Source organism: Microcoleus sp. T3_D1, assembly GCF_036700405.1.
Classification (GTDB): domain Bacteria; phylum Cyanobacteriota; class Cyanobacteriia; order Cyanobacteriales; family Microcoleaceae; genus Microcoleus.
The window spans coordinates 5,000-48,000 of the sequence record NZ_JAUBOV010000060.1; the positions used below are offsets into that span (position 1 = coordinate 5,000).

At 46.6% G+C, this 43,001-nt stretch carries 25 protein-coding genes and 2 CRISPR repeat arrays; of the genes, 11 read left to right on the plus strand and 14 right to left on the minus strand.

The genetic code is table 11. The features are described 5' to 3' along the window. Positions 1 to 354: 354 nt before the first annotated feature. On the minus strand, positions 355 to 2,418 hold the full coding sequence (locus QT992_RS23385) for an elongation factor G (RefSeq protein WP_333338715.1): 2,064 nt from the start codon (positions 2,416 to 2,418) through the stop codon (positions 355 to 357). Positions 2,419 to 2,749: 331 nt separating this feature from the next. Beyond that, a CRISPR array of direct repeats spans positions 2,750 to 8,179; the repeat unit is 37 nt; unit sequence GTTTCAATCCCTGATAGGGAGTTTGGTTAATTGCGGC. A gap of 143 nt (positions 8,180 to 8,322) precedes the next feature. Between QT992_RS23385 and QT992_RS23390 the strand changes: the two genes are divergently transcribed. After that, complete coding sequence (locus QT992_RS23390) at positions 8,323 to 9,816, plus strand: IS5 family transposase (protein WP_333321339.1); 1,494 nt, start codon at positions 8,323 to 8,325, stop codon at positions 9,814 to 9,816. Between the two features lie 69 nt (positions 9,817 to 9,885). Further along, positions 9,886 to 14,598: a CRISPR direct-repeat array (repeat unit 37 nt; unit sequence GTTTCAATCCCTGATAGGGAGTTTGGTTAATTGCGGC). A gap of 278 nt (positions 14,599 to 14,876) precedes the next feature. On the opposite strand, the gene QT992_RS23395 is transcribed toward QT992_RS23390, so the two are convergent. The 7 genes from QT992_RS23395 to QT992_RS23425 form a co-directional block, all read right to left on the minus strand. Then, positions 14,877 to 17,009 (minus strand): DNA-binding protein, encoded by a 2,133-nt coding sequence (locus QT992_RS23395; protein ID WP_333377821.1) that lies wholly within the window; start codon positions 17,007 to 17,009, stop codon positions 14,877 to 14,879. Positions 17,010 to 17,290: 281 nt separating this feature from the next. Beyond that, complete coding sequence (locus QT992_RS23400; protein ID WP_333315837.1) at positions 17,291 to 18,007, minus strand: Uma2 family endonuclease; 717 nt, start codon at positions 18,005 to 18,007, stop codon at positions 17,291 to 17,293. 33 nt (positions 18,008 to 18,040) lie between these two features. After that, positions 18,041 to 19,048: a ribonuclease III domain-containing protein gene (locus QT992_RS23405; protein WP_333338723.1), complete on the minus strand. Its 1,008-nt coding sequence runs from the start codon at positions 19,046 to 19,048 to the stop codon at positions 18,041 to 18,043. 350 nt (positions 19,049 to 19,398) lie between these two features. After that, complete coding sequence (locus tag QT992_RS23410) at positions 19,399 to 20,133, minus strand: hypothetical protein (RefSeq protein WP_333315835.1); 735 nt, start codon at positions 20,131 to 20,133, stop codon at positions 19,399 to 19,401. 110 nt (positions 20,134 to 20,243) lie between these two features. Next, positions 20,244 to 20,915: a glycerophosphoryl diester phosphodiesterase membrane domain-containing protein gene (locus tag QT992_RS23415; protein ID WP_333338726.1), complete on the minus strand. Its 672-nt coding sequence runs from the start codon at positions 20,913 to 20,915 to the stop codon at positions 20,244 to 20,246. Positions 20,916 to 21,082: 167 nt separating this feature from the next. Then, on the minus strand, positions 21,083 to 21,856 hold the full coding sequence (locus QT992_RS23420; RefSeq protein ID WP_333315833.1) for a PP2C family serine/threonine-protein phosphatase: 774 nt from the start codon (positions 21,854 to 21,856) through the stop codon (positions 21,083 to 21,085). 246 nt (positions 21,857 to 22,102) lie between these two features. Further along, entirely contained in the window at positions 22,103 to 22,765 is a 663-nt protein-coding gene (locus QT992_RS23425; protein ID WP_333143204.1) for a VWA domain-containing protein, read from the minus strand. 247 nt (positions 22,766 to 23,012) lie between these two features. Between QT992_RS23425 and QT992_RS23430 the strand changes: the two genes are divergently transcribed. Both QT992_RS23430 and QT992_RS23435 read left to right on the plus strand, forming a co-directional pair. Beyond that, on the plus strand, positions 23,013 to 23,615 hold the full coding sequence (locus QT992_RS23430) for a Uma2 family endonuclease (protein WP_333338731.1): 603 nt from the start codon (positions 23,013 to 23,015) through the stop codon (positions 23,613 to 23,615). A gap of 52 nt (positions 23,616 to 23,667) precedes the next feature. Then, positions 23,668 to 23,925, plus strand: a complete 258-nt coding sequence (locus QT992_RS23435; protein ID WP_333338734.1) for a DUF6737 family protein — start codon at positions 23,668 to 23,670, stop codon at positions 23,923 to 23,925. A 286-nt stretch (positions 23,926 to 24,211) separates the two neighbouring features. Here QT992_RS23435 and carB read toward each other — a convergent pair whose 3' ends face one another. From carB to QT992_RS23450, 3 genes are all read right to left on the minus strand, one after another. Beyond that, positions 24,212 to 27,523, minus strand: coding sequence for a carbamoyl-phosphate synthase large subunit (gene carB / locus QT992_RS23440; RefSeq protein WP_333315874.1), 3,312 nt, complete (start codon positions 27,521 to 27,523; stop codon positions 24,212 to 24,214). Positions 27,524 to 28,275: 752 nt separating this feature from the next. Beyond that, on the minus strand, positions 28,276 to 28,515 hold the full coding sequence (locus tag QT992_RS23445; RefSeq protein WP_333338737.1) for a hypothetical protein: 240 nt from the start codon (positions 28,513 to 28,515) through the stop codon (positions 28,276 to 28,278). 136 nt (positions 28,516 to 28,651) lie between these two features. Continuing rightward, positions 28,652 to 28,894 (minus strand): hypothetical protein, encoded by a 243-nt coding sequence (locus QT992_RS23450; RefSeq protein WP_333315829.1) that lies wholly within the window; start codon positions 28,892 to 28,894, stop codon positions 28,652 to 28,654. A gap of 9 nt (positions 28,895 to 28,903) precedes the next feature. Between QT992_RS23450 and QT992_RS23455 the strand changes: the two genes are divergently transcribed. The 5 genes from QT992_RS23455 to QT992_RS23475 all read left to right on the plus strand — a co-directional run bounded on the left by QT992_RS23455 (position 28,904) and on the right by QT992_RS23475 (position 34,058). After that, positions 28,904 to 30,097 carry an RNA-guided endonuclease TnpB family protein gene (locus QT992_RS23455; protein WP_333315828.1) on the plus strand — a complete coding sequence of 398 codons (1,194 nt, stop codon included), beginning with the start codon at positions 28,904 to 28,906 and terminating at the stop codon, positions 30,095 to 30,097. A gap of 403 nt (positions 30,098 to 30,500) precedes the next feature. After that, positions 30,501 to 30,758, plus strand: a complete 258-nt coding sequence (locus tag QT992_RS23460) for a hypothetical protein (RefSeq protein WP_172192361.1) — start codon at positions 30,501 to 30,503, stop codon at positions 30,756 to 30,758. After that, positions 30,751 to 31,974, plus strand: coding sequence for a murein transglycosylase A (locus QT992_RS23465; RefSeq protein WP_333338740.1), 1,224 nt, complete (start codon positions 30,751 to 30,753; stop codon positions 31,972 to 31,974). Before QT992_RS23460 ends, QT992_RS23465 begins: the two co-directional genes overlap by 8 nt. 250 nt (positions 31,975 to 32,224) lie before the next feature. After that, positions 32,225 to 32,947, plus strand: coding sequence for a tetratricopeptide repeat protein (locus tag QT992_RS23470; protein ID WP_333315826.1), 723 nt, complete (start codon positions 32,225 to 32,227; stop codon positions 32,945 to 32,947). A gap of 223 nt (positions 32,948 to 33,170) precedes the next feature. Next, positions 33,171 to 34,058, plus strand: a complete 888-nt coding sequence (locus QT992_RS23475) for an ROK family protein (RefSeq protein ID WP_333377825.1) — start codon at positions 33,171 to 33,173, stop codon at positions 34,056 to 34,058. Between the two features lie 330 nt (positions 34,059 to 34,388). On the opposite strand, the gene QT992_RS23480 is transcribed toward QT992_RS23475, so the two are convergent. The 3 genes from QT992_RS23480 to QT992_RS23490 form a co-directional block, all read right to left on the minus strand. Then, positions 34,389 to 34,811, minus strand: coding sequence for a hypothetical protein (locus tag QT992_RS23480; protein WP_333315824.1), 423 nt, complete (start codon positions 34,809 to 34,811; stop codon positions 34,389 to 34,391). A gap of 476 nt (positions 34,812 to 35,287) precedes the next feature. Further along, positions 35,288 to 36,946: a CTP synthase gene (locus QT992_RS23485; RefSeq protein WP_333315823.1), complete on the minus strand. Its 1,659-nt coding sequence runs from the start codon at positions 36,944 to 36,946 to the stop codon at positions 35,288 to 35,290. Between the two features lie 278 nt (positions 36,947 to 37,224). Beyond that, positions 37,225 to 38,160 (minus strand): Rpn family recombination-promoting nuclease/putative transposase, encoded by a 936-nt coding sequence (locus tag QT992_RS23490; protein WP_333377829.1) that lies wholly within the window; start codon positions 38,158 to 38,160, stop codon positions 37,225 to 37,227. A 479-nt stretch (positions 38,161 to 38,639) separates the two neighbouring features. Here QT992_RS23490 and QT992_RS23495 point away from each other — a divergent pair, with 479 nt between their 5' ends. From QT992_RS23495 to cutA, 3 genes are all read left to right on the plus strand, one after another. Then, on the plus strand, positions 38,640 to 41,225 hold the full coding sequence (locus tag QT992_RS23495; RefSeq protein WP_333377831.1) for a VIT domain-containing protein: 2,586 nt from the start codon (positions 38,640 to 38,642) through the stop codon (positions 41,223 to 41,225). Between the two features lie 254 nt (positions 41,226 to 41,479). After that, positions 41,480 to 42,376 (plus strand): pentapeptide repeat-containing protein, encoded by an 897-nt coding sequence (locus tag QT992_RS23500; RefSeq protein WP_333315820.1) that lies wholly within the window; start codon positions 41,480 to 41,482, stop codon positions 42,374 to 42,376. Between the two features lie 188 nt (positions 42,377 to 42,564). After that, a complete protein-coding gene (gene cutA, locus QT992_RS23505) occupies positions 42,565 to 42,885 on the plus strand; it encodes a divalent-cation tolerance protein CutA (protein ID WP_333315819.1) in 321 nt (106 codons plus the stop codon). Positions 42,886 to 43,001 lie beyond the last annotated feature (116 nt).

Genomic DNA, 43,001 nt, shown 5'->3' on the forward strand with positions numbered 1-43,001 from the left:
AGCCTGAAACAAACAATCTCGAAAACCCGCCCCCACCCAACAAACAATCGCAATGTACATTCAGATTTACCGTGGGGCCGGGCGGGTTTTTATATATAGTTGGTCATCTTTATATATTTTTGGTGAACCCGCCCTTACCAATCAAATTTACATTCAAATTGTAATTTGAATCAAGCGACACAATCCCGTAGGGGCGGGTTCCACCAACCATAATAGCCTGAAACAAACAATCTCGAAAACCCGCCCCCACCCAACAAACAATCGCAATGTACATTCAGATTTACCGTGGGGGGGGGCGGGTTTATTTATCCTTTTAATGATTCCAGAAATGGTTGGTGAACCCGCCCCTACGGCTTAATTTTTACCGTTTCCGTTGCCATTTCCGTTAGTTTGCAAAACCCGCTTAGCTAAAGGTTCCGGCACTTCTTGCAGTCGATCGAACTCCCAATTAAAAAATCCTACTCCCATTGTCTGCGATCGCAATTCTACGATCAAATTCTGCATTTCTGCGATCGGCAAATAAGCAGAAACTGCATCCCATCCCTTCCAGTCTTTTTTACCTTCGTAGCCGAGAATTTGGCCGCGGTGTCCGCTGACCAACTGCAACACCTTTGATGTACACTCGTTCGGAGCGCAAATTTCAACTTTGGCGATCGGCTCCAGCAATGCCGGTTCGCACTTGGCCATTCCCTCCTGCATCGCCAAACGCGCTGCTTGCTTGAAAGCTTGTTCGGAACTGTCAACGGTATGGTAGGAACCGTTCGTCAGCGTCACCGCTACGTCTACCACCGGGAAACCCAGGGGGCCGCGATCCAAATACTCGCGCACACCCACTTCCACGCCGGGGATGTACTGTTTTGGGACGACGCCGCCGACTATTTTGTCGGTAAAGGTGAAACCTTCTCCGCGAGGCTGCGGTGTAATGTCGAGGTACACGTCGCCAAACTGTCCGTGCCCGCCGCTTTGGTGTTTGTAGCGCCCGTGGATGGAAGATGCAGGTTTGCGGATGGTTTCTTTGTACGGCACTTGCGGTAAGTGAGTTGTCATCGGCAAGTTATACTTGCGGCGCAACCTGTCTAAAGCTACTTTCAGGTGGATTTCGCCTTGACCCCAAAGTATAATTTCGTGAGTGTCGCCGTGCTGTTCCCAGACTAAAGATGGGTCTTCTTCTAGCAATTTAGCTAAAGCGGAGCTCAGCTTAACTTCATCGTTGCGCTTTTCTGGGACGATCGCCCGTGCGTAGACAGGGGGGATGATTTCGGCTTTTGGCAATTCTTCCGATCGGTCAATCGCCAGCGTATCGCCTGTTCTCAAGCCTTCTAGCCTTCCCACCGCCACAATTTCTCCCGCGCTGACGGATTGCAAACTTTGCGTTTGCTGGCCGGTCAAGCGGTACAAACCGTTAACTCGAACGCCGTTCAAATTTGCTCCGTCTGCCAGCGTCCCCCGCCACATTCTCACTAACGATAGTTTGCCTCCTTGCGGTGTGTAATAAGTTTTGAGGATTTGAGCTAGAACTTTGTTTTCACTTTGTATAATGCTGCGCCGATCGGCTGTTGTTTCCGGTGTCGGCGCTTCCCTCAGCAAAGCTTCCAGCAGAGGCCGCACGCCGAAATCTTGTTCGGCGATGCCGATGAATACTGGCACAATTAAATCTGCGCCTAATTCCATCTTTAAATCGCGGGTAATTTCTTCGGCGTCGGGATTGATTTCTTCGAGCAATTCTTCGAGTAAATGGTCGTCATAATTGGCCAATTCTTCGAGCATTTGCTGCCGCGCTGCGCTTTCTTCTGCTTTGAGGTGTTCTGGAAGCGGGACGGGATCTGCGGCGGCGCCCGGATGGTAGTGGTAAGCTTGTTCGGTTACTAGGTCGATAAAACCGATGATTTGTTCGTTTTTGCCGATCGGATATTGGTGAGGTACGATCGGTCTACTGGAAACGGATTTGAGCGCGTCGATCACCTCGGTGAAGTTGGTGCCGCAAGTGGTTTCGTCTGTGTAAGCCCGATCGATCTTGTTGATGAAAACTAGGTGGGGAATTTCCCAATCGTCGAGGAATTTAAACAGGGGTGCGAGGGTTAAAGTGCGATCGGCAACGGGTTCGCAAACTATTATCGCCGCATCCACACCGATGAGTGCATTGTAAGTTTCTTGGGCAAATTCTACCGAACCCGGACAGTCGAGAAATGTGAAGCGGACGCCTTGATATTCAGCGGTAGCGGCGTTTACTTCTACGCTCATTTGGCGATCGCGTGCTTCCGGCGAACTATCACCTATTGTGTTGCCATCTTTGACATTTCCTTTGCGGGTAATTGTCCCTGTCACCGACAGCAAACTTTCGAGCAGTGCGGTTTTCCCGCTTAAATAATGGCCAACAATTGCAACGTTTCGCGTGGCCCCAAGGACTTTTTCGTTCATATTCCCTCCAACCGAAAACTTGTTTTCCATTGCTCTTGGTGCAATCAGTTCTCTACCATTTTCTAGACTTTTTCTAGGTTAATTTTTATTGCATTTTCGAGCAACTTCAGATTTTGGTATGATTCTATACTTTTGACGCTAGCGTATTTTGAGTGACGCAAACACAAATTGTAGTTTTTCTTAATATTTGGAATTTTAAACCGCAGAGAACGCGGATAAAATTCTCGTTCCCAGGCTCTGCCGGGGAAGGCATTTCACTCTTGCTGGGCCTCGATTTTAGCGGTTTTTCGTGTCTAATTCCTCAGCAGTAGCAAACGGCTTGCTCCGGTACGTTTCAATCCCTAATAGGGATTTAGGTTGATTCCGGCGAAGAAGGAGTCAGGAGTCAGGAGTCAGGAGAAGAATACCCTCTTTCCTCCTGTCTCCTCCTCTGGTGAATACTTCCGAAAGTTTCAATCCCTGATAGGGATTTAGGTTAATTGCGGCGAAATGTCCGAAGACAACAACATCATCATCAATATCGTTTCAATCCCTGATAGGGAGTTTGGTTAATTGCGGCTCGAAAGGTCGAGGTTTAGGAAAATCATCCGAAGGGTTTCAATCCCTGATAGGGAGTTTGGTTAATTGCGGCGTTTTTGGGCCTCGAATATCTTCGGCGACATTGATGCTAGTTTCAATCCCTGATAGGGAGTTTGGTTAATTGCGGCTTTGAATGGATTGTTGATGACTACATTAGGGAAGGTTTCAATCCCTGATAGGGAGTTTGGTTAATTGCGGCAACCAGGGAGGATGCGCGGCGATTGACCCCGTGTTTCAATCCCTGATAGGGAGTTTGGTTAATTGCGGCAAACTGGAAGATAGAAACATATCTCCACCTTGTCGTTTCAATCCCTGATAGGGAGTTTGGTTAATTGCGGCATCCCACGGCTTTTCTCCACCATTGGGGAGTTTCCAGTTTCAATCCCTGATAGGGAGTTTGGTTAATTGCGGCTGTTATCCTGAGAATCGGGTTAACTCGATTTTGTGTTTCAATCCCTGATAGGGAGTTTGGTTAATTGCGGCATAGGTAAAACTATCTCGCAAAGCGCCAGTTTTGTTTCAATCCCTGATAGGGAGTTTGGTTAATTGCGGCAGCGATCGACGATCGTATAGTTTTTGTTACTTTGCGCGTGTTTCAATCCCTGATAGGGAGTTTGGTTAATTGCGGCCCGCAAGTGCCGAGCCAAGTCTGACTATATTTGGATGTTTCAATCCCTGATAGGGAGTTTGGTTAATTGCGGCTCAAACGCTCCTGCGCCAATATTGAAAGTAAAAGTTTCAATCCCTGATAGGGAGTTTGGTTAATTGCGGCTCGCATTAAAAGAAGGTTGCTTATCAGACTTTTTTGTTTCAATCCCTGATAGGGAGTTTGGTTAATTGCGGCGCTGACTGTTCAAGTTTTACGCCATCGGTTTCTGTTTCAATCCCTGATAGGGAGTTTGGTTAATTGCGGCCCTGTCAGGTTTAGAATACCGCAGGCAATTGTAAAGTTTCAATCCCTGATAGGGAGTTTGGTTAATTGCGGCCTAGCGCTGGTAGCGTACCTGGTAAAGGTAGCAGTTTCAATCCCTGATAGGGAGTTTGGTTAATTGCGGCTTAATTGTCGATTATCTATACAGCTATTATAACGTTTCAATCCCTGATAGGGAGTTTGGTTAATTGCGGCTTCAAATCTAGGCGAGCAAGTAGCTTCAATGCAACTGTTTCAATCCCTGATAGGGAGTTTGGTTAATTGCGGCTTTGAGCAAATCCTTTATGTAGGCGATCGGCCTGAAGTTTCAATCCCTGATAGGGAGTTTGGTTAATTGCGGCCTAAATCCCCGTTGGTTCGAGTGTGGCATTGCCGTTTCAATCCCTGATAGGGAGTTTGGTTAATTGCGGCTCCAGTAAGCGCCAATCCTCCGCTACCCTTTTGTTTCAATCCCTGATAGGGAGTTTGGTTAATTGCGGCGATATCCCATTGATAAAGAGATAGCATCTTCTGTTTCAATCCCTGATAGGGAGTTTGGTTAATTGCGGCTTCAAGAAACAACGTGCCGCTAGAATTTAAAGCGCCCCGTTTCAATCCCTGATAGGGAGTTTGGTTAATTGCGGCTTATCTCCGCATTTCTGGCTCATACCGCCAGCAGTTTCAATCCCTGATAGGGAGTTTGGTTAATTGCGGCTTCTTAGAAGATAGTGCAAACAAGGATAAGTTCATTGGTTTCAATCCCTGATAGGGAGTTTGGTTAATTGCGGCTCAAGACACTGAGAGATGATTAATTCTTGCAATTCAAGTTTCAATCCCTGATAGGGAGTTTGGTTAATTGCGGCAGTGCTGTTGCTGGTGCGGGCCCTCTGCTCGCTGCGTTTCAATCCCTGATAGGGAGTTTGGTTAATTGCGGCCTCCCCCTGTTGGAGCAACGTAAGTTACTCCTGTAAGGTGTTTCAATCCCTGATAGGGAGTTTGGTTAATTGCGGCTTCGCTGGCTTCATCTGCTTTATTGTCCTTTGAGTAGTTTCAATCCCTGATAGGGAGTTTGGTTAATTGCGGCGCGGCCTGTGTCATGTCTCCCGGTAAACCTGAAGTTTCAATCCCTGATAGGGAGTTTGGTTAATTGCGGCTGAAAAATGCACCGGGGGAGCTGCAAACGATAAGGTTGTTTCAATCCCTGATAGGGAGTTTGGTTAATTGCGGCTGAGACATAAGCTGACCGTCAGCCGATCGGATAGGTGGTTTCAATCCCTGATAGGGAGTTTGGTTAATTGCGGCGATTTGGGTTTGGGAACCTGCGTCAACCGCCGCGTTTCAATCCCTGATAGGGAGTTTGGTTAATTGCGGCTTTGAATGTTTCAAATTTGATTGCATCTTGTAGTTGTTTCAATCCCTGATAGGGAGTTTGGTTAATTGCGGCATGGCAGATGATTTTTTCACGGCGATGTTAGCTGGTGTTTCAATCCCTGATAGGGAGTTTGGTTAATTGCGGCTTGACTGAGTTAGTAGATGAGGAGGAATGATGGAGTTTCAATCCCTGATAGGGAGTTTGGTTAATTGCGGCAATTAATTGCCGAAGTGACTCAGGGAGAATTGCTGGGTTTCAATCCCTGATAGGGAGTTTGGTTAATTGCGGCCGGATTGCGATTGAAGTTAAGAAGGGTGTCCGGGTTTCAATCCCTGATAGGGAGTTTGGTTAATTGCGGCAACCAGCGACATCTTTAATGTAATTTTGGGCGAGGTTTCAATCCCTGATAGGGAGTTTGGTTAATTGCGGCGCCTTTCAACGATCGAATCGAGTACAGAATCGGCGTTTCAATCCCTGATAGGGAGTTTGGTTAATTGCGGCAAGCGATTTTGCAGCATATTCATCATTATTTTCTCGTTTCAATCCCTGATAGGGAGTTTGGTTAATTGCGGCTTTACGGCGGGCTGCTGATTGTCCATTGTTCCCCTTGTTTCAATCCCTGATAGGGAGTTTGGTTAATTGCGGCCGGCGCTCGTCAGGCGGTTGTCAGGATGGAATTAGTGCTGTTTCAATCCCTGATAGGGAGTTTGGTTAATTGCGGCGCGTAGGTGCTGGTATTGAAGTTGATCCAGTAGGTTTCAATCCCTGATAGGGAGTTTGGTTAATTGCGGCAAGATGCTGTAAGGGCTGCTAGAACAGCCCATCGTTTCAATCCCTGATAGGGAGTTTGGTTAATTGCGGCGGAAGCGATCGCAGATGCACCGGAAGCGGAACCGGGTTTCAATCCCTGATAGGGAGTTTGGTTAATTGCGGCAAGGCTGCCTTATTCTTCAACCCTAAAAGGCGTTGGTTTCAATCCCTGATAGGGAGTTTGGTTAATTGCGGCATTATGGCACATTTGCTTTTTTGGTAGCAACTCGCTTAGTTTCAATCCCTGATAGGGAGTTTGGTTAATTGCGGCAATACGGCTCTATTGGCATTCGCAGCTAAGGCGTTTCAATCCCTGATAGGGAGTTTGGTTAATTGCGGCCATAAAAGCGTGAAAATCAATCCCAAAAGTTTAGTTTCAATCCCTGATAGGGAGTTTGGTTAATTGCGGCGCGACCCAGCAGGAGCAAAAGGCATACCGTGCGATGTTTCAATCCCTGATAGGGAGTTTGGTTAATTGCGGCTCAGGGGAGCCATTCAAAAGCTGGGATTCACTCAAGGGTTTCAATCCCTGATAGGGAGTTTGGTTAATTGCGGCCGCTGAGGTGTCGGATTTGCGATCGCTTCTTGAGTTTCAATCCCTGATAGGGAGTTTGGTTAATTGCGGCTTTAATCACAAAATCGCGATCGCTCAAATCGCCTGCGTTTCAATCCCTGATAGGGAGTTTGGTTAATTGCGGCTTCACACCGACTCACGGTAGACGTGTCTATACCTGTTTCAATCCCTGATAGGGAGTTTGGTTAATTGCGGCTCCTGTTCAATCAGTTGAATGATAGAAGTATTTTTGTTTCAATCCCTGATAGGGAGTTTGGTTAATTGCGGCAAGGCTTTGAGCGAATTAACAGGCGTAAGTCAGCGTTTCAATCCCTGATAGGGAGTTTGGTTAATTGCGGCAGCGAAGGGCGATCGCTTCCTCTCACCTAATCGTGTTTCAATCCCTGATAGGGAGTTTGGTTAATTGCGGCCTAAACATTGGAAAGGAATTATTAGTGCTCTTGATGTTTCAATCCCTGATAGGGAGTTTGGTTAATTGCGGCCTACGATCGACAGTAGTTTGGCCGCTAAATTGAAAGTTTCAATCCCTGATAGGGAGTTTGGTTAATTGCGGCTCAAATTTTAGGGTGGAGAGCTGTAGATGTTTATGGCGTTTCAATCCCTGATAGGGAGTTTGGTTAATTGCGGCTTACTCGCGACGCATTGTAGTGATGCAACTTACGTTTCAATCCCTGATAGGGAGTTTGGTTAATTGCGGCCCGAGATTTAGCTACCGCACTTTTCGAGGCTTGTGTTTCAATCCCTGATAGGGAGTTTGGTTAATTGCGGCTGCAGGTTTGGGGAGAAGTTTGCAGCCAATTACTAAGTTTCAATCCCTGATAGGGAGTTTGGTTAATTGCGGCGCAAACCAATAATATCACGCAATTCTCTAAATAAATTGTTTCAATCCCTGATAGGGAGTTTGGTTAATTGCGGCTGGCGCTACCGCTGGTGTTGTCCCTTTGTATTGCTGAGTTTCAATCCCTGATAGGGAGTTTGGTTAATTGCGGCTCCAATGCTAGCAATGAGGCTCGTTGAAGAACTGGAGTTTCAATCCCTGATAGGGAGTTTGGTTAATTGCGGCTCTACTACTTTGAAATGGGAGGACTAATAAACGGACCAGTTTCAATCCCTGATAGGGAGTTTGGTTAATTGCGGCTCTCGCCGATTTTGCCAAAAAGCATCCATAAGTTGTTTCAATCCCTGATAGGGAGTTTGGTTAATTGCGGCGCATCCGTAAGAGTTACGGGGTAATGTTGCGGTTTTGTCATTGCTAAGTTTCAATCCCTGATAGGGAGTTTGGTTAATTGCGGCTTTGCACTCGGAAACCATCGCGGAAAATCTATCGCTGTTTCAATCCCTGATAGGGAGTTTGGTTAATTGCGGCGCGGCGTGACGCCGAACATCATCGGTTATGCCAAGTCCGATCGTTTCAATCCCTGATAGGGAGTTTGGTTAATTGCGGCCTACGGGCTACACCGGGGACTGGTATTGGAATAAGTTTCAATCCCTGATAGGGAGTTTGGTTAATTGCGGCAGGGCGACGTAAACATATACATAGGGCTTGCTGAATAATCGATCGCATATTGCGTGGCGAAAGGTTTCGCTCGCGCGATCGAGAGTAAAGTGCAAGATAAACAGGTAAAATAGGTCAAAACCCGTGCATCACCACCTGCGCTCGTGTACCGAAAAGTTGAGCTGGCCCCACAACCCCCATCCGAGTTTGAACTGCCCTTCGGAGGCAGCTTGTCACCAGATAACCGTTGGGTCAAAATGACCCAAGTAATCCCGTGGTCAGAATTTGAAGCAGAATATGCTAAAAACTTCCCCACAGAAATGGGTGCACCAGCCAAATCCTTTCGGATGGCGTTGGGGGCATTAATCATCAAAGAAAAACTCGGAATTAGCGATCGGGAAACCGTCGAACAAATTCGGGAAAACCCCTATTTGCAATACTTTATCGGTCAATCAACATACAGTAATGAACTACCATTTGATCCATCACTATTAGTTCACTTTCGGCAACGAATTAGTCCGAACTTAATTAATAAAGTGAATGAACGCATGGTCGAAAAAATGCGTTCCATCATCCCAGTTAAAACTGAAAAAAAAAAGGATTCGGACGCCAAAAATGAGTCACCCAATCGCGGAAAGTTGATCGTAGATGCGACCTGTGCCCCAGCCGACATTAGTTATCCAACCGACTTAGGACTATTAAATGGAGCCAGAGTTCATACCGAAAAAATTATAGACATCCTGTATAAACAGATTAAAGGGAAAAGCAATAAAAAACCAAGAACCTATCGTAATCTAGCTAGAAAAGACTACTTAGCAGTAGCAAAACAAAGACGACCAACCCGTAACCAAAGAAGACAGGCACTTAAAAAACAACTCCAATATATCAAAAGAAACTTAGCTCATATTGAACAGCTAATCAAGTCAGGTGCGACCCTAGAAAAATTGAATAAAAAGCAATATAAAACCTTGCTAGTCCTCACAGAAGTCTATCGGCAACAGCTCTGGCTATTGGAAAATAAGAAACAGAGCATAGACGATAGAATAGTAAGTTTAAGTCAACCCCATATTCGTCCCATTGTCCGAGGAAAAGCAGGGAAAAAGGTAGAATTTGGAGCAAAACTCTCAGCGAGTTGTTTTGAAGGATATGTATTTTTAGACCGGATAAGCTGGGATAATTTTAACGAATCAGGGGACTTAAAAGCACAAGTAGAAGCTTATCGTAACTTTACAGGATATTATCCAGAGTCAGTTCATGCCGATCGCATTTATCGTACAAGAGAGAACCGAGCTTGGTGCAAAGACAAAGGCATTAGAATCAGTGGACCGCCTTTAGGAAGGCCTCCAACCAATATCAGCAAAGAAAAAAAGAAGCAAGCGTTGGAAGATGAGAGAATTCGCAATGCGATTGAGGGAAAGTTCGGACAAGGTAAACGAAGATTCGGTCTGAATAGAGTGATGGCAAAACTTGATAATACTTCTGAAACAGTCATTGCGATTACTTTTTTAGTCATGAACCTTTCTACCTGGTGGCGCCGGGTTTTTTGTGTGTTTTTATGCCGTTCGGGGAAAACAATGCCTGTTTTTGGGCTGCACATAATCTGGGGTTATGCTTTACTCAGAATGAGGCAGGAAAAACTCATATTTAACTCGGCTTAAATATATCGAGCACTCCCGATCGCCAGAAAGCGATCGATTATTCAGCAAGCCCTACATAGTCAAGGTTTTGTTTCAATCCCTGATAGGGAGTTTGGTTAATTGCGGCTTTTTTCTTGGGGAATTACGCGAGAGCAGTATGAGTTTCAATCCCTGATAGGGAGTTTGGTTAATTGCGGCTTCTCAAAGCGAGTATTTAAAAATCTTCGATTATTAAAAGTTTCAATCCCTGATAGGGAGTTTGGTTAATTGCGGCCACCGGCCCGCGCAAGCTGTGTTCCCCAAAGCCGAGAATAATTGTTTCAATCCCTGATAGGGAGTTTGGTTAATTGCGGCCAAGCCGCGAACGGCTCGATCAATATTGAAGGCAGGTTTCAATCCCTGATAGGGAGTTTGGTTAATTGCGGCCTTATGGGCGAAATGTATGTGAACCAAAGCCTGGTTTCAATCCCTGATAGGGAGTTTGGTTAATTGCGGCAGTACCCGCAGGTGAATCAATTAAGGGGTTGTTGTTTCAATCCCTGATAGGGAGTTTGGTTAATTGCGGCCTTATCGAAGGGCAAAAAATATATCTAGAAATATTGTTTCAATCCCTGATAGGGAGTTTGGTTAATTGCGGCTTTGTTGCGGTCGTAGGAAGTGTAAGGGCCGCCAAAAGTTTCAATCCCTGATAGGGAGTTTGGTTAATTGCGGCTTAAGGTAGATGTTAGAGAGTATCTTTGTGGTACCAATGTTTCAATCCCTGATAGGGAGTTTGGTTAATTGCGGCCGGGAACCAATAACGCCTGGAAGCCCTTTGGGAATGGTTTCAATCCCTGATAGGGAGTTTGGTTAATTGCGGCTACTTTCAGCGATTCTCAGGTGCGTTTACTCAAGTTTCAATCCCTGATAGGGAGTTTGGTTAATTGCGGCGTTGCCGAGCCAAAGTCGCCATTGTTTCGAGACTGTTTCAATCCCTGATAGGGAGTTTGGTTAATTGCGGCGCAAGCTCCTTTCCCGGAAATATTTCCTGAGATGGTTTCAATCCCTGATAGGGAGTTTGGTTAATTGCGGCATCTTACAATTAATCAATTAAAGTTACTAAGCCCCGTTTCAATCCCTGATAGGGAGTTTGGTTAATTGCGGCATTGTTAAATATTTGAAGAATAGATGAGAGAGTGTAAGTTTCAATCCCTGATAGGGAGTTTGGTTAATTGCGGCTCGAAGTGTTAAGCGTATTAGTAATATTGGGAAGTTTCAATCCCTGATAGGGAGTTTGGTTAATTGCGGCAGGAAAGATGATCGAAACGTGGGGCGACGAAAATCAAAGTTTCAATCCCTGATAGGGAGTTTGGTTAATTGCGGCATTGAAGACCTAGCTTTGTCTGTTCGGGCTTACGTTTCAATCCCTGATAGGGAGTTTGGTTAATTGCGGCAAGCGTGATTACGCACTGCTACGGCTGTTGTGGGGTGTTTCAATCCCTGATAGGGAGTTTGGTTAATTGCGGCCATCATTTCTTGGGTATTGCGACCGACTCGCTTTGTTTCAATCCCTGATAGGGAGTTTGGTTAATTGCGGCTTGTATAGCCAGTTCTCAATGCTAGTTCAGTGGCAGTTTCAATCCCTGATAGGGAGTTTGGTTAATTGCGGCTCTAGGCACTGCCGCCCCACCACCCCCACCCCCTACAGTTTCAATCCCTGATAGGGAGTTTGGTTAATTGCGGCTTGAATCTGCATCCGACCAGCAGCATCGACGCTGCGTTTCAATCCCTGATAGGGAGTTTGGTTAATTGCGGCCTTGTCTTTTACCTGGGTTTTTACACTCGCAAAATGTGTTTCAATCCCTGATAGGGAGTTTGGTTAATTGCGGCAATGACAAAAGGGAGAGCCGAGGTAATTGCCAGGTTTCAATCCCTGATAGGGAGTTTGGTTAATTGCGGCGCAGAATATACCGTGGTGCGAGTTGCCTTTGGGAATGTTTCAATCCCTGATAGGGAGTTTGGTTAATTGCGGCTTTCATCATTCCTCCAGGATTTTACTGGAAGGAGGTTTCAATCCCTGATAGGGAGTTTGGTTAATTGCGGCCCTTCCCTCTCTGAATCTGTTGATTCTTTGACCCAGGTTTCAATCCCTGATAGGGAGTTTGGTTAATTGCGGCAGGGGTCGTGACTGGATTATATGTTAAAGAGATGTGGTTTCAATCCCTGATAGGGAGTTTGGTTAATTGCGGCCTTGGATCGCAGATTCAAACTCAGTAATCAAGCCAGGAGTTTCAATCCCTGATAGGGAGTTTGGTTAATTGCGGCCGGCTGAAATTTTTTCCTTCGGCACGGTCGCAACGTTTCAATCCCTGATAGGGAGTTTGGTTAATTGCGGCGCCGGAAAAATGGGAACGCCCGATCGCACTTGCTGAACTCCGTTTCAATCCCTGATAGGGAGTTTGGTTAATTGCGGCTAGGGTAGGTCATTGATCATCAGTCAACAAAGTGGTTTCAATCCCTGATAGGGAGTTTGGTTAATTGCGGCGATGCTTACTTGACCTAGCAAACTGACACATCGGTTTCAATCCCTGATAGGGAGTTTGGTTAATTGCGGCCTTTGCACCCGTAAGGATTGCACGAGCCAAGTAAAGTGTTTCAATCCCTGATAGGGAGTTTGGTTAATTGCGGCGGTGATTTTTGGTACGCCAACAACCTAAGTACGGTGTTTCAATCCCTGATAGGGAGTTTGGTTAATTGCGGCCTTCTCCTCCTCCCGTTTCTCGTTTTAGTTTTGAGTTTCAATCCCTGATAGGGAGTTTGGTTAATTGCGGCTGGAGGCTGCGTCTAGAATGCCAACGCAGCCGAGTTTCAATCCCTGATAGGGAGTTTGGTTAATTGCGGCGACTGGACGGCCGAGCCCGATGAGCTTTTAGACCAAGTAGTTTCAATCCCTGATAGGGAGTTTGGTTAATTGCGGCTCAAACTCGGCAATGGCTGAAAGTATCGCTGCCATTGTTTCAATCCCTGATAGGGAGTTTGGTTAATTGCGGCCACACTTTCTTTTTGGGGAGCCCACCGACTTGTCCGTTTCAATCCCTGATAGGGAGTTTGGTTAATTGCGGCTTAGCCGATGATAACGACCTGCCTATTGAGGAGGGCGTTTCAATCCCTGATAGGGAGTTTGGTTAATTGCGGCCTTTCAACTTCGGCTGACTGGGACACAAACATTCCGTTTCAATCCCTGATAGGGAGTTTGGTTAATTGCGGCTTCCAATCATGTAATAAGGTTGCCGAGGTAGTAGTTTCAATCCCTGATAGGGAGTTTGGTTAATTGCGGCTCTCTCTCGCTGTTTGGTAGCGAACTTGACCTTGTTTCAATCCCTGATAGGGAGTTTGGTTAATTGCGGCCTGGGATAGTGTACAGCTAACGCAAACCACCTTAAAGTTTCAATCCCTGATAGGGAGTTTGGTTAATTGCGGCTTTGGAAAGATGTCGGGCAAATGATTCAGCCGTTTCAATCCCTGATAGGGAGTTTGGTTAATTGCGGCTTTAAGCTAGGGGAAATAAACGCAGAGGTCGAAGTTTCAATCCCTGATAGGGAGTTTGGTTAATTGCGGCCTAGTCGGTTATAACCGCCCCGATTTTGCCGCAGTGTTTCAATCCCTGATAGGGAGTTTGGTTAATTGCGGCAGAGTCAAACTCTGTAGTTGCCGCCACCTTCTATGTTTCAATCCCTGATAGGGAGTTTGGTTAATTGCGGCTTTGAGGAGCTTGGAAACGGTGTCTAGTGTAGAGTTTCAATCCCTGATAGGGAGTTTGGTTAATTGCGGCTTTACTGTTTAGGGCTTTCGGCTTCACTCCTGTGTTTCAATCCCTGATAGGGAGTTTGGTTAATTGCGGCCTCATTGCCCCTTGTGCCGCTTCATCGTTTGCTTGTTTCAATCCCTGATAGGGAGTTTGGTTAATTGCGGCTGGGAGGAAAAATTGGATATTGGGGGGGTATTCGTTTCAATCCCTGATAGGGAGTTTGGTTAATTGCGGCTTTCGATGATGGGGTGTAATCTTTGCTGTCAGTGTTTCAATCCCTGATAGGGAGTTTGGTTAATTGCGGCAGACGATGGGGAGAGCAATGGGTAACTCATTTCTACGTTTCAATCCCTGATAGGGAGTTTGGTTAATTGCGGCCTTTGAGCTTTAGCCAGCGCGTACTATGGTCAGGCAGGGTTTCAATCCCTGATAGGGAGTTTGGTTAATTGCGGCCAATTGAAAACCCTGAATTGTCTGAAGTTGCTAGTTTCAATCCCTGATAGGGAGTTTGGTTAATTGCGGCAGTTCAGAAGTGATTGCACGAGCTTATGCACTAGTTTCAATCCCTGATAGGGAGTTTGGTTAATTGCGGCCATTTTATTTGATAAAAATGGCAAATTTGGCAGTTTCAATCCCTGATAGGGAGTTTGGTTAATTGCGGCGTCGGGTCGGTTGGATCTATCGGCTCTTGCCAGTTTCAATCCCTGATAGGGAGTTTGGTTAATTGCGGCTGGGGTTAGGGTTCCGCTGGCGTCAATCTTTGAGTTTCAATCCCTGATAGGGAGTTTGGTTAATTGCGGCAGCTATCAACCCCGACATCAACACCTATCAAAAGTTTCAATCCCTGATAGGGAGTTTGGTTAATTGCGGCCCGATCGCACTTTAGGACAATCACCCCGCCCCGACACGTTTCAATCCCTGATAGGGAGTTTGGTTAATTGCGGCTCAAGTGATAATCTCCGATTTGATGGATAGATACGTTTCAATCCCTGATAGGGAGTTTGGTTAATTGCGGCCGCCCGTTCCAGAAGCTTTGCTGTATTTGGTTTTCAAGGTTCATTTGCGTCTGCATAAAACAAAAGTACCATTTCAGCCTTCGACTTGTCAATACCCAACTTTTCAGACAGCCCTCAAACCCTTGTCCTGCATAGATTTCAGCGATTGCGTCTACCATTTTAAGCTGGAACTGCCTCTAACCCTTAGAGCATATACATTATAGCCCCCCAATTTAACACCTCGATTTTTACACCTACTCCTAGACGCATTTTCAACCCAAAAACACACATCAACCCGATCACCACTTACCCAAAGCCCCCCAAACAGTACCCGAAACCACGCCCCAAATCGCCCCCAAACCAGCCCCCACGATCGCCCCCGCCACAGGCCCCAACTGCACCGGCACCCCAGCGCTAACAGCCGGAAACATCGCAGACACCACCCCCCCCAACACAGCACCCGCCAAAGTCCCCAAAAAACTGCCCCAAATCGCCCCCAAACTCCCACCCTTCAAGCCCGAAGGCTGAAACGAAATCGGCAACTTCGGCGCAAACCCGCAAAAACCCAACAAACCCCCAGAAACCACACCCCCAACAGAACCCACACCAGCCGCCACGATCGCCACACCCAGCAGCAAACGCGCAAACTCATCCACCGGCCGCATCTGGACACCGTACTGCTGCCAAACCACCAGCCCAGCCCCCAAAAAAACACCAGCCAGAGTCCCCACAAACGAGCCCCAGACAGCCCCCAAATACCCTCCCCGCCGGCCCCACACCCTCCCCGCCGGCAGCGCCAGAGGAGGCCGAAAACTCGCCCAAACACAGCCCCAGACAGCACCAACCCCCGCCCCAGCCAAAATCCTCTCCCCAATTCCCGGAGTGCTATTAATCGCGCCAAACACCGCACCGCCGATCGCCGCCAACAAAAAAGCCCCCCAAGCAGCCCCCACCAAAACTCCCCCCCACTTCCGCCAAATCTGATTCGGCGGCAAAGTAAAAACGCCCCACATCATCCCAAAAAAACAGCCCCAAATCGTACCAACAAAAATCGCCCCCAAAATAGCCCCGCCGCCCTCAGCTATTACCGAATAAATCCCCCCGATCGCCGCCAAACACAAACTCCCCCAAACACCACCCCAAGCAGCATCCTGAACAATGCGCTCAAACTTGCCCACCGGAAGCTGAGGCGCAGGAGTCCGACTGCGAGAAGACATCGGCATCGGTAGCAACGGCACTGCGTACTGGCCGAGGGGGCGCGGCAGCCCCGTGGCGGGCTGTTGCCGGCGCACTGCGGGCTCCCTTACGACGGGCGGTGGTTGGGGCTTTTTACGCTTGATTTTCGCGGGCTGCAAGTGCAATCCGTGGCTGACTGCTTGGCGCGAAGGAAACGGATCGCGACCTTTGAGGAGTTTTGCCCGATCGCACCAAGGGCACCGACTGAGATGATTTCCGTATTTATGCTGACTGTTTTTGCTGCAAGTAACTAAAGCATCTTCCGCTTCCCGAATCGCATTCACCCAAGTTTTCGCATCCGGGCGCGCGGAAGGATTGCCGTGCCCTTCCTCAAAACAGCGGATAAACATCTGCCGCAGTCGGGGATGCAGCATCTCAAAAGGAGGCGCAGCGGGCATCGGGCGGTAGCGGGCGGGCACGGGGGCACCGCCCCTACTGCATCCGGGGACATGGCCCGATCGAATTCTCGCTTCCAAAGGCGGCGGTTCATCGCTACCGAGATAAACTCCCGAAAACGGATGCGTACCTTCCATCAGCAATTGAAAAATTAATACGGCTAAACCGAACAAATCGTGCTCTGGAGATCGATCGATATCCCGGAAAGTCTGGCCCTGCAACTCTGGCGGGGTAAACTCCGGTTTCCCCACGGGACACCGATAAACGTAACCCGTATAAGGATCGCGGACTTGAAACGAATCCGTGTCTACCAGCGTTACCAAAGCCGTATCCGTCACGAGAATGTTCGACTCGTTTACGTCGCCGATGACGTAACCCCTGACGTGGAGGGCGTTTACAGCCGAGGCGAGATTTCTGGCGGTACGGTGGAGGTAAAGATAGCTAAATAGGGGTTTTTGTTCGCGCCTGGTTTTGGGAGTGTAGAAAGTGTGTACCGGCATCACTTTGTTGACGCGCGGCATCACAAAACCGACGATTTTTTCTCGCCCGCCGACAGTATGCAGCAAATCGATCGGCCAAGCAATGGAAGCGTGCCCGGGTTCCGCGATCGGCGCATCCGGCGGCATACTGAACATGACTGTGAGTTTGTCGCCGTCTTCGTCTGTCGGTTTGTGGTAGATTTTTGCTACAAGGGACGAGTCTTGGGCGATCGGGTAGATGCGACCTTCACCCCCACTGGCGATCGCGGTTTTGGTGTCGATCGCAATCAGTTGTCCGCTAAATTGGCGCTGCAACTGCATAGAATTCGCTTAGGGTATGGGGGCATCAATCGATTTTAGATTTTAGATTTTGGATTTTAGATTTTAGAACTTACCCCACTGATAAATCCGTAATTCTATTTTATTGTGGGGAGTAGGGCTTGGGCAGGAGAGCCCGCCCTGGAAAATTCAGCAACAGGCTACGAGGGCCTGTTCCACGATAATTCTATTTTATTGTGGGTTGGGCAGGAGAGCCCGCCCTGGAAAACTCAACAACAGGCTACGAGGGCCTGTTCCACAATAGTTTAATTTTGCAGTTGTGCTTACAATTGATTGGGATCGATGCCCCTTTCTCGGAGTCTTGATTCCAAAGCTTGCGATCGCGATCGTTCTTGTTCCAGCAGCATTTCTGCCTGTTCGGCCCGCAGCCGTTCTTGTTCGGCCCGCGCCTCGGCTTGCTGGATCTGTCGATCGAGTTCCACAAAACTCCTAAACGGTTCTCCAGAGGGCCCGAACATTTCGAGTCCTGTTTCTGATAATTGAAACCGCACTCCCAGTCTGGGACTTACCCAACCGTCCATTTGTTCGATCGCTTCTAATTGTGACTCAACCCGCAACCATCCTGTCAGTTCTAATGTTTGCGGGTCGTACAAATAGTATTCTTCCACGCCGTAGCGTTCGTAGAATCTGAATTTTTCAATCATCGGAGTCAGACGATTTCCCGGCGACCAAATTTCAAACGCGACTTGCGGTGCAATATTATCTTCATGCCACTGTTGGTAGGAACCTCGATATCCTTTTGATCTGCCCAAAACTACCATCACATCTGGTGCTTGGCAAAGTTTATTATTTCCTTCAACCGGATACCAAAGCAAGTCACCTGCTACAAAAACATTTGGATCATCGGCAAACATCAATTCTAAGTTTTCTTTAATCCAAACAATTAATCGAAACTGATCCGTATTGTTTGACATCGGTTCGCCGTTATCGTCGGGGTAGATGATATTTGATTTTTCGGGAGATTGCAGTTGTGTAACCATTGCTGTTTCCCCAATTTTTTTGACAACTTGATTTTATTTTAGTCGATCGCCTGTTTCCTCTTCCAGTTCGTCAACTGCGGTTTGGATAAAGTTATCCACCAACCAGTCGCGGGTACGCGAGAAATTGCTTCTCAATTCCAGGTACTGACTGCCTAGTTTTGCCTTAAAGTCTTTGGGGAAAATGTCTTTGGCCACTAACATATTTTTCCAGCGAGTTAGCTGGCTGGCGTTGCGTTCGGGAAAGCGGTTGTACAAATAGTCGATCGCGATCGCATCTAGAATATCCGCACCCAGGATTTCCCGCCGTTTCATCTCGTTTTCTTGCCCTATTTGTCGCGGCCCAGTTAGATCCTCATGCTGGCTAACGTTGGGTTCAATTAAGTGCTGAATCAGCCAGTTTCCCCCACGGAAAAAATCGCGATTAAACTCCAAGTAAATCGCGCCAAACAAAGCTTCAAAAGCCTCCAAAAAATTCCTAGTGTGCTCGCTTTTGTCGGCTTCTTTCCCATTCCAGACGCGCCAACCGAGTTCGTTTAATTTCAAATCTTGTGCAAAATCCGCAAGGTTTTTCGGATCGGCTAAACGAGTTTTTAAGGTTGAGATAGCCTCTGGATCGAGTTCTGGATATTCGCGGTACAGGTAATCGGTAACAACAGCACCGAAAATCGCTGCGCCTAAGAGTGACAGCCGTTTGTACTTAACCTCTTGCCAAGCGGGAGACTCCTGGGGGCGATCGGGGTAATAGCTGGTACAATAACGGCAATTCAAGGCAATTTCCAGCAGTTTTGTCTGCTGAAAGCTGGAAAGGTCGATCGCTGCTTTGACTGCTTCAATATCTACCTTTTTATTTTTTATTAGCTCTAATTCTTCTTCACATTTTCCCCACTTTTCCAACCAATCACCGCCAGCATCTTCCACATACAAATCCACAAAATCTACCCCGTAATTCATCCAGTCATCCTGCATTTTTCTGGCTGCTTCCAGTTCTTCCCAGACTTTTTGCAAGTTATTTTCAACGATGCTCGTACCTTGTACAGTCATAGTATTTGATTTTGATGTAATTTGATTTTTTTTCCCACAATTCCACGGCGATTAAATCAAATCTCAATTCAATTTAGGCCGAGTTGCTAGTTATTTCACTCTTATTGATTGCTGCGGTAAATCTTCCCTGCTTAGCCTTCGTCTCAAGCACCTGTTGCCAGCGTCTGGCAGACTCCTCCCGGAAACAGAAAAGGGGAGGAAGAATCTTGCTCCGCCTTCCCTTTTGCGGGAAGCTGTCTGGGGACTAGGCTTTTGCCATTGTCGAGAATTGTGCAATATGTGAGTTAGTCAAATTTTTTTTCACAGAGTTTGGAGCAGTCGAACTATTCTCAGCAGCATATCTGCTTGATTTACGGGAACTTGAGGTAACGACCTGCGGGCAAATTATCACTATTATATAATGCAATGTTAACTAACTGGTTCAGGAAATTTGCATCGTTTTTATCATAACTTAAAAATAATCCTCTGTCAATCCCCCAATCTTGAAGAGTTTGTTGCCAATTCTGATATTTTTGTTCAGAGAATTCATCCGAAAGAGTTGTGACTTGAATGCAGAGGGGCTGCTGTTGGCGGTTGCTAACGATGGAATCGGTTGCCATAGAAAGATCTGCAACATATCGATACAAAACGGTGCCTTGGCGATCGACAATTCGGGCTGCGATCGCACGAATCACGATATCATCTCCCGGATCGAATTCGCCGGCCTTGAGTTTTTGTTTCCAGATGTAAAATTTGCGATCGTTTTCGCTCAGCCATTTAGGAAATAGATAGCTGTACCAATACCTTTCTCCCGGCGTCATTAACTCAAACGCGGCTTGCTGTTCTCTTTCCGAAGGCAGAGATTGAACTGCCAGCCAAACCTGAGAATCTCGGATAAGCTGCAGCAAAAAAGCCATCACAAATTTTTTAGCAGTTAGCGAACCGGGTTTAATATCTTTCACCCAGCGATTGATTTCATCCAATCTTCTCGCTAAACTCGGATCTATTAGATCTGCGTCGCTAATTAGGGAGTTGAGCTGATCCTTAATCTCTTGTGCTTGCAAATGACGACCTACTGTACAAACTAAAGCAGAATTGTGTGACACCTCGATTTTATTATAGAACCGCGCCAAATTTTCACCGCTCGCGAGACAGCGCTAACAATTTTTGTGGGGTAGGTATCCTGACAGCCCTGGACTTGATTTTTCGGAGATGTCTATTGAATAGTTGCTGCCGATTCCCGCAGGCGCAGGTACAATAAAACCAAATAAACATTCATCAACGGCCCGGCTAAAAATCCGAGTAGATTACTTGTAAGCTGATATCCTACGGATTTGGCCGTCGGATCGATTAATAGGGAAATCAATATTATTGGCACAATAACGACAAAAACTATCAGCAAAGTCGCTCGAAATACCAACCACCAGCGCCCTTTAGTTAAGTTCCAACTGCTGCTAAGACTGTCCAGCGCTGAAGAGTTATCAATGACGGTAGCGTACAATGAAAATATTAAGCGATATGATACATAAAGACCGGGAATTATTAGTGCAATGAAGCCTGCAAACACCAGCACCACAAACATAATATAAACCAAAATAAGGTGCAGCAATCTTCGGTTTGCTTGATTGAAAGCCTGACCCACAGTTACTTGATTTCGAGTCAAACTTCGGTAACTGTAGAAAATCATGGCTCCCGAAAATAAAGGAACTGCCACGAACGAGTAGATAATATTGAAAGCAACACCTGCTGAACCGAGATTGCCCAAACTATTGAGCGCGACCAATATAAAATTGGGAAAATTGATGGTCAACAGGGGAGCGTATATAGGTTTCGCAGTAGCAAATGTTTCTCGCAACAAGCTTCTGGCACTAATTCGTGAACCTGTCATAATTTTTTATCCGCTTTTTGTAAGTGGAGTTGAGATCACATCTTGCACCATTCTCAATAAGCCTTTTCTGAACAGGCAAGATGCCTGTTCCACAAGAAAATTTATCTTTTGTGGAACAGGCATCTTGCCTGTTCTTGAGAATGGTGCAATATCTCAAGTTGAACAGACTAGACATTGGTCGAAAAAGTTGCTAACAATAATGTTAAGTCATCATCGGTGCGTTCGGAAACGCGGGGCGATCGCAAAAATGACTCTAATTGCTGTTTTGCATCTTCCTCTTCTTTCCACTCGCCAGAAAACCGAAACAAAGGCGCAAAAAACGGCTTGTGCGGCGTGCCTTCTGGGATTTTGAGAGCTAGCATTTGCAAGCCGTCGGAAAAAACGGCTAAGTGCTGCAGTTTTTCCCGCAGTACCTGAAATTGGGCTGTTTCGATCGCATTCGGCGAAATCAAAAAGATAGTTTCGTTGATGTATTCGCCGCAGGGGGGTACTGTCAGGGCGATCGCATTTCCTGCACTGTCACCTGCTACCGCCGCACCGTCACCGATTTGAGCAACTGCGATTAATTCCGGTGTAGCAACAACCGCAATTAAAGTGCAGGCTAAATCTCTCGCAGCCACTTCCCGCACAGCCGCTTCTGCTTCTACCTGCGCCCGCGCCACTTGCAGCGATGCCGTCAAGAATACCTGCCATTCGTCGTCATTTTCAGGCAGCCTTTCCTGTTGCTGGCAAATCGTTTCGACAACCGCTTCCACAGCAATTTTTGCCCCAACTTCTGCGAGTGGGGCCGAGCCCGCACCGTCGGCAACCGCTGCCGCTAAAACACCGTTTGGCAAGAGACGCCAGCAGTGGGCATCTTGACAAGGCTGCGATCTTTTTTCGTGGCTCGTACCTATCACCGATGCCGCTACAACTTGCCAATTAAAGGATGAATTCTGCATTAATAACTCTTTAACTCAAAACTTCGTAAATTCACAACTATGCAAAGTCTGGACGGGTTTATTTATCCCTAATTACAGCACTTTTCTGGGTTCGTAGGTACTAGCCCTTGTAGAGACACGGCAGTGCCGTAGGGACACGGCACTCTTACTAATGACTAATGACTAATGACTAATGACTCATAACTAATGACCAATGACCAATGACCAATGACTAATGACTAATGACTAATGACTAATGACTAATAACTAAACAGTTCCCCATCCGGGTGGCGGCAGTGCTACTTGTTCGTCAATTTTTGAGTGAGAAACTCTCTGCATACTAGCCGACAGCCAGATGAACATCTCTCTAAAGTCTAATCCTTTCAATTTTACAGGCGTGCGATCGACAATTTGCGCGAGACGGGGAATATTAGCACCTTCCACTCCGACTGCAAAAAATGCCACGCGCTTGTTAGTTTCTTCCTCTTTAATCCGCTGTGCTGCTATTTCCACAACATCGTCGGATTCGCCTTGAGGTTCACCGTCGGTAATCATAAATACCCACGGGCGGTAGTAGGTAATGCCGTTGTTGCGGTATTCGGATTTGCGGGCGGCAATGGTATCTAATGCTAGCTGAATGCCTGCGCCCATGTGGGTTTGTCCTTGAGCTGTCAGCAGTGGCGTCTCGAACTGGTCGGCGGTAACGAAGTCTTGCACGACTTTGATCTGATTGTCAAATGAAATAATCGCGACTTCGACTCGCTTTTTAGCTAGTTCGTCTTTAATTAGGTCATTCCTAAAAATTTCCAGCCCCTCATTCAAGGCATCTATCGGTGCGCCTTGCATGGAGCCGGAGGTGTCCAGCAGGAGGACGCAGGGACAGCGCGGCTCTGGGTTTTCGGCAAATTCTACGGCTTCGTCTAGTCTCATGGTTCGGGGTTGACCTGGGAGTGGCTCGATTTCTAGGTTTGTTACTTTCTACCCTAGCAAGTAGGTGACATATTTAACTCAATCTGCCCGCTGGCGATCGTATTTTACCATTTACCTGAATCGATTTGAGATTTTTAATTGTAGATTGTAGATTTTAGAATTGGATGTCTGCGGTCAAAAAAACAAATTCATTCCTGCCTGTGGTAATATAGACTAATAGTATTACTGCAAAATAAGGACAAATCTTATGATTGCAACAGTCACGCAAAAATTAACCTTTGACCAATTCCTTGTAGAATGTCCAGAAGATGGACTCTATGAACTGGTAAATGGAGAAATTGTAGAAATGAATGCCACAAGAAATCATGATGATGTTGCTAATTTCATGTTATTTGGCTTCAATGATGAAATCCGGCGACTAAATTTGAATTATGTAGTCCACACTACAGCCGTTATCAGAACTGTAACTAAAGCCGGCCTCGAACAAGGGCGGAAACCGGATGTCAGCGTAATCGATCGCGACTTGTGGCGATCGAACCGTTCTGCTTATTCTGCCTTACAAGAACCAATTCAACTGGCAGTGGAAGTAACATCAACAAATTGGGAGGACGATTATATAGACAAATTGGACGAATATCGGCGCCTCGGAATTCCTGAGTATTGGATTGTCGATTATTTAGCAATTGGCAGCAGGGAATTTCTGGGAAATCCCAAAGTTCCAACTGTATTTGTCCACCTTTTGGATGCAGATAGCAACTATCAAAGAAGCGCGTTTAAAGGCAGCGAACGAATTGTATCACGGACTTTTCCCGAATTAACGCTGACAGCAGAAGAGGTGATGAATGTTTAACTTCCCTTAATCAAGCTAGCCCGACTATTCTCAATAAAAAATAACTGAAAATATGAAATCTCTTTCTGATAATAAAAAACTTTCCGAGCAAAAAGCTATTAGTCCTTGGAGTTACAAACCGTGGTGGTGTCAACCTTGGTCGATTCTTTTAACTGGTACTAGCCTGATTAGCGGTAGTTGGTTTTTGTTAAAAACTATTTGGATAACGGTTTTAGTCGCGATTCCTTTATTAGCTTGGATGGGTTTTTTCTTGTTAGTTTGGCCGAGGTTGATGCTGTCTAGCGGAGTTTTGGATTCCGATGCAGATTAGGCTTTGGTGGCGCGCACCTTATGTTTAGGGTAAGGTGCGCGGTCATTGGTGTCAACTTAACGTTCAACCCTCAATCCGGCAGGGTTTGAAACAAGAGCCTCAAAGCGAAAGTCCTCGCTATGAAGACTAATGAGTTCTTCAGTCCTCTTTGAGAGGACTTTCGCTATAAGACAGGGAATTCATTCCCTGGCGGGCTGCCGGGTGAGCGGGAGGACTGGCGGACTAAAAGCTTAAGTTGACACTAATAGTGCGCCCTGCACACCCTAAACATAGGGTGTTTCGCCCTCTAGGCTTGCGGGTAATAGTCTTGAATTGCTTTTACTTCCATTGGGTGGGATTTGAGCGATCGAATTCCCGCTGCTGTCGCTTTGGCACCGGCTATTGTGGTAATAATCGGGATTTTGTAAGTCAAAGCTGTGCGACGGATAAAGATGCCGTCGGCGCGGGATTCTTCGCCGGAAGGCGTGGTGATAATTAGTTGAATTTTCTCATTCTTGATTGAATCCAACAAATTCGGCCGCCCTTCGTGCAGTTTCAATTCCAAATCTACCTCTAAACCTTGCTCTCGCAAAACTTTGCGTGTTCCGTGAGTTGCTACTACTCTGAAACCCAATTCTAAGAATTCCTTGACAACGGGTACAACTGCTAGTTTGTCCCGATCGCGCATCGAAACCAGGACAGTTCCCAACAGCGGCATCATTTGTCCGGCACCTAATTGAGCTTTGGCAAATGCTTTGCCAAAATCGGTGTCAATTCCCATGACTTCGCCGGTCGATCGCATTTCTGGCCCTAACAAGGTATCAGTTCCCGGAAACTTAGCAAAGGGCAATACAGCTTCTTTTACCGAAACATGAGTGGGTATAATCTCTTCAGTAAAACCCAAAGCTTCTAGAGTTTTGCCAGACATGACTCGCGAGGCCATTTTTGCTAAGGGAACTCCGATCGCCTTGGAGACAAAAGGCACTGTTCGAGAAGCGCGCGGGTTAGCTTCCAAAATGAAAACTTCTTCCCCTTGAACGGCAAATTGAATATTCATCAACCCGATCACTTTCAGGGATTTTGCTAATTCTACAGTCCAGCGGCGGATTGTTGCCAAAGCTGCGTCCGAAAGCGTTTGGTAAGGGATAGAACAAGCAGAGTCGCCGGAGTGGATTCCCGCTTCCTCGATGTGTTCCATAATACCGCCAATCGTCACATTGCCAGTAACATCGGCGATCGCATCTACATCAACCTCGATCGCATTCTCCAAAAACTTATCAATTAAAATCGGATGATCTGGTTCTACGAGCACCGCATAGGTCATGTAACGTTCCAATTCCGTATCGGAATAAACAATTTCCATTGCTCGCCCGCCCAACACGTAACTCGGTCGCACGACTACCGGATAACCGATGCGTTGAGCTACTATTAAAGCATCCTCAAAACTGCGGGCCAAACCGTTAGCAGCTTGCTGAATATCCAATTCCCGCAGAATCTTTTCAAATCGCTCCCTGTCTTCAGCCGTATCAATAGAATCCGGCGAAGTTCCCCAGATTTTTGTTTGTACGTCGGGGTGATTTTCCAGAGCTTTTTGTAAAGGCAGCGCCAATTTCAGCGGCGTTTGTCCGCCAAACTGAATAATTACTCCCTCTGGATTTTCGGCTTCGATGATGTTGAGAACATCTTCTTTTGTTAGCGGTTCAAAATACAGGCGATCGCTCGTATCGTAATCCGTCGAAACCGTCTCCGGGTTCGAGTTGACCATAATTGTCTCAAAGCCATCTTCTCCTAGGGAATAGGAAGCGTGACAGCAGCAGTAATCAAACTCAATTCCCTGTCCGATTCGGTTGGGCCCGCCACCTAAAATCATCACTTTTCGTTTGGTAGAAGGCAAAACTTCCGACTCCGGCGCCAGACTGTGGCCCACAGGCGAAACTTTCTTTTCTTCATCGCCCAATTCCCAAATAGCCGCACCCGCCTCGTAGGTGGAATAATAATACGGTGTAAACGCTTCAAATTCAGCGGCACAGGTATCGACGGTTTTGTAAATCGGAATTACGCCTAACTGTTTGCGGTAAGCGCGGACTCGATCTTCCGATGTTTTGGTGGCGTAAGCAATTTGGCGATCGCTAAATCCCAACTGCTTTACTTCAAACATTGTCTCTTTTGTCAACTGTTCCAACCGCGTTCGTTTCAAGAACTTCTCAGTTTCCAGCAATTCCTGCATTTTATCCAAAAACCAAGGGTCAATTGCTGTGAACTCGAAGATATCTTCCACCGACATTCCCATCATCATCGCGTGGCGAACTGTAAAAATGCGATCGGGATTTGGCGTCCGCAATCCGGCGCGAATTTGTTCCAAACTCGGCAACTTTTCCGGTTTGTCGCACCCGAAACCTGCGCGGCCTGTTTCCAATCCCCGCAGGGCTTTTTGGAAGGATTCATTGAAGCTGCGCCCGATCGCCATTACCTCCCCAACTGACTTCATTTGCGTTGTCAGAGTCGGTTCGGAACCAGGGAACTTTTCAAAGGCAAATCGCGGAATCTTCGTCACCACGTAGTCAATTGTCGGCTCAAAAGACGCCGGAGTTTTCTTGGTAATATCGTTGGAAATTTCGTCTAGGCTGTAACCTACCGCTAATTTTGCCGCCATTTTTGCAATAGGGAAACCAGTTGCTTTCGAGGCCAAGGCGGAGGAACGGGAAACCCTAGGGTTCATTTCAATAACGATGAAATCTCCGTTGACAGGATTGACGGCAAATTGAATATTGGAACCGCCGGTTTCAACTCCGATTTCGCGAATAATTTTCACCGAAGCATCCCGCAGGCGCTGATATTCTTTGTCTGTGAGAGTTTGCGCCGGGGCGACGGTGATGGAATCGCCGGTGTGGACGCCCATCGGGTCGAGATTCTCGATCGAACAAATAATCACTACATTATCTGCCAAATCTCGCATTACTTCCAGTTCGTACTCTTTCCAACCAATCAAAGATTGTTCGATTAAAATTTGCGATACTGGACTGGCATCAAGCCCGCCTTGGGCCATTTCTTCAAATTCTTCTTGATTGTAAGAAATGCCGCCTCCCGTGCCGCCCATTGTAAAAGCAGGACGAATAATTAACGGATAACTGCCGATTTGGTGACCAATTGCTTTGGCTTCGTCGAGAGTGTTGGCAATTCCCGAAGGGCAAACGGCGACCCCAATTCGCGCCATCGCTTCCTTAAATAATAGCCGATCTTCTGCCATTTCAATTGCTGGCAACTTAGCACCAATCAACTCGACGTTGTATTTTTCTAAAACGCCATTTTTAGCGACTGCCACTGCTAAATTTAGCGCCGTTTGACCGCCCATAGTCGGTAAAACTGCTTGAGGTCTTTCTTTAGCGATGATTTGTTCGAGGATGGCCGGCGTTAGAGGTTCGATGTAAATGCGATCGGCAGTTTCTGGATCGGTCATAATCGTTGCCGGGTTGGAATTCACCAACACTACTTCAAAACCTTCTTCTCGCAAAGCTTTGCAAGCTTGTGTCCCTGAATAGTCAAATTCGCACGCTTGACCGATAACAATTGGGCCGGAACCAATAAGAAGAATCTTTTTTAAGTCTTGACGACGGGGCATAGGTTCGTAATTAGTAATTGGACAAGGTGGAGGATTAATTTGATATTTTGCATCAGTCTTAGAAACAGGCTTTCTAAGCTGTTCCCCCCAAAGCTTACTCAAAATAGTGCAAGTTTTGTTGTTAATTTGAAATTGTGCACCATTATCAGCCTTTTGGAAGCAGAACCTCGCAACTCCGGCCCACAGACACCCCCAGCTAACCAGAAATATTGATGAGAAAAGGGTGCAGTCGATCGGTAAATCAAGACTATTTTAAGTGTTGCGGTCAAATCGTGTTCTAAAATACACAATCCCTGTATTCCGCCAGATTAATCATTGTAGGGACTTCGGCCAAGGCGTGTCCTGACTGTGGGGAACGGGTAAAATTAACCGGGTTGGATGATGAAATTTCCCGTAGCACGGGCGAGGGCCCGACGCCATCGCCCTCCGAGGATGTGACAATCAGATATCCAGCCATGTAGACGCGGCGATGGAGGACACGGCAATACCTTGTGCAAAGCGTGTCAACTTAAGCCCATCGTCCGCCAGTCCTCCCACCCGCCCGTCAGTCCGCCAGGGAATGAATTCCCTGTCTAATAGCTAAAGTCCTCTCAAGAGGACTAATGAGTTTAAAAGTCTTCTTCTGAGTCCTCATCGCGAGGAGTTGAGTTTTGAGGCAGGGGTTTCAACCCCCTGTCGGACTGCGGGTTTAACGTGTTTGTTGACACGACGAAAGGCACGGTGTCGTGTCCCTAGCGTATTTCAGCCTATTTTTAGGCTTTGCGCGATCGGCGAATGAGTACGCTTATCACTTGTCCCGGCTGTGCGCCTCGCTGCGGCGGGCTCCAATCCCCGACGGCGGCAAATCCCAGTCGGTACAAGGTGTGGATGGTGTCTAACACGGCTGCGCGGGAACCGACAACCGTTATCCGCACGACTTCCTGTTCCGATACTGCTGAGGCGTCATTTGGACGCGCGGAAAAGTTATCGTCACGCACGAATTCCTGTGACATAATATGGTCTCCTGGTTTTTGGTTTTCTAGGAAAACCCAAAAACCCAGCCGCCCCGCACGTTAACACAGAGCAGGGCGGCTACAGAGAATGTTAAAATTCTCAACTAGCCTCCATACTGCTTACTCAGTTTGGCGGTTAGCTGTCCATTGCTGTTGGTAGCAGCTTTGGGCGGAGCGAAGCGGAGGGAGTGCAACTAGATTTTTGAGCGACGTGGGCTGCTTTTTCTTTGAGCAAAGCAGCCTTAACTAATGCGAATGGGAAGTCCCGCGCTCTACCGAAGGTGAGCGTCGGGATGAAAGCTCGCGGTGAAAATAAATTGAGCGACAGCGAATCAATATCGTTTTTGTGTGCTATGATAGTCTTATCGGTATTCTGCAATCTTGATAAATGTATCAAGCCTACAAGTACAGAATCTATCCCACAAGTGAGCAAGAAACCTTGCTTGCAAAGTCTTTTGGTTGTGCGAGATGGTTTTGGAACTATGCTTTAAATCTATGTCAAGAAACTTACAAAAATACTGGCAAAGGACTATCTAGGGCATACATACAAGGCTTGCTCCCTGCACTCAAAAAAGAATACGAATGGCTAAAAGAACCCTATTCTCAATGCTTGCAAGTGGTCGCATTGAATCTATCTACTGCCTACAAAAACTTCTTTGACAAGAGGGCAATGCTGCCCAAATTCAAGTCAAAGCACAGCAGGCAGTCGATTAGCTATCCTCAAAACGTCAAATTCGACGGTGACTATATCAACCTACCTAAGATTGGTTTAGTTTTCTGTCGGCGACATCGTGATTTTGAGGGCGATATCAAGACCGTTACCGTGTCTGGCAACCCGGACGGCAAATATTTTGTTTCTGTTTTGATTGATAATGGAGAAGCAAAACCTGAGTTAGTCCCAGTAGATAAAGCTATTGGCATTGATGTAGGGTTAACTCATTTTGCGATTACCAGTGATGGTTCTAAGTTTGACAACCCCAAACATTTTATCAAGCGTCAACGCAACCTAAAACGTAAGCAGCAAAAGCTTTCTAGCAAAAAGAAAGGTAGTCAAAACCGAAAAAAGGCAAGACTGGCGGTGGCAAAAGTTCACTCCAAAATTGCTAGATGCCGTGAAGATTTTCTACAGAAGCTATCCCGCAAGATAGTTAACGAAAACCAAGTTATTGCAGTGGAAAATCTCAATATCAAAGGCATGGTTAAGAATCATAATTTAGCTTCATCAATTAATGATGTTGGCTGGGGTATGTTCTGCACGATGCTTAAGTACAAGTCCGAGAGTGAAGGAAAACAATATGTCGAGATTGATCGATGGTTTCCTAGCTCTAAGACTTGCCATGTATGCCTAAATCGAGTTGATAATCTCACTCTTGATGTTAGAGCATGGAGTTGTCAGCGTTGTGGTACTCACCATGACCGTGATGTAAACGCAGCGATAAACATTAGAAATGAAGCCTTGCGGATTTTGGCGTTAGGAACTAGCGCTTCTGCCTGCGGAGGGGATGTAAGTCGATCGGGTAAAACTTCGGTTTTATTGGACGCTATCCCCGTTGAATCAGGAAGCCAGCGCTGTACCACTTAAGTGGTCAGCGTCTGGTAGTTCACTTTCACAGCGTAGCCGCAGATGGGGGCCGCCGTCAATCGATTTAAGATTTGGGATTTTAGATTTTAGATTGAGATTTTCCTGCAACAACTCTCCAGTCTCTCTCACCCTCCCCTTCTGGCACTCTCCCCCTCTCCCCTCTCCCCCTCTCCCCCCCTCTCCCCCTCTCCCTCAATCCAACCCACTAGATGAGGGAATGCGCCGAGGAAGGGGTAAAATATGGAATCGTTCCAAAAGCTTAAAATCAAAAATCTAAAATACAGATATGCCTAGAACACAAGTGCGAATATTCCGTGCACCTGCTGCTTGAGGACAACCACATCAATTTTTGATTTTTGATTTTTGATTTTTGATTGTCCTCCAACAACTCTCCCCATCTCCTATGCCTAGAACACCCAGCGAATATTCCGTGCACCTGCTGCTTGAGGGCGGCCATCGCGAAGAAGTGCGTTTCGCAACCCTGCAAGATTTTCAAAAGTGGTACAGCAGTACGCTGGTGCCGAAACAAGATTCAAGAGAATTTCTTAACGTCCCGATTAAAAATATTCAAGGCGAATACATGGTAGTTCGGCCTACCAGCGTTCTCGCAATTCGCGTAGAACCGATATTTACTTCTAGCGTCGAACGATACGATGAATAAGGAAAATTATCAATTCAGTAGGGAAGATTGGAAATTGAGCAAGATTTTTCGCTATCAGCTATTAGCGATCGCCTGTTGCGTTTTGGCGATCGCTTTTTCGGTGCCCGCCGTTGCAGTTCCATCGCTGCAACCAATGAGTGTAAATCAATTACAAGCGAGTGAGTTGGATTCGATCGCCTTTGACGCTCAAATCTGGGGCGAAAATGGCAAACCGGGCGATAAAGAATTGCTGTTAAGGTCGATCGACCACAGCCTCCGCTATCTCAATACATCGGCCGCCGCCACTGCTTACAGCCGCTATCCAGTCGCAGGAGTTACGCGCGATCGAGTCCGCCGTTCCCTCGATCGATTCCGCCAATTAGTTGTCAGTTCCACAACCCCAGCACAACTTCAGGAATCTGTCAAGCGCGAGTTTGTATTTTACAAATCCACGGGCAAAGATGGCAAAGGAACAGTCGCATTTACAGGTTATTTCGAGCCGACTTACGCAGCATCTCGCACGCCGAATTCCGAATACCGTTATCCCCTGTACCGGATGCCGCCAAACATGGCATCTTGGCCGAAACCTCACCCGACAAGATTGCAATTAGAAGGCGCAGATGCTTTGCAGGCAAGTAAAGGATTGCTGCGAGGATTAGAATTAGTTTGGTTGCGCGATCGATTCCAAGCATTTCTCGTGCACGTCCAAGGTTCGGCGAGATTGCAACTAACAGATGGTAGCGAGATGACCGTCGGTTTTGCAGGCAAAACCAGTCACAGTTATACAGGAGTTGGACGAGAATTAGTTAAAGACGGAAAGTTTACTTTAGAAGAGTTAACTTTGCCGAAACTAAGGGAATATTTTACCAACTTTCCCGCAGATATGAACAAATATTTGCCGAAAAATGAAAGCTTTGTATTCTTCCGGGATAGTAATGGATCTCCAGCCACAGGAAGCATTGGAGTGCCAGTAACTGCCGAAAGGTCGATCGCCACGGACAAAGCCTTAATGCCGCCCGGTGCACTAGCATTAATTAGTACAAAACTCCCTTATCCGAATGCGGGGGGACAACTCGAACAAAATGCCGTGAATCGGTACGTTTTGGATCAAGATACTGGCGGCGCAATCAAAGGGGCGGGGAGAGTTGACGTATTTATGGGAACGGGGGATTTAGCGGGCGATCGGGCCGGTTATATCAACTCAACAGGAGAACTGTATTATCCGCTTTTAAAGTAGATTAATTCTACTTCATCAGGACTTACGCACAGCCTCAATATATAGTGTTTTGTAGGGGCTCTCCCCACGCCCGGTTGCCCCCATACCTGGGATGATTGCGTAAGTCCTATTCATGTGATTGTTTGCTGTGCGTCGCAATCCCAGACACAACAGTGCCGTCTTCCTACAGATATCGCGGACAATCTATATGTAATCCTACTTTTGATAATTGCTATAAAATAGAAAATACCCCACCCTCCCAACCTCACAAATGCTCAACAAAATTCTGCAATTCTTCAAACGACTAATTCAGCGACTTTTCGGAACCCCAAGCAAACCCTCCCCGCCTTCAGAAAATACCGCCATCCGCCCAACCTTAACAGACGCGGAATACGAGTCGAAATTCATGGAAATCCTGGAAGGGGTGAATGCCGGTTGGAGTAGAGGGGATGTAGCGGGATTCTTAATCGCAAAACGCCTTAAAGATGGTGAATTGGCGGCTTGGCTGCGACGGTTTGGGACTCGATTGTTAGAGGGGGAAAACCAGCAGGGCGGGCACGGGGGCACCGCCCCTACGGATGCGGTGGCATCGCTTCAGGAATTGGCGCAGCGGCTGGTTTTGTTAGGTAGAATTGGCAGCGGGGAATTGTCAGAGGTGGCGCGGCAAATTGGGCGGGAGATATTGACACGGTTTCCGCTGCCGGAGGTTGAGGAGGAGGATACAAAGGGGAGGGTGATTGAGGCGGTGTTTGTTGGGAATGGTTTGGGTTTTTCTGGGGAAGTGAACCGCAGAGGCGCTGAGGGTGCGGAGGCAGAATCGGAAGTTAATGTAGATGCTGAGGCATGGTGCGAGAGAGGGAATGAGCAGTATAATTTAGGAAGATTTGAAGAGGCGATCGCATCTTATACCCAGGCAATTGCTCTCCAACCAGACTATCACGATGCTTTGCACAACCGAGAGGTAGCGCAACGTAAGTTAGGCGAAATTAAATAGGCGAACTCGCTGGTATCCATAATTTTTGCTATGGATTGCGATCGGTATGATAGTATTAATAATTAACCCATTTTTTGTCGCTAAGTATTATAGACTAAAATAGAAGTTGGAGGATTTAAATTCTCACTACAAACTTACTTGGTAATGTGTACAGTCCGCACCTTAAAATATGTTTATCCTATGAGGATTAATCCCAAATTCTTGCATCCAAAACCCAAATCGAATGACACAAGTAATCGGCATTGACTTAGGCGGAACCGCCATTAAACTCGGCAGATTTACCGAAGACGGCATTTGTCACCAATCCTTAAGTGTTCCAACCCCTCAACCCGCAACGCCAGAAGCCGTTTTAGCCGCGATGACTGATGCTATTTTACAACTTAATCGGGTCGAAAATGCTGTAAGTGCGATCGGCATCGGGACTCCAGGCCCCGCAGACGCCGCCGGCCGCATAGCCAGAGTAGCAATTAACCTCAAAAACTGGCATAACGTCCCCCTAGCTGACTGGTTGGAAGCTAAAACCGGACTGCGGACAATATTAGCAAATGATGCCAACTGTGCCGGATTGGGAGAAGCTTGGTTGGGCGCAGGAAGGCACTTTAAAAACCTAATTTTAATAACTTTAGGTACAGGAGTCGGCGGTGCAGTTATCCTAGACGGCAAACTATTTGTAGGTCATCAAGGCGCGGCCGGAGAACTAGGATTGATTGCCATAAATCCCGACGGCCCGGAGTGCAACAGCGGCAATCGCGGTTCTTTAGAACAGTACGTTTCGGTGCAAGCAATTCGCCGGGAAACGGGTTTGGAACCGCTAGAATTAGCAAATTTAGCTAAGTCTGGAGATGCCAAAGCTTTAGAATTTTGGCAAAATTACGGGCGCTATCTGGGTATCGGTTTGGCAAGTCTCATTTATATTTTGACGCCGGAAGCTATTATTATCGGCGGTGGAATTAGTGCAGGTGCAGAATTTTTCTTACCGCAGGTTCAAGCCGAAATTCAGCAACGTGTACTGCCGAGTTCTCGCGAAGATTTACAGTTATTGGTTGCTGAATTGGGCAATCAAGCAGGCATGGTAGGGGCAGCCAAATTAGCTTGGCAGCTTGTTCAATAGTTAAAATTTAAAAAAGCAGCGCATTTTACTGCGCTTTTTTCCTATCTAAAATTAGGGTGCAACCTAAGTATTTTAGCTCAAAAACAATAAAATGAATGTGAGGATTTACTAAACATAGTCTCCTTCATCCTTCATGGTTCATGCTTCTAACTAATGACTAATGACTAATGACTACTGACTAATGACTAATGACTAATGACTACTGACTAATGACTAATGACTACTGACTAATGACTAATGACTACTGACTACTGACTACTGACTAATGACTAATGACTAATGACTAATGACTAATGACTACTGAGTAATGACTAATGACTACTGACTTCTTCATGGCAGAGATTGTCCCGTCGTATTTTTAATGTATTCCTGAATTTCTTGATAAGTTTCCGGGTTGCTTTGGCGGAGGATAATAATATTAGTTGCGCTGTCAGGCAGGCAAAAGCTTAGCCGACCGTTCTGTTCGCAAGCAAAAGAACTAATTCGACTCATATCGATCGCAAATTCTTTGCGGTCATAATGAATTTTAATCCACGAACCTCTAGAATTGCGCTCAAGGGTTTTTTTGAGGTAATCGAGAACTTGCTTGTAAGCCTCAGAATTGCCTTGGGGATTGAGGATAATCGGCTGACTGCTATTAGGCAGCCAAAAGGTGATACGCTTGTTATCCAGTTCGCTAGAAAAAGCACTAATAGTGTCAAGGTCAATTATGTATGTACTTTTCTCATAAGTAATTTTGCTCCAATAAGCCACAAAGCCTCCTCAAACCTGTGTTTCCTGGTATTTTAGGATAGTTTGACAACTCATACCATTTTAGATTTTAGATTTTAGATTTTAGATTGGGCATGACAGATGACTATCGGGGTTGGGAAGTTGGCTACAGTTGCATTTTTTTTGAAACTGGTATCACCCTTGAAATCCGTAAAAAGTTAAGTAAAAATATCAGCATTTTTACCTTCTGCCTTCTGCCTTCTGGCTTCTGCCTTCTGCCTTCTCCCTTGTGGTACTAGCCCCCCAGCCCTAGCATAGGGTTGGGGGGGGAGGTTTTTCACTCGTTGAGAATGCTGCCCGATATCTAGTCCGGTAAGTGCGACCCCTATCAAATCCTATTGGTCTGTTGGGTGGGTTTTGTAATGTCGATTGTCTGGGCGATTTGAATATTGTCTACTCGGAACCGCCCCTACAGACATCTAATATATCAGAACTAATCGATCGCACATGATATGAGATCAGTTTGCGACAACTTTCCCAGCCACCAAGTCGCGACCCTCATCTTCTAAAACATCCTGCTTTCCCTGGATGCTAGCGGCCTGGATAAACCCTTGAAACAATGGGTGGGGGGCGCTAGGTCGAGATTGGAATTCGGGGTGAAATTGGCAGGCTATGAAAAAGGGATGGTTGGGAAATTCGATCATTTCTACCAATCGGCCGTCTGGAGATGTACCGGAGACTGCATAACCTGATTCTAAGAAAAGATTGCGGTAGGCGTTGTTAAATTCGTACCGATGGCGGTGCCGCTCGTAAATCACTTCTTTCTGATAAAGTTTGAAAGCTAGCGTGTCTGGGTTGACACGGCACGGATACAAACCCAGTCGCATTGTACCGCCCAAATCAACTACATCTTGCTGTTCTGGCAATAAATTAATTACCGGATTTGCTGTATCTGGGTTAAATTCAGCGCTGTTGGCATCCTGTAGTTGGGCGATGTTGCGCGCCCATTCAATCACAGCACACTGCATCCCCAAACACAAGCCCAAAAATGGAATTTTGTGGTGTTTGGCATATTCGATCGCCGCTATTTTGCCATCAACTCCCCGAACCCCAAAACCTCCCGGTACAACAATGCCGTTGATACCTTTGAGATAATTATCGAGGTTTCCCGATTCTAAATCTTCTGAGTTAATCCAGTGCAAATTCAGGTCGCAGCCGATCGCAATTGCCGCGTGCCGCAAAGCTTCCACCACCGAAAGATAAGCATCGTTCAACCGCACGTATTTGCCAACTAAAGCAATATCAATTTTGTGATTGGGACTGTAAAGCCTGTTGACTAAAGTTTGCCACTGATGCAAATCTGGCTGGCGATGTTCGAGTTGCAGCAAATTGAGCGTTTGTTGGGCCAAACCTTCCTGTTCCATCATCAGGGGTACTTCGTAGATACTTTTAGCATCTTGAGACGTGATGACGCACTCTTCGGGCACGTTGCAGAATTCCGACAATTTCTGTTTCATGCCCAAAGACAGCGGGCGATCGCACCGACAGACTAAAATATCTGGTTGAATGCCGATCGATCGCAATTCCTTCACCGAATGCTGAGTCGGTTTAGTTTTCATTTCCCCAGCCGAAGGAATCCAAGGTATCAGCGTGACGTGCATATACACAACATTTTGCCGGCCGACATCCTTGCGAAACTGGCGAATTGCCTCCAAAAACGGCAAAGATTCAATATCTCCCACCGTTCCGCCGATTTCCGTAATCACCACATCGGGATTAGTATTTTTTGCTACCCGATGAATTCGCTCTTTAATCTCGTTAGTGATGTGCGGAATCACCTGCACCGTGCTCCCCTGATACTCACCGCGGCGTTCTTTGTTGATCACCGCTTGATAAATGGAACCCGTGGTGACGCTATTGAGGCGAGACATGGAAGTATCGGTAAAACGCTCGTAGTGCCCCAAATCCAAGTCAGTTTCCGCACCGTCTTGCGTGACAAAGACTTCTCCGTGCTGAAACGGGCTCAGAGTGCCGGGGTCAACGTTAATATAGGGGTCTAGCTTCAAAATCGAGACAGAATAGTCCCGCGACTTCAATAGGCGGCCCAAGGAAGCACCGACAATTCCCTTGCCGATGCTGGAAACCACGCCGCCAGTCACAAACACAAATTTGCTCATAGGATTTTCGACTTTAGATGTTTCTGTTTCTAGTTAAGGTAACACTCAACTCTAAGAGCTAAAATCAAAAATTGTCCAGCAGTGTTTGACCATTTATCAAATACGGCTGGGGATAGGACGAGTGGCCCACGACCTCGATCTGGCGGTTTGCAGGGGTTTTGAGCTTAATCGCCAATTTCAAAACAGTGGATTGTTCATCAGTGCGCTTTGGACTGATACCAGTCAAGGGCGATCGATCTTCGGAGAAAACCACATTCACCCTGGCTTTTTTCCCTTCCTCACAAATATGTCTGTAACCGATCTGTCACATCTGAGACACTGGTCAAATCTAAAACTGCCTCTCCTAAATTCTCTAATTGCTCAGCGGATAACTGACTGATGCGAGTTTGAATCTCCGACGACAACGGGCCGACACGGCGCTCCAACAGCCGCACAACTAACTCCAACTTTCCTTGTTTGATGCCTTGTTCGATGCCTTGTTCGATACCTTGTTCTCTCCCGATTCTAGTAGCTTTGGTAATTGCACCGCGCTGGTCTTGAATAAAAATTTCGCGCCTTTCTAAATCTTCCAATTCATCAGGATCGAGATTCGCTTCATTCGCAATTGCAAAAGCCTGCCTGAGTTCCGGCACATTTCCCAACTCTTCGGGAACAGACCGTAAAATTTGAGCAGTTTTCATGAAATATATCCACTTATCTGTCAGCGTTTCTAACTCCTGTAATGTCTTGTCAAATTTGGGCAGTTCAACAAATACAAGTTCAAATTCATCCGCTAGATATTCGGTTGAAAAACTTTTTTCTTTGAAAACAAAGCGCGAAATCACTGTTTCCAGATCCTCAAACATTTGAAAATCTGTAATCGTCAGAGCAATCACAGGGTTTAACAAGCTGTAACGGCTTCCTGTGGTTAGCTGCATTGAATAAGCTTTAGTGGCATTGTATAAAATCCGCTTCTCGAAGGACTCTACATTCAATACTTGCATTTCAATAATTACCGTTTTGTTGCCATCAATCTTAGCTTTGACATCCAAGTAAGTATCTTTTACTCCTTTGATTTTGGGAGCTAAATAGGGATCGATAATTTCTAAATCTTCGATGACGGGCTGTGCTTCGTAGAGCATGGCATTCAAGAAACTCATCAAAATGTCCTTACTCTCAGCAGAGCCGAAGATTTTTTTAAATGCAAAGTCGGTTTTGGGGTTAATAAAATTCATGGCTTTTTCAATTTATTAGAGATTGAGAGGTTGAGGTTAGAGTTATTTAATTATTTAACTATCATACAATCTTCTAGGTTGGGTTCGCGGACGATCGCCCCAACCGACCTCACCCAAATACGGATCAAGCGGCCGACAGCAGCCGCCCTGAGCAATCATGGCTTCGACAAAAGTTCCAGCGCCCAGTCCGCCCCTAGGCGAGTCAATCGATTTTAGATTTTAGATTTTAGATTTTAGATTTTAGAATTGAAGCATTGACCCAGCCCAAAAACGGATACGCTGCCACGTACAGGAGTCGTGGAAAGATAAAAATTTTAGACCCTAGTTCAAGCTCCCAGATTTATCTGTGGGGTAAATCCAAAATCTAAAATCAGCCCTGCGCGCTCAGTCATTTTTCCCAAAAAGCTAACTCAGGAACGTTTCGGCAATCGTAAAGTCATGATACACAAAGCACCTCAAGTCTGCTAAAAAAAACAGCTATGAAGTTTGTCTGCGTTCTATCCCCTCAACGGTTGCTTTGTGCTGGTATCGCATTGCTCGCTGCGATAGAGTGTGGCGCGTGGCTTGCTCCCCATGCAGCGCGGGCAAAAGATCCTGGGGAAAATTATTCGTCTGTGTCGCCGAAAATCCTCGCTAGTAACGATGTTAATTGCAATGGCGGACGATCGCCACAAAATCGCTGTCCTGTCGGCGGTTTGTTCGTCAAAACTCCCAATACGACCCCAGAACAAGTCTTTCCTCTCAAGCAGACGGAAGTTAAAGCCAAAATAGCTGGCAATATCTCCCGCGTCGAAGTTGTTCAGAAATTTGAAAATCCTTTTCCCGAATCTATAGAAGCTGTTTATGTATTTCCTTTGCCCGATGAAGCGGCGGTGGATGATATGGAAATTAAAATAGGCTCACGAATTATTAAAGCTGATATCAAACGCCGCGAGGAAGCTTTGGAAATGTACGAACAAGCCAGAAAGCAAGGCCGGAGTGCTGGTTTGTTGGAACAAGAACGCGACAATATTTTTACTCAGTCTCTGGCTAATATCAAACCGGGAGAAAAAATTGAAGTTACGATTCGCTACACCGAAAGTCTCAAGTTTGCTGGCGGCGATTACGAATTTGTGTTTCCAATGGTGGTAGGGCCTCGCTATATTTCGGGAAATTCGACCCCCCCCAACCCCCCCTTGCTAAGGGGGGGCGATTCTCAATTCCCCCCCTTAGCAAGGGAGGGCGATTCTCAATTCCCCCCCTTAGCAAGGGGGGGGCAGGGGGGGGTTAATACCGATGCCGATCGCATTAACCCGCCTGTTTTGCCTCCGGGAACGCGATCGGGTCACAATATTGCTGTTTCGGTAGAAATAGATGCCGGAGTTGCGATCGGCGATGTCCGCTCTACTTCCCATCAAATTACAACTGACCGCAGGGGAAATATTGTGCAAGTCCAATTAGCCAATTCTGACACAATTCCCAATAAAGATTTAATTTTGCGCTATCGAGTGGCGGGCGAAAATACGCGCTCAACTGTCTTGACTCAATCCGACCAGCGGGGCGGTCATTTTGCTACTTATTTGATTCCGGCATTAAACTACCAAACTAATGAAATTGTACCTAAAGATGTCGTGTTTCTGATGGATACTTCCGGTTCTCAAAAGGGCGAACCACTAGCAAAATCTAAGGAGTTGATGCGCCGCTTCATTCAAGGACTGAATCCCAACGATACTTTTACTATTATTGATTTTGCCAACACTACGCAAGCGCTTTCAACTACTCCTTTAGCGAATACGGCAGAAAATCGACAAAGCGCAATTAATTATATCGAAAAGTTGCAGGCTAACGGAGGCAGTGAACTGCTTAACGGCATTCAAGCAGTGATGAATTTTCCGGCGGCGGCTACGGGAAGGCTGCGGAGTATTGTATTAATTACGGATGGTTACATTGGTAATGAAAATGAAGTTTTGGCTCTGGTTAAGCAGAGTCTGAAACCGGGAAATCGACTTTATAGTTTTGGTGTCGGGGGTTCGGTGAATCGGTTTTTGCTCAACCGTTTGGCGGAAGTGGGAAGAGGCACATCTCAAGTAATTCGTCAAGATGAACCGTCAGCAGAAGCAGCAGAAAAGTTTTTTCGTGAAATTAATCGTCCGGTATTGACTAATATTCAAATTAGTTGGGAAGGAATGGGGGAAAAACCGGAGATTTATCCGATCGCACCCCCAGACTTGTTTGCGAGTGGGCCACTGGTTTTGTTTGGCAAAAAGACCGATCGAACTAACGGCCAACTTCGCATCCGCGGCACTCTTGCCGGCGGCAAAGCTTACGAGCAAGTTTTACCTGTTAATTTTGCTCAATCCGGCGGGCGGCAGCGGGAGTCAACTTCAGTCACAGCAACCGCTACGGATTTTGGCAATCCGGCGGTAGCTCAACTTTGGGCGCGATCGCGCATTAAAGATTTAATGAATCAAATGTTTGGTGGCGAGACTAAATCTCTAGTGGAAGCTGTGACTAATACTGCTCTGACTTATCGCTTGCTGTCGGAATACACGGCTTTTGTGGCTGTGAGCGAAGAAGTGCGAGTCGAACCCGATGGATCTCGTCGCAGGGTGCAAGTGCCTGTAGAATTGCCGCAGGGTGTCAGCTATGAGGGTATTTTCGAGTCTGGAGGGGCAGAGCCAACTAGGGGCGGCACTCGCAGCGTTACCTCGAATCGCAACTCGGCACCGGTGAGTCCAGCTCCTGCTATGGCGCCGCCGCGAGGTTACGGTGAGTTGCAACCATCGCAGCCAAAGGCTTCTCGCCTCCAAGTAGTTAGCGTCGAAGGGTTGGATGCCGGGGCGATCGCGGATTTGACTCAATACCTGCAATCTGTTAATCTCCCGGCGGGGGTTAGCGGTGAAACGGTATGGAAGTTATTGGTACAAGACGGCCGCGTTGCCCGATTGGCAATCGACACTAAAACCTCGACGCTGCAAGCAACAGACGCCGTAGAGGCTCTCAAGAGGGCCTTGAGTTCCTGGCAACCTCCTGCAGGATTCAAGGGCACGCTGCGCCTGAAGTTGCGAATAACGGTCGATCGTTAAGCAATGACTATCTATGTCAAGAAACATTAATTTTTAATTCAAAAATACCGAAACCGGGATCGCTACCGCGTGGAAGATATAAAATCTTTATTAAGAGATTGCCTTTAAACAGAAAGTGATGTTATTGGGATTTATACCGTTTGAGGCAAACGCTGGAACAGTCTAATTTCTGAAACAGTCTAATTTCTGAAACAACCTTAAGATTAGAGATTTCTCGATCGAAACCCCCCCAATCATAGAAGGTATCACGCCCTATGGAAGTTAGCGAACTGCTCAACAATTACGAAAAAGGACAAAGAGACTTTACTGGAGCCGACCTCAGCGGGAAAGACCTCAGCGGAGCAATCTTAATCGGAGTCAACCTTTCGCGAGCTAATCTTTCCGGGGCGAACCTCAGTAGGGCGTTTCTCACCAAAGCAACACTCAAAGGTGCACTGCTGCACAGAACAAATTTAACTTTTGCCAAAATGGGTGAAACCCAACTCTCAGGTGCAGATTTGACAAAAGCCAATCTCAGCGGTGCTTTTTTGGTAAAAGCAAAAATGCCGAGAGCAAAGTTAAGCGGCGCAACTTTAACTGGCGCAAACCTGCGGGGTGCTGTGTTGTGGAATGCCAATTTGTGCAGCGCCGACTTGCAATTAGTTAACTTGCTGGGCGCTAATCTGACTGCAGCTAATTTTAAGTGGGCCAACCTTTACGGTGCAAGGCTCAATAGTGCAAAACTTTTTGGAGCTCAATTAACAGGAGTCAGTTTGCGGCGAGCGCAGTTGGCTGGGGTGAATCTCTGCGGTGCAGATTTAAGCGGTGTTAACGTCAGTGAAGCTAAACTAATGGGAGCTAATTTGGAAGGCTCGAATTTGGCGGGGGCGAATTTCAGCGCGGCTCAGTTGCGGGGGGTGAAGTTGGCGGGTGCAAACTTAACCGGGGCTAAGTTGAGGGGAAGTTGTTTGAGAGGGGCAAATCTGAATTGGGCAAAGCTGTGTCAAGCAGATTTGATGGCTGCAGATTTGAGCGAGGCGACGTTAATAGGAGCTAATTTAGATAATGCTTTGTTGGCGGGAGCTATTTTGCCGGAATCTACTAGGCGCTATTTTTCCTTAGCTGGGGCTGGCAGAGTCAATTCTTGGGAAGTTAATGAGATTAACGGTTGATTGTTGACTGTTGACTGTTGACTGTTCACTGATGACTGAAAGCATCCAGGATACCCGCCACGTGATTCATCTGTGGAGAAATAAAAAACCTGTATCCGATAAAGGAGCCGAACGTATTTATCTCGCGCAAGTCAATGCTAAAATCTAAAATCTAAAATCTAAAATCGATTGACTGTTCACTGATTACTATGACAATTAATTTTGGGGTGGTGCTGGTAACTGCGGCATCGGAGGCGGAAGCGGAGAATCTCGCGAAATCTCTAGTTGAAAACAAGCTGGCTGCTTGTGTGAGTTTGTCACCAATTCGCTCGATTTATAGTTGGCAAGGCGAGATTCATGCCGAGTCAGAGTGGCAGTTGCTGATTAAAACTGATTTGGCTAAATTTGAGGCTTTAAAAACAAAAGTTCAGGAACTCCATTCCTATGAAGTTCCCGAAATTATTGCTATTCCTATTATCGCTGGCAGCGATGCTTATCTGAATTGGCTGGGACAATCTTTAAGTTTGTAGTAAGGACTTTAGTCCTAAATTATCCCATTGAAGAGGGACTGAAGGGGAGCATCTCAGTTTTGTAAAAAGCATTTTTTTTATTGTAGTGCGAGCGTCCCCGCTCGCGTATTGTACAA

What these genes read in the sequence shown, in the direction of transcription:
- QT992_RS23385 (WP_333338715.1), bottom strand. Translation starts at nt 2,418, where the DNA reads ATGAACGAAAAAGTCCTTGGGGCCACGCGAAACGTTGCAATTGTTGGC.
- QT992_RS23395 (WP_333377821.1), bottom strand. Translation starts at nt 17,009, where the DNA reads ATGCAGTTGCAGCGCCAATTTAGCGGACAACTGATTGCGATCGACACC.
- QT992_RS23400 (WP_333315837.1), bottom strand. Translation starts at nt 18,007, where the DNA reads ATGGTTACACAACTGCAATCTCCCGAAAAATCAAATATCATCTACCCC.
- QT992_RS23405 (WP_333338723.1), bottom strand. Translation starts at nt 19,048, where the DNA reads ATGACTGTACAAGGTACGAGCATCGTTGAAAATAACTTGCAAAAAGTC.
- QT992_RS23415 (WP_333338726.1), bottom strand. Translation starts at nt 20,915, where the DNA reads ATGACAGGTTCACGAATTAGTGCCAGAAGCTTGTTGCGAGAAACATTT.
- QT992_RS23420 (WP_333315833.1), bottom strand. Translation starts at nt 21,856, where the DNA reads ATGCAGAATTCATCCTTTAATTGGCAAGTTGTAGCGGCATCGGTGATA.
- QT992_RS23425 (WP_333143204.1), bottom strand. Translation starts at nt 22,765, where the DNA reads ATGAGACTAGACGAAGCCGTAGAATTTGCCGAAAACCCAGAGCCGCGC.
- QT992_RS23430 (WP_333338731.1), top strand. Translation starts at nt 23,013, where the DNA reads ATGATTGCAACAGTCACGCAAAAATTAACCTTTGACCAATTCCTTGTA.
- QT992_RS23435 (WP_333338734.1), top strand. Translation starts at nt 23,668, where the DNA reads ATGAAATCTCTTTCTGATAATAAAAAACTTTCCGAGCAAAAAGCTATT.
- carB (WP_333315874.1), bottom strand. Translation starts at nt 27,523, where the DNA reads ATGCCCCGTCGTCAAGACTTAAAAAAGATTCTTCTTATTGGTTCCGGC.
- QT992_RS23445 (WP_333338737.1), bottom strand. Translation starts at nt 28,515, where the DNA reads ATGTCACAGGAATTCGTGCGTGACGATAACTTTTCCGCGCGTCCAAAT.
- QT992_RS23455 (WP_333315828.1), top strand. Translation starts at nt 28,904, where the DNA reads ATGTATCAAGCCTACAAGTACAGAATCTATCCCACAAGTGAGCAAGAA.
- QT992_RS23460 (WP_172192361.1), top strand. Translation starts at nt 30,501, where the DNA reads ATGCCTAGAACACCCAGCGAATATTCCGTGCACCTGCTGCTTGAGGGC.
- QT992_RS23465 (WP_333338740.1), top strand. Translation starts at nt 30,751, where the DNA reads ATGAATAAGGAAAATTATCAATTCAGTAGGGAAGATTGGAAATTGAGC.
- QT992_RS23470 (WP_333315826.1), top strand. Translation starts at nt 32,225, where the DNA reads ATGCTCAACAAAATTCTGCAATTCTTCAAACGACTAATTCAGCGACTT.
- QT992_RS23475 (WP_333377825.1), top strand. Translation starts at nt 33,171, where the DNA reads ATGACACAAGTAATCGGCATTGACTTAGGCGGAACCGCCATTAAACTC.
- QT992_RS23485 (WP_333315823.1), bottom strand. Translation starts at nt 36,946, where the DNA reads ATGAGCAAATTTGTGTTTGTGACTGGCGGCGTGGTTTCCAGCATCGGC.
- QT992_RS23490 (WP_333377829.1), bottom strand. Translation starts at nt 38,160, where the DNA reads ATGAATTTTATTAACCCCAAAACCGACTTTGCATTTAAAAAAATCTTC.
- QT992_RS23495 (WP_333377831.1), top strand. Translation starts at nt 38,640, where the DNA reads ATGAAGTTTGTCTGCGTTCTATCCCCTCAACGGTTGCTTTGTGCTGGT.
- QT992_RS23500 (WP_333315820.1), top strand. Translation starts at nt 41,480, where the DNA reads ATGGAAGTTAGCGAACTGCTCAACAATTACGAAAAAGGACAAAGAGAC.
- cutA (WP_333315819.1), top strand. Translation starts at nt 42,565, where the DNA reads ATGACAATTAATTTTGGGGTGGTGCTGGTAACTGCGGCATCGGAGGCG.